This window comes from Clostridium sp. DL-VIII (genome assembly GCF_000230835.1).
In the GTDB taxonomy this organism is placed as follows: domain Bacteria; phylum Bacillota; class Clostridia; order Clostridiales; family Clostridiaceae; genus Clostridium.
The window spans coordinates 3,172,477-3,230,147 of the sequence record NZ_CM001240.1 but is presented as its reverse complement, the minus strand read 5'-3'; the positions used below and the strand labels follow the sequence as shown (position 1 = coordinate 3,230,147).

At 30.0% G+C, this 57,671-nt stretch carries 64 protein-coding genes, 1 pseudogene and 2 other annotated features (2 of these 67 only partly in view); of the genes and pseudogenes, 11 read left to right on the top strand and 54 right to left on the bottom strand.

Annotated features, from left to right (window positions below; translation table 11 throughout):
- From CDLVIII_RS14830 to CDLVIII_RS14810, 5 genes are all read right to left on the bottom strand, one after another.
- Positions 1-636 carry the 5' portion of a class I SAM-dependent methyltransferase gene (locus tag CDLVIII_RS14830; protein WP_009170267.1) on the bottom strand. 117 nt of this gene lie to the left of the window's left edge, so only the first 636 of its 753 coding nucleotides appear in the window; it begins with the start codon at positions 634-636; its stop codon lies beyond the left edge, outside the window.
- A 619-nt stretch (positions 637-1,255) separates the two neighbouring features.
- Entirely contained in the window at positions 1,256-2,101 is an 846-nt protein-coding gene (locus CDLVIII_RS14825) for a MurR/RpiR family transcriptional regulator (RefSeq protein ID WP_035301806.1), read from the bottom strand.
- A gap of 313 nt (positions 2,102-2,414) precedes the next feature.
- Positions 2,415-3,575: a class I SAM-dependent RNA methyltransferase gene (locus CDLVIII_RS14820; protein ID WP_009170265.1), complete on the bottom strand. Its 1,161-nt coding sequence runs from the start codon at positions 3,573-3,575 to the stop codon at positions 2,415-2,417.
- 16 nt (positions 3,576-3,591) lie between these two features.
- Entirely contained in the window at positions 3,592-4,140 is a 549-nt protein-coding gene (gene pyrR, locus CDLVIII_RS14815; protein ID WP_009170264.1) for a bifunctional pyr operon transcriptional regulator/uracil phosphoribosyltransferase PyrR, read from the bottom strand.
- 47 nt (positions 4,141-4,187) lie between these two features.
- Positions 4,188-5,105 (bottom strand): RluA family pseudouridine synthase, encoded by a 918-nt coding sequence (locus tag CDLVIII_RS14810; protein ID WP_009170263.1) that lies wholly within the window; start codon positions 5,103-5,105, stop codon positions 4,188-4,190.
- 286 nt (positions 5,106-5,391) lie between these two features.
- On the opposite strand from CDLVIII_RS14810, the gene CDLVIII_RS14805 reads away from it, so the two are divergent.
- Together CDLVIII_RS14805 and CDLVIII_RS14800 are read left to right on the top strand one after the other, a co-directional pair.
- The gene (locus CDLVIII_RS14805; RefSeq protein WP_009170262.1) at positions 5,392-6,165 is read left to right on the top strand and encodes a motility protein A; all 774 of its coding nucleotides are present in this window, start codon (positions 5,392-5,394) and stop codon (positions 6,163-6,165) included.
- Positions 6,166-6,179: 14 nt separating this feature from the next.
- On the top strand, positions 6,180-6,929 hold the full coding sequence (locus CDLVIII_RS14800) for a flagellar motor protein MotB (protein ID WP_009170261.1): 750 nt from the start codon (positions 6,180-6,182) through the stop codon (positions 6,927-6,929).
- A gap of 127 nt (positions 6,930-7,056) precedes the next feature.
- Here CDLVIII_RS14800 and CDLVIII_RS14795 read toward each other — a convergent pair whose 3' ends face one another.
- From CDLVIII_RS14795 to ytxC, 30 genes are all read right to left on the bottom strand, one after another.
- Positions 7,057-7,695: a DivIVA domain-containing protein gene (locus CDLVIII_RS14795; protein WP_009170260.1), complete on the bottom strand. Its 639-nt coding sequence runs from the start codon at positions 7,693-7,695 to the stop codon at positions 7,057-7,059.
- Between the two features lie 13 nt (positions 7,696-7,708).
- Positions 7,709-8,473 carry a YlmH/Sll1252 family protein gene (locus CDLVIII_RS14790; protein ID WP_009170259.1) on the bottom strand — a complete coding sequence of 255 codons (765 nt, stop codon included), beginning with the start codon at positions 8,471-8,473 and terminating at the stop codon, positions 7,709-7,711.
- A 2-nt stretch (positions 8,474-8,475) separates the two neighbouring features.
- Positions 8,476-8,730: a YggT family protein gene (locus CDLVIII_RS14785; RefSeq protein ID WP_009170258.1), complete on the bottom strand. Its 255-nt coding sequence runs from the start codon at positions 8,728-8,730 to the stop codon at positions 8,476-8,478.
- A gap of 12 nt (positions 8,731-8,742) precedes the next feature.
- Positions 8,743-9,195: a cell division protein SepF gene (gene sepF / locus CDLVIII_RS14780; protein ID WP_009170257.1), complete on the bottom strand. Its 453-nt coding sequence runs from the start codon at positions 9,193-9,195 to the stop codon at positions 8,743-8,745.
- The gene (locus tag CDLVIII_RS14775) at positions 9,188-9,874 is read right to left on the bottom strand and encodes a YggS family pyridoxal phosphate-dependent enzyme (protein WP_009170256.1); all 687 of its coding nucleotides are present in this window, start codon (positions 9,872-9,874) and stop codon (positions 9,188-9,190) included. The genes sepF and CDLVIII_RS14775 overlap by 8 nt, the downstream gene beginning before the upstream one ends.
- A gap of 84 nt (positions 9,875-9,958) precedes the next feature.
- Positions 9,959-10,693: a DUF881 domain-containing protein gene (locus CDLVIII_RS14770; RefSeq protein ID WP_009170255.1), complete on the bottom strand. Its 735-nt coding sequence runs from the start codon at positions 10,691-10,693 to the stop codon at positions 9,959-9,961.
- 12 nt (positions 10,694-10,705) lie between these two features.
- A complete protein-coding gene (locus tag CDLVIII_RS14765; protein WP_009170254.1) occupies positions 10,706-11,098 on the bottom strand; it encodes a small basic family protein in 393 nt (130 codons plus the stop codon).
- Positions 11,099-11,110: 12 nt separating this feature from the next.
- Complete coding sequence (locus CDLVIII_RS14760) at positions 11,111-11,839, bottom strand: DUF881 domain-containing protein (RefSeq protein WP_009170253.1); 729 nt, start codon at positions 11,837-11,839, stop codon at positions 11,111-11,113.
- 7 nt (positions 11,840-11,846) lie between these two features.
- Complete coding sequence (locus tag CDLVIII_RS14755; protein WP_009170252.1) at positions 11,847-12,644, bottom strand: FtsQ-type POTRA domain-containing protein; 798 nt, start codon at positions 12,642-12,644, stop codon at positions 11,847-11,849.
- A gap of 243 nt (positions 12,645-12,887) precedes the next feature.
- Entirely contained in the window at positions 12,888-14,012 is a 1,125-nt protein-coding gene (spoVE, locus tag CDLVIII_RS14750) for a stage V sporulation protein E (protein WP_009170251.1), read from the bottom strand.
- 25 nt (positions 14,013-14,037) lie between these two features.
- The gene (mraY, locus tag CDLVIII_RS14745; RefSeq protein WP_009170250.1) at positions 14,038-15,021 is read right to left on the bottom strand and encodes a phospho-N-acetylmuramoyl-pentapeptide-transferase; all 984 of its coding nucleotides are present in this window, start codon (positions 15,019-15,021) and stop codon (positions 14,038-14,040) included.
- Positions 15,022-15,221: 200 nt separating this feature from the next.
- On the bottom strand, positions 15,222-16,586 hold the full coding sequence (murF, locus tag CDLVIII_RS14740; RefSeq protein ID WP_035301805.1) for a UDP-N-acetylmuramoyl-tripeptide--D-alanyl-D-alanine ligase: 1,365 nt from the start codon (positions 16,584-16,586) through the stop codon (positions 15,222-15,224).
- Between the two features lie 190 nt (positions 16,587-16,776).
- Positions 16,777-18,237: a UDP-N-acetylmuramoyl-L-alanyl-D-glutamate--2,6-diaminopimelate ligase gene (locus tag CDLVIII_RS14735; RefSeq protein WP_009170248.1), complete on the bottom strand. Its 1,461-nt coding sequence runs from the start codon at positions 18,235-18,237 to the stop codon at positions 16,777-16,779.
- Between the two features lie 202 nt (positions 18,238-18,439).
- Positions 18,440-20,695 (bottom strand): stage V sporulation protein D, encoded by a 2,256-nt coding sequence (locus CDLVIII_RS14730; protein ID WP_009170247.1) that lies wholly within the window; start codon positions 20,693-20,695, stop codon positions 18,440-18,442.
- Positions 20,696-21,056: 361 nt separating this feature from the next.
- A complete protein-coding gene (locus CDLVIII_RS14725) occupies positions 21,057-23,315 on the bottom strand; it encodes a stage V sporulation protein D (protein WP_009170246.1) in 2,259 nt (752 codons plus the stop codon).
- A gap of 136 nt (positions 23,316-23,451) precedes the next feature.
- Positions 23,452-23,985 carry a cell division protein FtsL gene (locus CDLVIII_RS14720; protein ID WP_186005576.1) on the bottom strand — a complete coding sequence of 178 codons (534 nt, stop codon included), beginning with the start codon at positions 23,983-23,985 and terminating at the stop codon, positions 23,452-23,454.
- Positions 23,986-24,002: 17 nt separating this feature from the next.
- On the bottom strand, positions 24,003-24,935 hold the full coding sequence (gene rsmH, locus CDLVIII_RS14715) for a 16S rRNA (cytosine(1402)-N(4))-methyltransferase RsmH (RefSeq protein ID WP_009170244.1): 933 nt from the start codon (positions 24,933-24,935) through the stop codon (positions 24,003-24,005).
- A gap of 12 nt (positions 24,936-24,947) precedes the next feature.
- Positions 24,948-25,376, bottom strand: a complete 429-nt coding sequence (mraZ, locus tag CDLVIII_RS14710) for a division/cell wall cluster transcriptional repressor MraZ (RefSeq protein ID WP_035301804.1) — start codon at positions 25,374-25,376, stop codon at positions 24,948-24,950.
- Between the two features lie 329 nt (positions 25,377-25,705).
- Positions 25,706-26,332 (bottom strand): helix-turn-helix domain-containing protein, encoded by a 627-nt coding sequence (locus CDLVIII_RS29325; RefSeq protein ID WP_009170242.1) that lies wholly within the window; start codon positions 26,330-26,332, stop codon positions 25,706-25,708.
- A gap of 153 nt (positions 26,333-26,485) precedes the next feature.
- Positions 26,486-26,638: a hypothetical protein gene (locus CDLVIII_RS31345; RefSeq protein ID WP_009170241.1), complete on the bottom strand. Its 153-nt coding sequence runs from the start codon at positions 26,636-26,638 to the stop codon at positions 26,486-26,488.
- A gap of 300 nt (positions 26,639-26,938) precedes the next feature.
- Positions 26,939-29,317: a phenylalanine--tRNA ligase subunit beta gene (gene pheT / locus CDLVIII_RS14700; protein WP_009170240.1), complete on the bottom strand. Its 2,379-nt coding sequence runs from the start codon at positions 29,315-29,317 to the stop codon at positions 26,939-26,941.
- 287 nt (positions 29,318-29,604) lie between these two features.
- The gene (pheS, locus tag CDLVIII_RS14695; protein WP_009170239.1) at positions 29,605-30,624 is read right to left on the bottom strand and encodes a phenylalanine--tRNA ligase subunit alpha; all 1,020 of its coding nucleotides are present in this window, start codon (positions 30,622-30,624) and stop codon (positions 29,605-29,607) included.
- Between the two features lie 168 nt (positions 30,625-30,792).
- Positions 30,793-31,017, bottom strand: a binding site (T-box leader).
- 143 nt (positions 31,018-31,160) lie between these two features.
- Entirely contained in the window at positions 31,161-31,694 is a 534-nt protein-coding gene (locus tag CDLVIII_RS14690) for a GNAT family N-acetyltransferase (RefSeq protein ID WP_009170238.1), read from the bottom strand.
- 80 nt (positions 31,695-31,774) lie between these two features.
- Positions 31,775-32,437 carry a class I SAM-dependent methyltransferase gene (locus CDLVIII_RS14685; protein ID WP_009170237.1) on the bottom strand — a complete coding sequence of 221 codons (663 nt, stop codon included), beginning with the start codon at positions 32,435-32,437 and terminating at the stop codon, positions 31,775-31,777.
- A 48-nt stretch (positions 32,438-32,485) separates the two neighbouring features.
- The gene (locus CDLVIII_RS14680) at positions 32,486-33,034 is read right to left on the bottom strand and encodes a GNAT family N-acetyltransferase (protein ID WP_009170236.1); all 549 of its coding nucleotides are present in this window, start codon (positions 33,032-33,034) and stop codon (positions 32,486-32,488) included.
- A 393-nt stretch (positions 33,035-33,427) separates the two neighbouring features.
- Complete coding sequence (locus CDLVIII_RS14675) at positions 33,428-34,210, bottom strand: RNA methyltransferase (RefSeq protein ID WP_009170235.1); 783 nt, start codon at positions 34,208-34,210, stop codon at positions 33,428-33,430.
- Between the two features lie 220 nt (positions 34,211-34,430).
- A complete protein-coding gene (gene rplT, locus CDLVIII_RS14670) occupies positions 34,431-34,790 on the bottom strand; it encodes a 50S ribosomal protein L20 (protein ID WP_009170234.1) in 360 nt (119 codons plus the stop codon).
- A gap of 28 nt (positions 34,791-34,818) precedes the next feature.
- Positions 34,819-35,016 (bottom strand): 50S ribosomal protein L35, encoded by a 198-nt coding sequence (rpmI, locus tag CDLVIII_RS14665; protein WP_009170233.1) that lies wholly within the window; start codon positions 35,014-35,016, stop codon positions 34,819-34,821.
- Positions 35,017-35,037: 21 nt separating this feature from the next.
- Positions 35,038-35,559 (bottom strand): translation initiation factor IF-3, encoded by a 522-nt coding sequence (infC, locus tag CDLVIII_RS14660; RefSeq protein ID WP_035302316.1) that lies wholly within the window; start codon positions 35,557-35,559, stop codon positions 35,038-35,040.
- A 16-nt stretch (positions 35,560-35,575) separates the two neighbouring features.
- Positions 35,576-35,702: a sequence feature (ribosomal protein L20 leader region), on the bottom strand.
- A 29-nt stretch (positions 35,703-35,731) separates the two neighbouring features.
- Positions 35,732-36,631 (bottom strand): putative sporulation protein YtxC, encoded by a 900-nt coding sequence (gene ytxC / locus CDLVIII_RS14655; RefSeq protein WP_009170231.1) that lies wholly within the window; start codon positions 36,629-36,631, stop codon positions 35,732-35,734.
- 223 nt (positions 36,632-36,854) lie between these two features.
- Here ytxC and CDLVIII_RS14650 point away from each other — a divergent pair, with 223 nt between their 5' ends.
- Entirely contained in the window at positions 36,855-37,559 is a 705-nt protein-coding gene (locus tag CDLVIII_RS14650; RefSeq protein WP_009170230.1) for a DUF6873 family GME fold protein, read from the top strand.
- A gap of 583 nt (positions 37,560-38,142) precedes the next feature.
- Here the strand turns inward: CDLVIII_RS14650 and CDLVIII_RS31340 are convergent.
- A complete protein-coding gene (locus CDLVIII_RS31340; RefSeq protein ID WP_009170229.1) occupies positions 38,143-38,307 on the bottom strand; it encodes a hypothetical protein in 165 nt (54 codons plus the stop codon).
- 271 nt (positions 38,308-38,578) lie between these two features.
- Here CDLVIII_RS31340 and CDLVIII_RS14645 point away from each other — a divergent pair, with 271 nt between their 5' ends.
- Positions 38,579-40,135, top strand: coding sequence for an ABC-F family ATP-binding cassette domain-containing protein (locus CDLVIII_RS14645; RefSeq protein WP_009170228.1), 1,557 nt, complete (start codon positions 38,579-38,581; stop codon positions 40,133-40,135).
- Between the two features lie 82 nt (positions 40,136-40,217).
- Here the strand turns inward: CDLVIII_RS14645 and CDLVIII_RS14640 are convergent, their stop codons facing one another.
- From CDLVIII_RS14640 to CDLVIII_RS14630, 3 genes are all read right to left on the bottom strand, one after another.
- Positions 40,218-40,802 (bottom strand): FtsX-like permease family protein, encoded by a 585-nt coding sequence (locus CDLVIII_RS14640; protein WP_009170227.1) that lies wholly within the window; start codon positions 40,800-40,802, stop codon positions 40,218-40,220.
- A 25-nt stretch (positions 40,803-40,827) separates the two neighbouring features.
- On the bottom strand, positions 40,828-41,274 hold the full coding sequence (locus tag CDLVIII_RS14635) for a DUF2975 domain-containing protein (protein WP_009170226.1): 447 nt from the start codon (positions 41,272-41,274) through the stop codon (positions 40,828-40,830).
- 357 nt (positions 41,275-41,631) lie between these two features.
- Positions 41,632-42,171: a DUF4865 family protein gene (locus tag CDLVIII_RS14630; RefSeq protein WP_009170225.1), complete on the bottom strand. Its 540-nt coding sequence runs from the start codon at positions 42,169-42,171 to the stop codon at positions 41,632-41,634.
- A gap of 190 nt (positions 42,172-42,361) precedes the next feature.
- On the opposite strand from CDLVIII_RS14630, the gene CDLVIII_RS14625 reads away from it, so the two are divergent.
- Positions 42,362-43,219: a LysR family transcriptional regulator gene (locus CDLVIII_RS14625; protein ID WP_009170224.1), complete on the top strand. Its 858-nt coding sequence runs from the start codon at positions 42,362-42,364 to the stop codon at positions 43,217-43,219.
- Between the two features lie 206 nt (positions 43,220-43,425).
- Here the strand turns inward: CDLVIII_RS14625 and CDLVIII_RS14620 are convergent, their stop codons facing one another.
- The gene (locus tag CDLVIII_RS14620; protein ID WP_009170223.1) at positions 43,426-44,586 is read right to left on the bottom strand and encodes a MerR family transcriptional regulator; all 1,161 of its coding nucleotides are present in this window, start codon (positions 44,584-44,586) and stop codon (positions 43,426-43,428) included.
- A 337-nt stretch (positions 44,587-44,923) separates the two neighbouring features.
- Between CDLVIII_RS14620 and CDLVIII_RS14615 the strand changes: the two genes are divergently transcribed.
- Positions 44,924-45,253: a hypothetical protein gene (locus CDLVIII_RS14615; protein WP_009170222.1), complete on the top strand. Its 330-nt coding sequence runs from the start codon at positions 44,924-44,926 to the stop codon at positions 45,251-45,253.
- A 181-nt stretch (positions 45,254-45,434) separates the two neighbouring features.
- The gene (locus CDLVIII_RS14610) at positions 45,435-45,854 is read left to right on the top strand and encodes a hypothetical protein (protein WP_009170221.1); all 420 of its coding nucleotides are present in this window, start codon (positions 45,435-45,437) and stop codon (positions 45,852-45,854) included.
- Between the two features lie 129 nt (positions 45,855-45,983).
- Here CDLVIII_RS14610 and CDLVIII_RS14605 read toward each other — a convergent pair whose 3' ends face one another.
- The 4 genes from CDLVIII_RS14605 to CDLVIII_RS14595 form a co-directional block, all read right to left on the bottom strand.
- Positions 45,984-46,607, bottom strand: coding sequence for a CatB-related O-acetyltransferase (locus tag CDLVIII_RS14605; RefSeq protein ID WP_009170220.1), 624 nt, complete (start codon positions 46,605-46,607; stop codon positions 45,984-45,986).
- Positions 46,608-46,844: 237 nt separating this feature from the next.
- Entirely contained in the window at positions 46,845-47,120 is a 276-nt protein-coding gene (locus tag CDLVIII_RS14600) for a hypothetical protein (RefSeq protein WP_009170219.1), read from the bottom strand.
- 115 nt (positions 47,121-47,235) lie between these two features.
- Complete coding sequence (locus CDLVIII_RS31335) at positions 47,236-47,403, bottom strand: hypothetical protein (RefSeq protein ID WP_009170218.1); 168 nt, start codon at positions 47,401-47,403, stop codon at positions 47,236-47,238.
- Positions 47,387-47,722 (bottom strand): hypothetical protein, encoded by a 336-nt coding sequence (locus tag CDLVIII_RS14595; protein WP_009170217.1) that lies wholly within the window; start codon positions 47,720-47,722, stop codon positions 47,387-47,389. Before CDLVIII_RS14595 ends, CDLVIII_RS31335 begins: the two co-directional genes overlap by 17 nt.
- Before the next feature lie 230 nt (positions 47,723-47,952).
- On the opposite strand from CDLVIII_RS14595, the pseudogene CDLVIII_RS14590 reads away from it, so the two are divergent.
- Positions 47,953-48,512 (top strand): annotated as a pseudogene (locus CDLVIII_RS14590) (nitroreductase).
- A gap of 196 nt (positions 48,513-48,708) precedes the next feature.
- On the opposite strand, the gene CDLVIII_RS14585 reads toward CDLVIII_RS14590, so the two are convergent.
- From CDLVIII_RS14585 to CDLVIII_RS14550, 9 genes are all read right to left on the bottom strand, one after another.
- Positions 48,709-49,515 (bottom strand): nitroreductase family protein, encoded by an 807-nt coding sequence (locus CDLVIII_RS14585; RefSeq protein ID WP_009170215.1) that lies wholly within the window; start codon positions 49,513-49,515, stop codon positions 48,709-48,711.
- A gap of 368 nt (positions 49,516-49,883) precedes the next feature.
- Entirely contained in the window at positions 49,884-50,462 is a 579-nt protein-coding gene (locus CDLVIII_RS14580; protein WP_009170214.1) for a TetR/AcrR family transcriptional regulator, read from the bottom strand.
- Positions 50,463-51,193: 731 nt separating this feature from the next.
- Complete coding sequence (locus tag CDLVIII_RS14575; protein WP_009170213.1) at positions 51,194-52,159, bottom strand: AraC family transcriptional regulator; 966 nt, start codon at positions 52,157-52,159, stop codon at positions 51,194-51,196.
- A gap of 124 nt (positions 52,160-52,283) precedes the next feature.
- Positions 52,284-52,784: a hypothetical protein gene (locus tag CDLVIII_RS14570; RefSeq protein WP_009170212.1), complete on the bottom strand. Its 501-nt coding sequence runs from the start codon at positions 52,782-52,784 to the stop codon at positions 52,284-52,286.
- Positions 52,785-52,860: 76 nt separating this feature from the next.
- A complete protein-coding gene (locus CDLVIII_RS14565; RefSeq protein ID WP_009170211.1) occupies positions 52,861-53,445 on the bottom strand; it encodes a sugar O-acetyltransferase in 585 nt (194 codons plus the stop codon).
- A gap of 367 nt (positions 53,446-53,812) precedes the next feature.
- Positions 53,813-54,064: a hypothetical protein gene (locus CDLVIII_RS14560; protein ID WP_009170210.1), complete on the bottom strand. Its 252-nt coding sequence runs from the start codon at positions 54,062-54,064 to the stop codon at positions 53,813-53,815.
- 309 nt (positions 54,065-54,373) lie between these two features.
- A complete protein-coding gene (locus CDLVIII_RS14555; protein ID WP_009170209.1) occupies positions 54,374-54,634 on the bottom strand; it encodes a hypothetical protein in 261 nt (86 codons plus the stop codon).
- A gap of 359 nt (positions 54,635-54,993) precedes the next feature.
- Positions 54,994-55,194, bottom strand: a complete 201-nt coding sequence (locus tag CDLVIII_RS31330; protein ID WP_186005575.1) for a hypothetical protein — start codon at positions 55,192-55,194, stop codon at positions 54,994-54,996.
- Positions 55,172-55,411, bottom strand: a complete 240-nt coding sequence (locus CDLVIII_RS14550) for a flavodoxin family protein (RefSeq protein WP_009170207.1) — start codon at positions 55,409-55,411, stop codon at positions 55,172-55,174. Before CDLVIII_RS14550 ends, CDLVIII_RS31330 begins: the two co-directional genes overlap by 23 nt.
- A gap of 200 nt (positions 55,412-55,611) precedes the next feature.
- Here CDLVIII_RS14550 and CDLVIII_RS14545 point away from each other — a divergent pair, with 200 nt between their 5' ends.
- The 3 genes from CDLVIII_RS14545 to CDLVIII_RS14535 all read left to right on the top strand — a co-directional run bounded on the left by CDLVIII_RS14545 (position 55,612) and on the right by CDLVIII_RS14535 (position 57,484).
- A complete protein-coding gene (locus tag CDLVIII_RS14545; RefSeq protein WP_347462522.1) occupies positions 55,612-55,863 on the top strand; it encodes a winged helix-turn-helix transcriptional regulator in 252 nt (83 codons plus the stop codon).
- Between the two features lie 34 nt (positions 55,864-55,897).
- Positions 55,898-56,608, top strand: coding sequence for an AraC family transcriptional regulator (locus tag CDLVIII_RS14540; protein ID WP_009170206.1), 711 nt, complete (start codon positions 55,898-55,900; stop codon positions 56,606-56,608).
- A 78-nt stretch (positions 56,609-56,686) separates the two neighbouring features.
- The gene (locus tag CDLVIII_RS14535) at positions 56,687-57,484 is read left to right on the top strand and encodes an epoxyqueuosine reductase (protein WP_009170205.1); all 798 of its coding nucleotides are present in this window, start codon (positions 56,687-56,689) and stop codon (positions 57,482-57,484) included.
- A gap of 58 nt (positions 57,485-57,542) precedes the next feature.
- On the opposite strand, the gene CDLVIII_RS14530 is transcribed toward CDLVIII_RS14535, so the two are convergent.
- Positions 57,543-57,671 carry the 3' portion of a GNAT family N-acetyltransferase gene (locus CDLVIII_RS14530; RefSeq protein WP_009170204.1) on the bottom strand. 408 nt of this gene lie beyond the right edge of the window, so the window shows 129 of its 537 coding nt (coding positions 409-537); the start codon falls outside the window, past its right edge; its stop codon occupies positions 57,543-57,545.

Below are 57,671 nucleotides of genomic sequence, written 5' to 3'. Positions count from 1 at the left end.
AATTAACTTATCAATTTTAAATCCCGCAGATGCCAGTTCGTTAATATATGACGATAATTTCCAGTTCTTTAGTTTCATTGCTTGATTACCTTTTGTTAAATCAATAGTTGCTTCATCCAAATACGACCTATAAAGCGTATATTTATTGCCTTCTGCTTTTATACACTGCATCAATGGATTATCCCAAGAGAATATAAAAACGCCAGATTTCTTTAAGTATTTATAAACTAAATCTATGGACTGTTTTAGATCAGTGGTCCATCCAAATGCATATATGGAGTAAACAAAATCAAAGTAATTTTCTGGTATGCCTGGATTATCTTCCATAGGTGACACAAATAAATTCGCATCTATGTTATTTTTAGATAAAAGTTTTTTTGCATTCTCTATCTGTTTTGAAGATAAATCCAACCCCCATAACTCTTTAGCACCACGTTTAGCTGTATATAGCAGAGAATGTCCACTACCGCAACCAATATCTAAAACTTTTTTATTATCTAATAAATTAAACAAATTCAAATTATCTTCTTTAGGTAAAGTCGGACCATATGTAGGTAATGAAGTTGCCCCAAACCATTCATCGGCAATAGAATCCCATCCCACCCTATTTTTAACTAATATTTCATTTTCTTTCAAAATACCATCTCCAATTCATTATATAAATAATCTTTGGTTCACAATAATCCACTAATACGTGTTATGCAATATACACATTATACCATAATTGTATTTATGACCAAATCAAATTACACAATTTCTATTATTCTCACTTTATAATTTTAAATCTTTGTATCTATAAAAATGTTTGCTTAATCACCTTTCAATTATTAAATAAAAATAAAGGCATCAACTTAATTCTTAACTTTAAGTCGATACCTTCATATAGATAGAGAGAAAAATTTTACAAATTTGACTTGTATAGTTTATTTATCAATATAGATATTTCAATTTCTATATTCAACTTATTAGATAAATATATTTACATCTTTGTTAGATTTAAAGTGGATAGCTTCACTAGAAATCATAAATATTTTTGTGCAGTCAGCCTTTGAAAATAAGCTGTTAAAGCTACTTAATGGAAGGTTGTTGCATTTACTGCTTGTCACAATGTATATTGGGAACATGCAGAAATGTGTGCAACCTTCCATTTAGTAGCTTCCAGCGAAATTTTCATAGTCTGACGAAACAACAATATTTATGATTTCGGTAATCTGCCACATAACTCAAGTTTTAAAGTTACACCTCTATTCTATGCCTAAATAAATAAGTCAAATTTTCTCCACGCTTCGTCTAATAATTCTACATTGCTATTAAAAAAGTCTTTCTTTTCTTTTTCAACACATGCAATTAATGCATTAATCAAACTTAGTGGTGCTGAAAAAGATTCAATAAGTGTAGAACCTTTACTTATAGCTGTTAATGTAACATCTGAGTATGGTACGAGCGGCGATAACATATTATCTGTAATTGCTATAGTAGTAGCTCCTTTTTTCTTTAAATGAGTATAGATTTCTACAGTACTCCTAGCATACTTTTCAAAGCTAATTCCAATAACTACATCCTCATCACACGCCTCGCTGATTTGCTTTGGAATTTGCTCTATGTTTTCAATTAAATAAACATTGCTAAACATTAAATCAAGATAATATTTAAAAAACGTTCCGAGTACAGTTGAACTTCTTCTTGAAACTATATATATTCTCTTAGCACCTAATAATAAATCAACTGCTTTTTTTAATTCATATAAGTTAAGTTCCTCCATAGTCAATTTAATATTATTTAAATCTTCTTCAAAAATATTATAGATTTCTTTTTCTTCATCACTGTTTTTTTCGAAATCAACTTTTATACGTTCAGTCTTAGATACCTGCTCCTGCATAGATTCCTGTGTATCTTTTAGAAACTCTGGATACCCTCTGTATCCCAAAAAGATTACGAATCTAGTGACAGTCGCAATACTGACTCCGGATAATTTAGCCAATTTTTCAACAGTTAAAAAAGGCGTACTGTTTGGATGTGATAATATATACTTTGCTATCTTTTCTTGTGATTTACTCATATTGGGTATCTTTTCTGCCATTTTTTGGTACACTTCTCCCATCATATGAACCCCTTTCTTCTAAATTATTTTTAATAAACACTATTTTACTTTTTAATCATTAATTTATGAAATTCAATATTAAATCATATTTATATTCAAATTTAAATTCAAATAATATTTTTTAATAAAACAAAAAAAGCACTAACAATATTATTTAATTGTTAGCGCCTTTGCTACCATATTTAGCTTTATCTCATTTTATCATGAGCAAAATATTTTGTAAATATATTTACAGGCTATATTTGTTAATCTTTCATTTATTAACTATATAACTAAGTTAGCTTAACTTTATTAACTTTTACTACCGTTATTTTTAATATATTAACTGATTGATTAAAATATCTCCATGGTTTTTAATCTTTTCATTGTCAAAATATTGATAATAATAACATTTAATCTTACCATTATATAACTTTCTATTTTTAGTAGATTTTACTCCAAATACCTTTTCAAAAGGTTCGAAGGAAGTTAATATATTAAAATCCCAGCTTTCTAATTTCTTCTTTGTGTTACCCATATGTTTATAAAGGGTATTTAGTATTTCTTTCTCTCCTATTCTTTCTCCATATGGTGGATTAGATATAACAAATCCATATTTTCTAGAAGTAGAAAACTCCATAAAATCTCTCTTTTGAAATTCTATATATTTGTCCACTCCAGCTTTTTTAGCATTTTCCATTGCAACTTTAAGCACTCTGTAATCTATATCATATCCTATTAATTTAATATCCTTATTTTTTTCAGACTTTTTAGCCCCCTCTCTTACTGTATTAAAAGTGTTCCCACTCATTAATGGCCATGTTTCGCATACAAAACTTCTATTCACTCCAGGTGCTATGTTCTGAGCTATCATAGCTGCTTCAATTAATACAGTTCCAGAACCGCAAAAAGGATCTATGAGTTCAAAATTATCATTCCATCTAGATGTTAAAATCAATGTGGCAGCTAGTGTTTCCTTTAAAGGAGCAATACCTGCAAGCTCTCTATAACCCCTTTTATGTAACCCTGGACCTGTTGTATCTATTGTAAGTGTAACTATATCTTTTAATATTGACACTTCTATTTTATATACAGGACCACTTTCACTAAAGGTTTCTATTCCATAACTTTCACTCATGCTTTTAACAATAGCTTTTTTAACTATTGACTGACAGTCTGGAACACTATGAAGAGTTGATTTAATACTTTTTCCAACAACATGCATTACTCCATCTATTGGAATAATACTGCTCCAATCCACCTTTTTCGTTCCTTGAAATAACTCTTCAAAAGATTTTGCTTCAAATTCAGACATTTTTATTAAAACTCTATCTGCAGTTCTTAAATGAATGTTGCAAATTGCTATATCCATTTCATCGCCTTCAAAAGTCACTTTCCCATTTTCTATCTTTAAATCCTCATATCCAAGTCCCTTTAACTCTTTTGCTGTTATACTTTCTATCCCAAAAGTACTTGTTGCAATTAGATCATACATATTTTAGTCTCCTTATTTATTCATTTGCATTTGAATCGTATATTTTAACTGAATCTTCTTCATCAATTTCTTTTAATGATACTGAAATAATTTCATCTTTTGAAGTCGGAATATTTTTTCCTACATAATCCGCCCTTATTGGTAATTCTTTATGTCCCCTGTCAATGAGAACAGCCAGTTGAATACCTGTAGGTCTATTTACATCTATAATAGCATCAATTGCCGCTCTGGCAGTTCTACATGTATATAAAACATCATCAACTATTACTATCTTCTTATCCTTTATTTCAGGCCCTAAATGCAGGTTTTTTGCCTCAGCATCCTCATGGAGTACTGTCAAATCATCTCTATATAATGTTATATCTACAGAGCCAACTGGAACGTCTTTGCCTTCAATACTTTTAATATAGTTTGCAATTCTCTTTGCAAGTGGATAGCCTCGAGTTTTAATTCCAAGTAAAACTAAGTCTTCAACTCCCTTATTTCTTTCAATTATTTCATGAGAAATTCTAATTAATGTTCTATTTATAGCTTTTTCATCTAATAGGATTGCTTTTAATTTCATGATACCCCTCCACTATTATTTTAAATAATTTATTAAGTTATCTAATATTACTTTAATTCGTTTCTTAATTTATCTAATATTATTTGAAAGTATTCTGGAAGTTCTGTAGTAAATTCTATATATTCATTTTTACTCGGATGTATAAAACCTAAGGTTTTAGCATGAAGCATTTGACCTTTTAATTTAAATCTCTGTTTCTTAAAACCATATAAAGGATCTCCAACTAGAGGATACCCAATTGATGCCATATGTACTCTTATTTGATGAGTCCTTCCAGTCTCGAGCACACATTTTATTAAGGTATAACCATTATACCTTTCAATAACCTGGTAATGAGTTACAGCCCTTTTTCCACCTTCAACTATTCCTATCTTTAACCTATCCTTCTTACTTCTAGCTAAAGGCTTATCAATAGTCCCTTTATCATTTTTTATTCTGCCTTCAACTAACGCATAATATTCCCTTTTCATAGAATGATCCTTCAATTGCTCTGAAAGCTTATTATGAGATTCATCATTTTTAGCAACTACCAAAACGCCTGAAGTGTCTTTATCTATTCTATGAACTATTCCTGGTCTTACTACTCCATTAATACTCGATAAATCCGTACAATGAAATAGTAAAGCGTTTACTAATGTTCCATTATAATTACCTGGTGCAGGATGAACTACCATTCCTTGTTCTTTATTTACAACTATAATGTCTTTATCTTCATATAATATCCCTATTGGTATATCCTCTGGATCTACATTTAATATCTCTGGTTCATCAATTATTACCTCAATTTCATCAGAAGATTTTATCTTATAATTGCTCTTAGGAATTTTATTATTAACCTTAATATTTTCTTTTTCTATAAGTCCTTGAATAAAAGATCTTGATTTATCATTAAAAACTTCCGATAAATACTTATCAATTCTTATTCCTTGATCTTTTTCATCAACAACAAATATATTTTTTTCCATATAATAATACCTTTCTATCATGCAGATTCTTTCAACATTATAATATATTAAATAATACTTTACAAATAATATTATAGAAAATATTTTGTAAAATTTTACATTATATTAGTCTAATTTTGATAATTTTAAGAGTTTTACATTTATTTTATAATATGTTATCATTATTTAGTATTAGTATATGCTTATGCATTGTGTATTAATATTCTTATTATTCCTATTTTAGGTCATAATATGAATAATTAATCATAAAATTCAAATTTCACGTATAAATAAGGGGGAAAAATTTATGGACATTATGACAATTTTGGGTGTGATATTTGCGTTTGGCTGTATAATATTAGGGTATGTATTATCACACGGGTCAATACTCGCACTACTTAGGGGCGCTTCTGCATTAATTGTAATAGGGGGTACATTAGGAGCTACTACTGTTTCTTTTCCAGCAAAAACAGTAAAAAAACTGCCTAAAGTAATAGTTTTAGCTTTTAAGCAAAGAAATATTGACTTACAGCAACACATAGCATATTTCAAGGAAGTTTCAATTAAGACAAGAAAAGACGGCCTTTTAAGCCTAGAATCTGAATTAACAAGTGGTTTAGACCCATTTATTAAAAAAGGTCTTCAAATGGTAGTAGACGGTATTGATCCAGCTTCTGTTAAAAGCATTTTAAATACCAAACTCGAAAACCTTTCCTCAAGACACGAAGATTGCATTGAGATGTTAACTGCTGCTGGTGGATATGCTCCTACTATGGGTATCGTAGGAACAGTAACAAGTTTGGTTATAGTACTTGCTAATCTTAGTGATGCTGCTAAAATGGGTGGAGAAATTGCTTCAGCATTCGTTGCAACATTATATGGTCTTGGTACTGCAAATTTATTTTGGCTGCCTCTTGCTAGTAAGCTCAGAGAAATGAATAAAGAAGAAATCATAGAAAAAGAAATGATTATCGAGGCAGTTCTTCTTGTACAAGAAGGTGTTAACCCTAATACTTTAGTAAGTAAACTTTGTAGTTATTTAACTGAAGAACAAGCTAAGTCATTTGATAATCAAATATAGAAGGGGTATTAGCTATGAGGAAAAGTTCAAGAAAAGAAAAAGATAATACTGAGAGATGGATGCTTTCTTATTTAGACTTTATAACCTTACTCATGATTTTCTTTTTAATGATGTATGCTATTTCTAATGTTGATAGCAAAAAAGCTCAGGAACTTGCAAGATCGCTAAAGATTGCTTTTAATCAAGGCAGTGGGCAAAATGTCATTGCTATATCTGATAGTACTAATTCACCTCCTGATGTAGTCGACGATACAGATAATCCTGATGATTCATCTGCTGAAACAGAAAAACTTTCTGATATAAAAGCAAAAGTTGATGCACTTGTTAATAACTCCGAATTAAAAGGAAGTGTCACTACTTCAATTCAAGAAAGAGGCCTGATAATAAGTTTTAACGATAATGTATTTTTTAATAGTGGTGAAGCAGAAATAAAGCCAGATTGGCAAAGTAAGTTAATATCTATATCAAAAGTTTTAAACGGAATCGATAATTACATACATGTTGAGGGGCATACTGACAATGTGGCCATCAACACAAACTACTTTCATTCAAACTGGCAGCTTTCAGCCGTCAGAGCGGCAAACGTGGTTGAATTTCTAATCACAAAAGGAAATGTTAAACCCGAGAGATTATCTTCTTTAGGATATGGTGAATACAGACCTGTTCAAAGCAACGATACCGAAGAAGGAAGAGCTGCCAATAGAAGAGTTGATATAGTAATTTTAAATAGCAAATTTAATGATTCAGAAACTAAAGAAAATTAATATATATACTAATTAGAAATTTTAATTAATAACTATATACATAAAAAATCACATTTCATATGTGATTTTTTTATTATCAAAATGCAAAATCAGCATAAAATATTTTTATGCTGATTATTTATTACTCTTATTCACTTTGAACAAAAAAACTCTTTATTTCATTTAATTCATCATTTAATGAAGTATTTTTATGATTCGAAATAGCCTCTTCTTCAGGTTTACTTATTATCTCATCAGAAACTATTTCTTTTGCTTTTAATTCTTCATGCACTGCTTCATTATCATCCACCGGATCAGATATATTATAATTTTTAATAAATTCTTTTTCTAAGTCATCAAAGGTTTCGAGCTGTGTATTCATGAAGTTTCTATATTTTGCTCTAAATTTAATAAATTCCTGCTTAACTTTTTCGTATTCATCATTAATTTGTATAACATCATTATGGGCTTTATCCATAATTTTTTGTGCTGCTTCATTTGCATTCTTAAGTAGCAGCTCAGCCTCTTTTTGTGCCGAATTTTTAGCTTGCTCTGCTGCATTTTGGGCTAATAGCAATGTATTTTGAATAGTAGTTTCAATCTTAGAATAATGTTCTAACTTTTCATTTTGATTTGTGAGTTTTTCTTTTAATGTAGCATTTTCTTTATAAAGTTCTTCGTAATTTTCAACTACTTCATCTAAAAACTCATCAACTTCATCAGGATTGTATCCTCTTAACCCCTTTTTAAATTCTTTATTGTTTATATCCATTGGTGTTAACTTCATACTTTCACCTCAATTATGTATATTTTTTTATAATAATCTTAATTCTTCCACTCTTACTGTTTCCAATAGAATTACCTAATATAAATTTACCAAAACCTCTAATTGTAATTCTTTCTTCACCTTTTAGTTCATAACTTTTATCTTTTATCTTAATGTAATCTATAAGCACCTGACCTTGTTCAATCATTGCTTGCGCTTTAGCTCTGGATAACCTTGTAATTTTAGAAACCACACCATCAATTCTCAAAGAAGAAACCAAAATGATCTCTTCTTCAAATGAATGCTTCGGAATTAGTTCTAAACTATCAATTACTTCTGCTTTACAAACAACTTTAGAAATTCTATTTATATTATATAAAATGAACTCTTCTATATCCTCATGCACTGGAATATAACAAGCATCTTTATCTACCAATAAATCACCAATCTTGCTTCTTTCTATCCCAAGAGATAAAATTCCACCCAAAAAATCCCTATGGGTAAGACTTGTAAACTTTGATGTATTCTGAATTTTAATCAGTTTCATAGGGAAAGGACTTTCGTAAGTATTGTTAAATGAAACCATTCTTCTTTCAGCATCTTCAAAAAGTCCATCACTTTCAACTTTAAAATCTCTGGTACTCAAATTGTTTTCAAACCACTTCCATACATTTGGAGTATAAAAGCTTCTTCCAAATACAGTAATATTCTTATTTTGGGATAATAGATATCTTTCATATAAATTTAATGCTTCATCTCTTTCATCATCTGTAAAATATTTGATTATTCTTTCCTTCATAGCTAACGAATAAGACCTCTAAGTAAATTCAAAACTAAAAATGCAAATATAGGTGAAAAATCAACCGGAAGTCCTGGAATAAATCTATCTTGTAGTTTTCTAAAAGGATCCAAAATAGGATATATAAAGTTATGTATTAAATTTACAAACCTATTTCCTTGAATTTGTGGAATCCATGAAGCTATACATTCTATGAATATAGCAAGTTCCAATAAGTTAAATAACAAATTAAGAACCATATAAACACTATATGTCATATTTTATTCCTCCTACTTAGACCAATTAAATATTGCTTTTGAACTAAGTTCATTCTTTAATTCATTTGTTACCTCAACGTTTGAAGGCGAAAGAATATATACACCCTTCTCAATCTGTTGCAGTTCTCCTCCTAAAGCATAGCAAGAGCCACTAATAAAGTCTAATAATCTTTGTGCTATTTTTAATTCTAACATTGTTGTGTTTACTAAAACTATTCTTCTGTTTTTAAGTGCTTCGCAAATCTCTGTTGCTTCTTCATAATCAACTGGTTTAGTTATTGTTACCTTTGTAGTTGAAGATGTATGAATATTTACAACCTTGCTATTCTTCTTATTTGTAATAACTGGCTCCATTTCTTCTTCATCTTTCATCTCATTTTCATATTCTTCATCTTCGTAATCATCATAATCCTCATAATCCTCAAATCCTAATAAAGATTTAACCTTTGACAAAACGTTACTCATTTTTTCCGCCTCCTAAATTATAATTTCTTTCCCCAAATATTCCTGTTCCTATTCTAACTAGATTAGAACCTTCTTCTATTGCTGTCATAAAATCATGAGTCATTCCCATGGATAATATGCTCATCCTGATATTTTTATATTCTCCTTCTTTTTCCTTAAGCTCATCAAATATTTTTTTTGTTCTCTTAAAATATTTTCTGTTGCTTTCCTCATCTCCTACTGGAATAATGACCATTAAACCTTTTACAGATACATATTTGCACTGTTCAATTGCTCTTATAAATTCATATAAGTCCTCTTCTAATATTCCGCTTTTACTATCTTCCCTTCCAATGTTAATCTGAATGAGAGTATTTACAGATTTATTTGCTTTTCCAAAAACTTTTTCTATTTCGTTAAGCAGAGCAATGCTATCTAAAGAATGTATTAAATAAACTTTATCTACTAAATACTTAACCTTATTACTTTGAAGATGACCTATCATATGCCATCTAACATCCTCATGAAAGCTTTCTGCTTTTTTTATCATTTCTTGGACCTTATTTTCTCCAAAATCCCTCATTCCAGCCATATATGCTTCTTCTAAATCTTCTAGCGGCTTTGTCTTAGAAACTGCTAAAAGCTTCACCTCTTTTGGAATCCTAGATTGTAATTTTTCTATATTTTGTTTAATTCCCATAATCAACACCTAAAAAACTATTCCTTTCCTCATAAGTTATATTCTATACAAAATTAAAATTTCCTTCAAAAATATTAATTTATTTTATTTCTTTTCATCATTTCTAGCCATATACTTAACATTTGAATTTGCTGTTGTTGGTGGCATTATTATTTTATCAGATTCCTCAATATTAACATAAAGCTTTCTAAATATAAGCTGCTTTACGTGACTTCCATCTTCTAAAAGTGCTGCCTTTAGCTTTTCTGGATCTCCTATGGCATAAATATTAAAAGGAGCATATTCCATACTTCCATCCTCAAAGCCTATGAAGGCCCAATTACATATTACTCCAGACCACGGTACAATTCTATGATTATTAACGCTAATAGCCTCTGCCCCGGCAGCACGTAATTCATTCAAAACCAATGCCATATCATAATCATGGAGGAGTTTGTCATGGATTTCATCTGAATTATCTTCAATTACATTTGTATTTCCATCATTTATAGTTAATATAATTCCAGAACCTTCTGCTTTAGTTAATCCCATAAGGGTTTCATAATCACCTATCTGAGCCTTCATATCTTCTAAAATTTTATCATTTTTAGTATCATTTTCTTCATAATTCCTTATTTTATTCATCTTTTCACTATTATCTTCTTTAAGGTCTCCTACCTCTCTATATAAAGCTGCTCTTTCCTCTACAGCATTTAGATATTCTGTGGAATTTAACTGATTATATGTTTGACCCCTTTGAAAATTAAAGTTCATCGATATTAATGCCCCTAATATTATGGTTGCAATGAAAACAAAGAAAAACCCCTTATTATTTTTCATCACATCACCTCTTTATTTAATATCATTTTCTTCTTTATTATCAGTAACACTTTTAGTCCTATTCTTTCTTCTATTCTTAAATTCTTCTAATAATAATCTTCTTATAATTGCGAAATTATCAAATATTCTTCCTCCAAACACAATTACTGCTGCCATATATATTGGTATTCCTAGTTTGTCTCCTAAATAAGCAAGAGCTGCTGCAAGCAGTGCATTACCAAAAAATCCCGATATAAAAATATCTGGTTGAAAATTTTTAGAAAGATTTCCCCTAATTGCTCCAAATACTGAATCTAAGCATGCAAGTATAGCTACAGACATATATGGTGATAATTTATCTGATATATTAACATCTAATACAAATCCTAATATTATTCCAATTAATAGTCCTATTACTGCAATCAAATTAATTCTCCCCTATTCTTTAACTGACTTCATAAAGTCATTTTTCAATGATTGTGTTGTCTTTCCTATAAATATGTCATCTTCTGATTTTACATCATTATTGTAATTAAGAAGAGCTAGATAATCTAAAGAACCTGGAAAAGATATTCCTACATTGAGTCTTCCTTTATCTCCAATTGCTTTGATTACAATCTTATCTCTTGGATACACTCTTCCAGTCGAACCTATTGCAATACTATTTCCTGCTGTTTTGATCCCTGTCTGGGGAGTTATCCTAATATCATTTATAGATATTGCCTCTGCACCAGAATACCAAAGTAAATTCACTATGTGAACAAGCTCATCTTCACCCAAATCTCGGTTTCCATCACTAGAAGTGCCTCCAAACATTGACGTTTTAGGTGTTATAGTAAGTACTACACCTGGCCCTTTTACATCAACAACCCCTAAGTGCATTCTGGCATTATCTAGTTGGTTTTTTATATCCGAACCAACATTACCGTCTTTAGATGCTGTTTCTTCCATCTCCTTAAGTTGTTCAGATAATTTAGAATTTGTAGTCTGTAATTCTTCTTTCTCTTTCTTTAATGCTTCAATTTCTGAAATTATATCATTTTTATCATAATTATTAATATTAGATTCAATATTCTTGTTAGATAAGACTTTAAATTGATATGCTAATAAAAAACCTAATAGTGCACAAACAATTGCTACAAATAATTGAGATCTAGATATTTTCATCCCTAACCTACCTTTCTTCCTTATAATATACAGGTGCTCCATTAAAGCCTACATCTACATATCCTTTTACAATTCCAATATTAGGATTTTCAATTATATGTAATAGCTTATTCATTTTATCAGGTATGTTTTCATCATCGCCTAGTCTACCTTCAACTTTTCCTATATATACTTTTATATTCATAAAATCACTTACATCAATGGAATCTATATTGAAATTAGTAGGATTGCTTTTTATTATTTGATAAAAAATATTCAAAAGCTGCAATGTTCGATCATCATCTGAAACTTTGCTTCCTAAATCAACATTTTTCAACTCAATTCCTTTTAAATTTACTAAACTCCGATTTTCAACATCATCTGTTTTTTCTAACAATCTCGCATCACTATCTAATACATAATTTTGTCCATCTTGTTCAATATAAAAAGCTCCTTGTTTTTCTGTCACCTTAATATTAACTTGTTTAGGATATGCCTTGCTTATTTCAACACTTTCTACATATGGATTTTTCTCTGCCTGCTCTATAATGCTTTTATTGCTTATAAACAGAATATTTTGGCCTATCAAATTCTCTGTATTTTTTTTAACATCTTCTCCGCTCATTACTGGATTTCCTAAAATAGCTACTTTTTTAATTATAAAAAAATTTGATTTAACTGAAAAAATTGTTATCCCGACAGCAAAAATTATACCAATTAATATAATTTTTCTAATTAATCTTCTCTTTTTTAATCTTAAGATTAATTTATTATTACTCTTTATTCGTTTGGTATTTGTTAACTTATTATGATTTAATTTTGCCATATACATCCCTATTCTTAACATATTACATACACTGTAATATGTTTTACTATAATAATATTTTATACAAATTTCATATATAATAATAACACTTTAACAAAATATTTTCATCAAATTTTCAAATAGATTTCTATATTTTCTAAAAAAATACAAGACAAAGAATTATTTCTTAGTTCTTTGCCCTGTATAATGAATAAATATTCAACATATAAATTAAATCCATAACTTAATACTAATATTTTTTTATTATTCTCTTCCTTCACGCTGCCTTGATATATTTAGAAGCACACCTATTGCCGTCATATTTATTACTAAGGCTGATCCCCCATAACTAATAAATGGCAGTGGAACTCCTGTAACTGGCATTGAACCTGTTACAACTGCTATGTTTATAAGCGACTGAACAGCTATAACAGATGTTATCCCTATTGCAAGAAGTGTACCATAAGTATCTTTCGCTTTCATTGCTACACTAATCCCTCTCCAAATTAATATTATAAAGAGAGCTATTATACACAAACACCCTATAAGACCTAATTCTTCACCTATTATTGAGAAGATAAAATCATTATGTGGTTCTGGCATATATAAGGTTTTTTGCCTTGATTGGCCAAGACCAAGGCCAGTAATCCCACCTGCACCTAACGCATAAAAAGATTGTATTAATTGATAACCGTCTCCTGTTGGATCCTGCCATGGATTTATGAAATTTAACATTCTTGCTCTTCTGTAATCTGATGAAAAAGTAAAGAAAAGTGCAGCAGCCACTAAGACTGGAGCTACAATTCCAAATAAATGCTTAAGCTTTCCTCCTGCTGCGAAAAGAACAATAAAAGTAACTATCATTATAACCGATGCAATACTTAAGTTTTTTTCTGCAAGTACAATTGCTGCATAAAAGCCTGCAACTGCTAAGTAAGGAACTATTCCTGTCGATAATGTTTTAACTCCTTCTCCTTTTAGCTCTAAACTCATAGCTAAAAATAATACTACAACATATTTTGCAACTTCAGATGGCTGTAAGCTTCCAAATGGTCCAAGCGGAATCCATCTTTGAGCTCCATTAACACCAGTAAAGAGAAACACGGCTAAAAGCAATGGTATAGTTAGTATCATTGCCATTATTGTAAATCTCTTTATCTTATGGTAATCAAAACTCATCGTAAATAACATAGCGATAACACCGATTATTGCTGATATCAATTGTTTTTTCAGAAAATACATGCTGTCATGAACTACAAACATCGCATAATACGAGCTTGCAGAATAAACCATAATTACCCCGATAGAAAGCAGTAAAAGGACAGAGTAAAATACCCCATAATCTATTTCACCCATTTTATTTTTTCTTTTGGACCTAATACCTTTCATACATAAATCCTCCAAATCTAATTAACTAAAGTGCCATAAAACCTATCACACATAAAACTGCTGTAATAATAGAGAATACTGTAACTATCTTTATCTCACTCCATCCAAGCTGTTCAAAGTGATGGTGTATAGGAGACATTTTAAACACTCTTTTGCCAGTCAACTTAAATGAAGTAACTTGGATTATAACAGATAAAGTTTCAATAACATATATTCCACCTACTATAACTACAAATATCTCCATTTTTAACATTAAAGCTATTGTGCCTATAACTCCACCAAGAGCTAGAGAACCAGTATCCCCCATGAATATTTTCGCTGGGAAAGCGTTGAACCTTAAAAATCCGAGTAATGCGCCAATTAATGCTACCGAAAAAATTGTGATTTCAGTATTTTTTGTTCTAAAACTTACTATTGCAAAAAAGGTTAATACTATTATAGTAACAGAAGTTGCAAGACCATCTATTCCATCTGTTAAATTTACTGCATTTGTTACAGCTGCATAATAAAATACTATAAACGGTATATATAAAATGCCTAAATTTAAAATTCTTGCTTCTCCATTTACAAATGGTATTAAAATATCACTTCCTATTGTTATATATCCATACCATGCTAATGCTAATGAAAATACAACTAATAATATCATCTTTTGTGCTGCTCTTAATCCCAAATTATCTTTATGTATTATCTTTAATATATCATCTAAGAATCCTATAAAGCCAAATGCAAGAAATGAATATAGCATAATCATTTCCTTATTCATAAGCTTTTGTCCCAAAATTAATATTGCAGCAGCTGTTGCAATAAAGAATATAAGCCCACCCATAGTAGGTGTTCCCGATTTCTTCTGATGGCTTTTAGGTCCTTCTTTTCTAATGTTCTGCCCAAATTTCAGTTTATGCAATATCGGTATGAATATTGGCCCAAGTACTATTGCAAATAAAAATCCTATTATTAACGGTGCCAAAATTTTATAATTACTTAATATGTTTACTACTTCCCCCATCTAGTGTTGCCTAAGACATCTAAGTTAAAGTAATCGCAGTAACTTTGCAATTATTCTAGTTATATTATCTGAGATATAAACTATACTCCGTATGAAGTATTTTTAACACTGCTTACTCTCCCCCATATACTTTTAAATAAACAGCAAACAACAATTATTTCTTTAAGATGTCAAACTTAAGGCAAGTCACCTCCTTCGTTTTATTTTACTTCTTCTATATACTTAATTATTTCTTCAAATTTCTCACTTCTAGAAGCCTTTACTAAAATAGTGCTGTCTGCTTCAATTAAATCAACTAATTTTTCCATTAGCTCTTTTTTAGTTTCAAATATCATTGTTCCTTCTTCAAAGCCCTTTTTAAAACACTCTTTAAATTTTCCTGTAGTCAATAAAATGTCTGCTTTTCCTCTTGCAAATTCTCCAACCTTTATATGTGCTTCCGTAGCATAATCTCCAAGCTCACCCATTGTTCCAAGAACCGCAATTTTTTTATTTCCTGAATAATTCCTGAGAACTTCAAGTGCTGCTTTCATAGAGTCAGGATTTGCATTATATGAATCATTTATTATTGTAAAACTATCCTTTTTTATAAATTCAAGTCTCATGGAAGTTGCATTAAAATTCCTTAGACCTTTTTCCATCTCTTCAAAGGTAAGTCCAAAATCTCTTGCTATTTGAATACCTATAAGAGCATTAAGAACATTATGCTCTCCAATCATATTTAAGGTAAATCTATGACTTTCATTATCTTTTGTTATTACATCAAAAGAGGTATCTTCTGATGTTAACTTGATGTTCTTAGCATAAAGATCATAACTTTCATCATAACCTATTCTTTGGAGATTAAACTTATTTGATTCTTTTACCGTCTTAAGCATATCATTTTCACAATTTAATATTAGAGAATTTTTACTTTCAAAAAAATCACTTATACACATCTTCTCTTTAAGTATATTTTCCCTTGTCTTCAAATATTCTATATGTGCAACTCCAATATTAGTTATTGCAGCAACATCTGGAAGTGCGACACTTGCAAGTCTGTTTATTTCACCAAAATTACTCGTCCCCATTTCAAGCACAGCAATATCTATCTCTTTTGATAATTCAAATATCATAAGAGGTAATCCTATTTCATTATTAAAATTTCCTTGAGTCTTAAATACTTTATATTTCCCGCTTAAAAATGCAGCAATCAAATCTTTTGTTGATGTCTTTCCTGTGGATCCAGTTATTCCAACAACTTTAACTCCAAGTTTTTTTCTATAAAACCTTGCTAAATCACTTAACGCTGCTTTAGTATCTTTAACTTTAATAACAGTTCCAATATTATCGCATTCTTTAAAATCAAATTTTACTTCATCGATTACTACTATTGCTGCACCTTTTTCAAACGCATGTATAGCATAATCATTTCCATTAAAATTTCCACCTTTTAATGCGATGAATAAATTATCTTTTTCTATTTTCCTTGTATCTGTAGAGATCCTGTTAAACAAACCTTCATTATTTTTAATTATAATCTCACCATCTACTGCTTTTATTATCTCTTCTAAATTTAAATCCAAGTTTAACACCCCTTGCTCTCAGTTAAGAGTTAAAAGTTATGAGTTAATAGTTTATATACAAAGTTGTAATTAACAATTAACCAATAAAATTTAACTATGCTATTAATATATAAGATCTAAAAATTCAATTTATATTTACTTATAATTTATAAAAGCTCATTAAATAAAATTAACGATTTATTGTAAATTACTATTTGTTAACTTCATAAAGTATTTCTTTAACAACTTCTCTTTCATCAAAATGTATAGTTTCATTCTTTAAAATTTGATAAGTCTCATGACCTTTTCCGGCAATAACTATTACATCACCCGCTTCTGCAATGGTTATAGCCTTTTTTATTGCTTCTTTTCTATTTTCAATTACTATATAATTATCTTTATCAAGGCCAGTTTCAATATCTTTTATAATATCCATAGGCTCTTCACTTCTAGGGTTATCTGATGTTACTATTGAAATATCTGCAATATCAATTGATATTTTGCCCATTTGAGGTCTTTTAACCTTATCTCTGTCTCCGCCACAGCCAAATACAGAAATTAACTTTCCTTTAGTAAATCCTTTTGCAGTTTTTAATATGTTTTCAAGCCCATCTGGTGTATGTGCGTAATCTATAATAATTTCATAAGGTAAATTATATTCTTTAGCTACTCTTTCACATCTACCTAAGACAACAACATTTTCTATTCCTTTTTTTATTGCTTCTTCATTTATACCTAATTTATAACATGCTGCTATTGATCCTAATGCATTATATATGTTATATTCGCCAGGTATATTTAAGGTAAACTGTTCCTCTTTTTCGAGTTTAAGCTTAAACATAATTTCTCTGCTTCCCATAACTTCATCAAATGCTTTAAAATCCGAATTATCCTTTACCGAGAATGAATAAATCTTATCAGCATTTAGTTTATTCAAATCTTCAATTACTCTTCCTCCGTAATTATCGTCAACATTAACAATTTTTATTCTAGCTCGTTTGAAAAGTTTAAATTTTGCATTATAATAATTTTCAAAAGTCTTATGAAAATCCAAATGATCTCTTGTTAAATTCGTAAAGATTCCTATTTCAAATTTAACTCCATAAACTCTATCTAACTCTAAAGAATGCGAAGACACCTCCATAACACAATACTCTACACCTTTATTTACCATGTCAGAAAATAATTCTTGTAATTCTAAAGATTCTGGAGTTGTTCGTTCAGTATGAATCTTTTCTTTACCTATAAAATTAGCAATAGTTCCAATTAGTCCAACCTTTTTATTAGCTGCTTCTAGAATTTCTTTTATCATAAAGGCTGTAGTAGTTTTTCCATTAGTACCTGTAATACCAATTATCTTCATTTTATCACTAGGATTATCATAATAGTTTGCACCCATAAGCGCCAAAGATTTTCTCGTGTCAGTGCATTTAATAACAATAACATCATTATCCTTTATTTCTATACTATCTTGTATTACTACTACCTTTGCTCCATTTTCAATTGCTTTATCAATATATTTATGTCCATCTGTTGCATATCCTTTTATGCACACAAAAACATCCAGGCTCTTAACTTTTCTACTATCATAATTAATTTTATTGATTTCTACATCAATGTTCCCCTGGACTACTTCATAGTCTATTTCCTTTAAAACATTTTTCAAATTCATATTGAATCTCTCCTAACTAATTTACCTTATATCTACACTGAATTTTATATTTTATAACAATGCAGAATTTTTCTAAGAAACTAATATGCTAAAAAAATATAGCATGCGAGCATTCCCACATGCTAGTATTTTATCATTTGTCTAATCAACTTTAAATTCTCTCTATATAAAGCTGTTTTAGTTTAAAATTTAAAACCACTTTTTAATCCTTATAATCTGAGCTTAAGGTTAATTTAACAGTTGTTCCTTTAGTAATAACTTCGCCTACTGAAATATCTTGTGATGAAACAGCCCCGCTTCCTTTAAAAGAAGCTGTTATTCCAAGATTTTTCAATAAAGTTGTAGCATCGTCTTTTGTATATCCCCTAACATCTGGCATCGCAACATTATTATTATAAGTCGCATCACCACTTGTGTAAAGAGTTATTTTTGAGCCTTCCTTAACTGAAGATCCAGGATATGGAGTCATATTTATTACGTTTTCTCCAGCTCCATCAACATCGCAATCTAGTCCTACATTTTCCAACGCTTTCTTTGCATCTTGAATTTTCATATTCCTAACTTCTGGGATAATAACATCTTTACTGATTTTCTCCTCATCAGTAGAAGCTTTACTGTTTAGATAGTTAAAAATATCTGTAAATAATGGTTTTGCATATGGTACAGCTACCTGTGCAGCATAATACTTATCGCTGCTAGGTTCATCAACTGTTATCATAATAGTAACCTTAGGATCATTAGCTGGAGCCATTCCAACAAACGAAGATATATATTTGCCTTCCCCATACTTACCATCGACAACTTTTTGAGCAGTACCTGTTTTACCACCAATGTGATATCCATCAATAAACGTTGCTGCTGCTGATCCTCCTGTTACAACTCCTTCAAGATAAGTTCTTAGTTCTGCTGTCTTTTCTTTACTTGCAACTGCGGAAGTTTTAGGCTTAAAAGTTTCATCTATAATATTAACATTATTTTCATCGTTATGAGTTACTTCTTTCATTACATGCGGCTGAATAAGCGTTCCTCCATTTGCTATAGCATTGAATGCAGCCATATATTGAACCGAGTTTATGGTGTTAGTTTGTCCAAAGGATATTGTTGCAAGGTCTGCTTCTGAAACTTTATCAATTGGCTTAACAATACCAGGTGCCTCACCAGGCAAGTCAATTCCACTTTGCTTTCCAAACCCAAATTTATTAATGGTATCATATAACTTTTCTTTACCCAGCATTTGTCCTAGTTTCACATATCCTACATTTGATGAATTTTGAAATATTTGAAGTAAATTCTGAGTTCCAAGTCCTTCTTCTGCATCCTTTACAGTAATGCCTCCCACCGATATTGAGCCATTATCTGTAAATTGTGTATCTCTGTTAACCACATTATTTTCTAGACCAGATATAGTAGTGAATACTTTAAATATAGATCCTGGTTCAAAGGTATCGCTCACTAGTCTATTCCTCCACATCTGCTGCACTTTATCGCTACTATTCGAGCCATCAAATTTATTTGAACCACTATATGGATTATTGGGGTCAAAATCCGGTTTATTGACCATAGCTAGAACTTCCCCACTTTTAGGGTCCATAACCAATATTGAAACTGCTTTAGCTTTATTCTCTTCATAAGCCTGCTGTGCTATCTTTTCAGCAAAACTTTGAATAGTTTCATCAATTGTTAAGGTCACATCTTTACCATTTATAGGCGCTGTATACTCAGGAGTTGTATAAGGCAAGTCCCCATTGTTTTTATCAAATTCTGCTATCTTCATTCCAGGAATTCCTGTTAAATACGTGTTATATTGAAGTTCTACTCCATTTAACCCTTTTCCATCAGGATCAGTAGTCCCTAAAACATGTGATAAAAAGTTATTATTAGGGTAATATCTTTCTGCATCCGCTGAAACTACAATCCCATTTATATTAAGTTCTTTAACTTTATCCGCCATATCTTTTTCTATTTTACGCACTACTGTAACAGAACTTGCATTAGCACCACTTGGTAGTTTCTTTTCTAAATCAGCTTTTATTTCAGATACATCCATATTCAAGGTCTTTGCTATTACTGGCGCTATATCATCAGTAGTTAATCCATTACTGCCTGAAGGAATTGGTATTCCTACACTTTTCATATGGTTAAGCTCTGTACTTTGAATAGATTTTAATGACCTTCCTAAATACGCTCGCAGAGAATTCAAATCAAAATCCACTCTGTAGACATTAGCAGATACAGCAAGTTCATTTCCATTTCTATCTAATATTCTTCCTCTTGGAGCAGCTATCTTTACTTCATTTGTCCATTGTTCTTCTGCCATCTTAGAGTAATCTGCACCCTTAACTCCCATAATATACGAAAGTCTAATTATTAATATTGCAAAAACTATTGTTAGTACAAAAGCAATACTCCTCGTTCTCTGACGCGTTTTTACTTTATTACCGTACTTTTTCTTCTTCAATTCCGTTCCTCCATTTATCTTCTTTAGAATTAAACTTATAAAAATCATTCTCACTTTTAAAATTATCGAAAGTTTTATAAAAACATTTAAATCTGTAATGAAATTATTACTAAAAAATATTAGTATGCAAGCATTCTTCTCACATACTATAGATATCAATTCTATAAACTAAATTTATGGCTTGCAACCTATGTTTTTGATAAATTAAAGAGATAACAAAATATAGTTACAAGTGACAAATGGCAAGTGATAAGTTTTGGAGATTCATCCTTAGCTTGTCACTTATCTCTTGTCACTTATAACCGCTATAGCATAAGCTAAAAATTACAAGTAATAAATAAAGTTTTTGATTAGATATTTATTAATCTTTATAGTCTGAACTCAAGGTCAATTTAACTGTTGTTCCTTTAGTTATTACTTCTCCTGATGAAATATCTTGAGCTGAAACAGCTCCATTTCCTTCAAAAGTAGCTGTTATTCCAAGATTATTTAGCAAGGACGTAGCATCTTCTTTTGAATATCCTCTAACATCCGGCATTACAACATTATTATCTGCCCCGTCACTGTTTGTATGGAGATTTACTTTCGAGCCTTCTTTTACTGAATAACCCGGATATGGAGTAATGCTCATTACTGATTCCCCATCACCATCAATATTAAAATCTAATTTTGCATCTTTTAATACTTTTTCAGCATCTGCTTTCTTCATATTTCTAACTTCTGGAATAACCACATCTCTAGTAATTTGTCCTTCATTTTCATCTGCAAATTTACTATTTAAGTAGCTAAAAATATCTGTAAATAATGGCTTAGCACATGGAACTGCTACTTGAGCTGCATAATATTGTCCATTACTAGGTTCATCAATAGTTACCATAACAGTAACCTTAGGATCATTATAGGGCGCCATTCCAACGAAAGAAGAAATATACTTGCCTTCCTGATATCTTCCATTAATAACTTTTTGAGCAGTACCTGTCTTACCTGCAATATGATAGCCATCAATAAAAGTACCAGTTCCTGATCCACCTGTAACGACTCCTTCAAGATAAGACCTAAGCTCTGCTGTCTTTTCAGAGCTTGCAACTGTAGTAGTTTTAGGTTTAAAAGTTTCATCTACAATATTTACATTATTTCCATCATTGTGGCTTACCTCTTTCATTACATGTGGTTGAATTAAGGTTCCACCATTTGCAATGGCATTAAATCCAGCCATATATTGAACTGAATTAACAGTGTTAGTTTGTCCAAATGCAATTGTTGCAAGGTCAGCATCTGAAATCTTATTAAGCGGCTTAACTATACCTTGTGCTTCACCTGGCAAATCAACTCCGCTTACTTTTCCAAAACCAAATTTACTTATAGATGCACTGAGTTTTTCTTTCCCAATCATCTGTCCTAATTCTACAAATCCTACATTACATGAGTTTTTTATAATCTCCGGAAAATTTTGAACTCCATGTCCTCCTGCCTTCCAGCATTTAGGATTAATCCCTCCAACAGATATTGAGCCATTATCTACAAATTGTGTATCTTTATTAACAACATTTTCTTCCAATCCAGTTATTGCTGTAAATACCTTGAATATTGATCCAGGTTCAAAGGTATCATTTACCAGCCTGTTTCTCCACATCTTTTGTAATTTATCACTATCATTGGCTCCTTCAAATTTATCTGCGCCTTCATATGGATTATTCGGATTGAAATCAGGTTTATTAACCATAGCTAATATTTCTCCTGTCTTAGGATCCATAACTAATATTGAAACCGCCTTAGCCTTATTATCTTCATACGCCTGCTCCGCTATTTTCTCAGCAAAGCTTTGAATATTTTCATCTATTGTAAGTTCAACATCTTTACCGTTTATAGGTGATGTAAACTGGGATATGGTGTAAGGTAAATCTCTGTTATTTTTATCAAGTTCGGCAATTTTCATTCCGGGAATTCCTGATAAATATGAGTCATATTCAAGTTCAACTCCTGTTAAACCCTTACCATCAGAATTTGTACTTCCAAGTACATGCGATAAGAAATTATTATTAGGATAATATCTTTTTGTATCCGGAGATACTAACACTCCATTTATATTAAGTGCTTTAACTTTATCAGCTAGATCTTTTTCTATTCTTCTTACAACCTTAGCAGATCCCGCTGCTGCGCCACTTGGAAGTCTTGTTTCTAGATCCTTTTTTATTTCTGTTACATCCATATTTAATGCATTTGCTATTACAGGTGCAATATCATCGGTTGTTAATCCATTATCACCTGATGGGGTTGGGATTCCCACACTTTTCATATGTTCTAGTTCTGTACTCGGAATAGATTTTAATGGCCTCTTTAAATAAGCTCTTATAGAGTTTAAGTCAAAATCTACTCTATAAACATTAGCAGATACAGCAAGTTCTTTTCCATTTCTGTCTAAAATTCTTCCTCTTATAGCATCTATTTTTACTTCACTTGTCCATTGTTCTTCAGCTCTCGCAGAATAATCCGCCCTCTTAACAATCATTATGTAAGAAAGCCTAATAATTAATATTGTAAAAACCAAGGTTAATGTAAAAGCTGTAATACTCATCCTCTGACGCATTTTTGCTCTATCTTTATAATTTTTCTTTTTCAATACCTGTTTCCTCCATGTACTTTCTTTTAATTAAAAGCTTTCAAAGTTCTTATGACCTTTTCACCTTTGTTCTTTTCTAGTACATAGAATACTATTTCTATCTTATGTTTCAGTTTTTTAGAGAAAATTAATTGAATTATTTAATAAAACTAATTATTTTAGAAAATAAGCCTTCGCCTTTTGTATTGCTTTCAGAACTTTTTGTTTTTATATCCTTAAAATAATCTTGTGAAAAGTCAATTTTCACTGTGTCATTTTTACTTGGAACAAACATAGACAGCTTACTTTCTGCATTTGTCTCCACATTATTTAAGGAAGAATACTTTAGTATTTTTACTTTTAGTGCTTCATTTTCCTCTTCAGTTTGACTGATTTGAGAATTTACAGTATTCAAACTTTTTTCAATATCATAAACTTTGTTATCTCCAGAAATAGTTATAAAGCCTAATGTAACAATTATTCCTGCTATAGTAAGTAAATACTTCCTATCATTTGCTCTCTGCTTTTTTTCTAATAGAATTTTACTATCAATTTTTCTCTTTCTTTGTATCTGCTTATATTTCTTATCTGGTTTTCTTACAATTTTACGTTTTCTTTCTGGGGCTAATACCGTATTTCCTCTTATATAATCATATTCTCTTCTCGCCAATTTATTCACATCCCAACTCATTTATAACATAATAATAATTATACCTTCTCAATTACCCTAAGCTTAGCGCTCCTACTCCTTGGATTTTCTTCAATCTCTTTATCAGTTGGAGCTATTCCTTTTTTTGATATACTCTTAACTAATGGTTTTTTCCCACAAATACAAATCGGAAATTCTTTAGGACATGTACATGGATTTTCCAATTCTCTAAATTTAAGTTTGACTATTCTATCTTCTAATGAATGGAAGGTTATAATTGCCATTCTTCCACCCTTGCTTAACCTGTTCACACCATCTTCTATTGTTTTATTTAATATCTTTAGTTCTGAATTTACTTCTATTCTTATAGCCTGAAAAGTCCTCTTCGCCGGATGCGGTCCTTCTCTTCTCATTTTAGCTGGAATTGCTGCTTTAATGAGATCCACTAATTCAAAAGTTGTCTCTATAGGCTTTTCCGCTCTTCTAGTAACTATAAAATTTGCAATTCTTTTAGCAAACCTTTCTTCACCATAGTTTTTTATTATTTTATATAAATCCTCTTCACTATAATCATTTACAATGTCATAAGCTGAGAAATCATTATCTCTGTTCATTCTCATATCTAATGGTGCATCCTGCATGTAACTAAAGCCTCTTGATGCTTCATCAAGCTGATACGACGAAACTCCAAGATCCATTAAAATTCCATCTACCTTGTCAATATCTAGTTCATTTAAAACACTATCTATATTGTAAAAATTGCTATGAACATATCTTACGTTTCCAAATTCCTTAAGTTTTTCTTTAGCTGCAGCAAGCGCATCTTTGTCTTGGTCTATACCAATCAGCATTCCATCCTGCGATATATGTTTTAATATATGCGATGAATGCCCTGCACCTCCTAATGTACAATCAACATAAATACCATTTTCCTTTATGTCTAAAGCTTCTATACATTCATTTAATAATACTGAAACATGTTTAAATTCCATTTTTTAATCTCCTTATATTCCTAAATCATTCATTTTTTCTGCTATTGAATCAAAATCTATACTTGATTCATTGTATTCATTCCACTTTTCTCTGCTCCATATTTCTACTCTAGATAATACTCCAATACTTACTATGTCCTTTTCTATACCTGCATATTCCTTTAAATTTTGTGGAATTAATCCTCTTCCTTGTTTGTCTAATTCAATTTCACAAGCTCCAGAAAAAAAGAACCGTACAAAAGCTCTCGCATCTTTGTTAGTTAAAGGCAAAGTTTTTAATTTATTCTCTAATATTTCCCATTCTTCAAGTGGGTATGCATAGAGGCACCCATCAAGACCCTTGGTAATAACAAATTTATTACCTAGTCCATCTCTAAGTTTAGCCGGAACAATTATTCTATTTTTAGGATCTAGGGCATGTTGATATTCCCCTATAAACATCATTCTCAGCTCCTACTTTAAAAATTGCATCTTCACTCCACTTTTAAGCCACTTTACTCCACTTTTAACCACTTTCTTAATATTATTCTATATAAACGTGTTATTTCCTTCTAAAAAATAAATTTTTTTTTATTGCATATACGCAAAATAGTTAAAAACTTTCATATTGAGGTTAAATTTCACCGTTTTCCAACATAGCTCCAAGTATATAATTATGTTATAAAAAGCAAAAAATGCTTCAAAAACATACTTTTTATGTTTTTGAAGCAACCTTTTCATATAAATTGTTCTATTATTAAGTTTATAAATTTCAGTCTTTAAATTCACTTTTAAAGAATATTATTTATAACTCTAATCCCAGTAATCGCTAACCATATTCCAAATATTAAATAAAGAGCAACACATATAATTTTTTTCACTCTTTTGTTATTATTCATTAAATTTGAAGCATTCCACATATTTGTAAACATAACACCCGCTAAAGGAACGCCGCACATTATAAATATCAACGCTGCCGCAATAAATAAAAATATAAATGTAAGAAGCGCATCATCTAATGATCTTTCATATTTTAAGAAATAAAAACATATGCCTGAAAAAAACATTACTACTATAGGCAATAAGCTTATAGTTAAACCCATTGCAACTGTAAGCTTTCTTCTTGATTTTTTAATTAACTGCCCCGAATGTTTTACCGTGTCTACAACAATTCTATTTGCAACTTCACTAGATATGTTTATTTCTGCATTTCTCTCTCCATTTAATAATTCGAGGACACTAACCTCTAGTATTTCTGCAATATCCTGCAACATACATATATCCGGAAAGCTTAAGCCTCTTTCCCATTTAGAAATCGCCTTATTGGTCAAATGTAATTTATCCCCTAGTTCCTGCTGAGTCATCCCCTTTTCTTTTCTAAGCTTGCAAACAAAATCACCGAATTTCTCTTTATTCATACAACGCTCCTCCATATTCAGCATACTTTAAATATATTGCATATCATATGTAAAAGCAATCTACTAATAGTAGATACTGATAACATTTTAGTTTTTACAATAGGAGGGAACCTAGAATTAGAATATTCGAGTATTATGGTAAAACAATTAATGCTACAAAAACAAGTACTGGCGCAATAAGATATTATATTGAGAATAATTTCGTAAAACAAAATCTACCATTTGTTCTGATTCTTGAACTCCATACTCATAGTCCTCTATTGCTTTATTGTTCTTTGGCACTCTAATATATCTGTCTCTTTCCATCAATATTCCTCTCCAATTAATCTTATCTTATTAAAGTGTATAAGGTGGAATAAAACTAGAATTAAATGTATATTTATATACATTATTAAGAATTATATTTATACTTTGAGTATATGCTATACCAGAAAGGACAGGTACTCTTTTATGCAGTGTTACATTAGAGAATTGGTTGTAGGTATTTCTTCAGCAGAAATGGTGCAACTTTGCTGTTAGAAATCCACAAGCAATTCTCTTAGTAACCGAAATAATAGAGCACCTGTCCTTTCGGTAAGTTATCACATAAGTCTAATATATAATTTATTAATCTCTCAATGTAGCTCCAAGCTTATATTCTAGAGATTTTAAGATCTTCTCATGAACTTTATTAACGTCTTTATCTGTTAATGTTTTATTTTCATCCCTATACCAGATTGCATAAGCAATACTCTTTTTGCCTTCTGGAATTTGTTTTCCTTTATATATATCAAATAATTCTACTTTTTCAACTAGATTTCCACCAGCTCTTTTAATTGTTTCATCAATTTCTTGAACTAATAAATTATCATCAACAAGAAGTGCAATATCTCTTGTTACTGCTGGGAATTTAGGCAATGCTTTATATTTCTTATCCATATCTGAACTTTCATATAAAACATCTAAATCTAATTCAGCTGCAAAGCATGGTACTTCAATACCATAGTTTTCCGAAACGTCTAAATGAACTTCTCCAAGTGTTCCAGCATTATTTCTACCTATTATAAGCTTAGCTGTTTTTCCTGGATGGTAGCTTACATTTTCGCTTTCTCTTTCAAATTTAGGATTTTTTATTCCAAGACCTTCTATTATATTTTCAACAACACCTTTAAGGTCCAAATAATCACAATCTCCATACATACCTATAGTTAAAACATTCTTTTCTGTTGGAAGCTTTGTATCATCTTCATTTGGAATATAAACTTTACCCATTTCAAACAATCTAACATATGAATTATTTCTAGAATAATTTCTTCCAAGTGACTCCATTATTGAAGGAAGAGTTGATGTTCTCATTACACTGTAATCTTCACCTAATGGGTTCTTTATCTTAACTACTTTTCTAAGTTCACTGTCTTCTGGTAAGTTAATTTTATCAAATACCTTTGGTGATACGAAAGAGTAGCTTATAGATTGATTTAATCCGCTTCCTGTAGCAAGTAATACCACTCTGTTATCTAATATGCCTTTTTTATATCTAGGTTCTCTTTCTGTAGAAACCTTAAAGATTGTTGTAGGAATCTTTTCATAACCATAGATTCTTGCAACTTCTTCAGCTATATCTTCTCTAATTGCGATATCAACTCTGAAAGTTGGAGCTGTTACAGCTAGCATATCTCCATTTATTTCTGTAAATAAATCAACACTGTCTAAGCATCTCTTCATTTCTTCTTTCGAAAGATCTGTTCCAAGGAATTTATTTACCCAGTTTGAATCTACAGTTACAGTCGATACTTCTTTTTTGTTGTTATAAACATCTATAGTACCTTCCATAACTTCTCCTGCATTTAATTCACATACTAAACTGCATGCTCTGTTTAATGCAAGTTCTGCTAAATTAGGATCAATATCTTTTTCAAATCTTCCTGAAGCTTCTGTTCTTAAATTTAACTTCTTTGAGTTTACTCTTATATTAGTACCATCAAAGTTTGCACATTCAAAAATAACTTCTGTAGTATCTTCTTTTATTTCCGAATTTAATCCACCCATTATTCCTGCAAGACCAATTGTCTTATTTCCATCTTTAATGCAAAGAGTGGAATTATCTAACTCTCTTTCTACTTCATCTAATGTAGTGAACTTTTCTTTATCCTCTGCTCTTTCAACTACTATTTTATTAGTAGTAATTTCTCTCTTATCAAAAGCATGCATTGGTTCACCAATTTCAAGCATAACAAAGTTTGTTATATCAACTATATTGTTAATAGGTCTAACTCCTGCTTCAAGAAGTCTTTCCTGCATCCAGCCTGGCGATGGCTGAACCTTAACATTTTTAATTCCTCTAGCCATGTATCTATTGCAAAGATCATCTTTTACTTCAACAGTTAATTCTTCATTTATATTCTTATTAGATTTTATTTCATATTTGAAACTTGGCATCTTATAAGTTGTTCTAAGAGCCGCTGCTGTTTCTCTTGCCATACCAACCATGCTTAAGCAATCTGGTCTGTTTGAAGTTATTTCAAAATCTAAAATAGCTTTATTTAAGCCTAAGATTTCTTTAATATCAACTCCAAGTTCAGTATCGCCAGGTAAAATCATTAATCCATGAACTGGTTCATCTCCTGCAATACCCAATTCTTCCTCTGAGCAGAACATTCCGTTAGATACTTCTCCTCTAAGCTTACCTTTTTTAATTTTTGTTCCATCCGCCAAAGTAGAACCATGAAGCGCAACTGGTACAACATCTTGTTCCTTCATATTAGTTGCTGCTGTAACTATTTGTATTACTTCACTTCCAATATCAACCTGACAAATACTTAATTTTTCTGCATCAGGATGTTTCACTATTTGAGTAATTCTTCCTGTAACAACATTTTGAATCACATCTCCCTGAATAATAAGCTCTTCTAACTGTGAGCCTGTCAAAGTTAACTTATCTCCTAATTCTTTAGGGCTTACATTTATATCAACATAATCCTTAAGCCAATTATATGGTACTTTCATTTTGTTTCCTCCTTTTGATCATAAAGCAAATTATTTGCCTTTACGTGCCACACATAGATGTGTTTGAAGAGCTTCATTTCATGCTCTTTTTTAAATTTTTATTCTAACAATATACCTTTTTATATTCTTAAGAATATTTATTGTTAAATTGTTAAATTGTTTTATTTTAAACTATTTAAATTGTTACCTTCTTATATTCTTAAATTCTTAAGTTCTTACATTTATAAATTCTTATATTCTTAAATTCTTAAGTTCTTATATTTATAAATTCTTATATTCTTAAGTTTCTAAAATTGATTTAAGAATCTCATGTCACTTTCATATAATAATCTTATATCATCTATACCGTACTTTAACATTACCATTCTATCAACACCAAAACCAAAAGCAAATCCGCTATAAACTTCTGGATCAAGACCGCAATTTCTAAGAACATCTGGATGAACCATTCCACAGCCTAAAAGTTCTATCCATCCGCTACCTTTACAAACTCTGCATCCTTCACCACCGCAAACAAAGCAAGTTGCATCCATTTCTGCTGATGGTTCTGTAAATGGGAAGTGATGTGGTCTGAACTTAGTTTGAACTTTATCGCCAAACATCTTCTTAGCAAACAGTTCTAAAGTACCTTTTAAATCTGCAAAAGTAACTCCTTTATCAATAACTAAACCTTCCATTTGATAGAATATAGGTGAATGAGTAGCATCCACCGAATCAGATCTATATACCTTACCAGGTGATATCATTTTTATTGGTGGCTTTTGATTTTCCATAGTTCTAACTTGAACTGGTGATGTTTGAGTCCTAAGAACTATATTATCATTAATATATAAAGTATCTTGCTCACTTCTTGCAGGATGGTTCTTTGGAATGTTTAAAGCTTCAAAATTATAATGATCTAATTCAACTTCTGGTCCTTCTTCAATTGTGAAGCCCATTGAAATAAATATTTCTTCCATACTTTGAAGAGTTAGATCTAAAGGATGTCTCTTGCCTATAACCTTTTTTCTTCCTGGGAGTGATATATCTATAGTTTCACCAGCAAGCTTTTCTGCCTTTTCTTTTCCTTTAATAGCTTTTAAAGCTCCTTCTAATTTTTCTTCAACAACGGCTTTAGCTTCATTAACGAGCTTTCCTACTATTGGTCTTTCCTCTGGAGATAATCCTCCCATACCTCTTAATATTGTAGTAAGTTCTCCTTTTTTACCTAAGAACTTTACTCTTATTTCTTCTAATTCGCTGCTAGTTTTAACAGCTTCAATTTTGTTTAATGCAAGTTCTTGTAATTCTTTAAGTTTTTCTTTCATGTTCTTTCTCCTTCCAAAAATTCAATTTCTAATTTGCAATTTGCTGCGGGTAATTTTAAAAGACTCTCAGGATTTTATGCATATAATATTTTTCAGCTTTTAATTTACTGCCACCTGCCAATTAAGCAATTGAATAGATTTTTTTGCATAAAAAAACGCCCCCTCATAAAAAGGGACGAAATATCCGCGTTACCACCCTAATTGGAATCTTAAATAAAGATGCCCAACTTAATTTAATTAACGACTTTCTTTGCCGCTAGCTACTACTATTAATTTCACAGCTAGAACTCCTGAGCGAACTTCAATATTATATTATTTAAGAAGGCTTACAGTCTATGACCTTCTCTCCCTTAAAACTTTTCTAATATCTACTTTCTCATTCACAGTTTTTATATATATGGTTAATACAACTTATTATACAAATAAATCCTAAAAATATCAATAGCATTTTCTAAGTTTATGCATTAACTACCGAAATAAGCTTAACTATCCGCCCATCCACCAAAGGTCTTTAGCATCTTATTTTTATATGTAAACTAAAAATATAGCCATTCCTTCTTTAATATTCCATACTCATAAGTATCTTTCCAAATAGGATTATCGTTTTCATCTTTAAAAAAATACACACTTTCCTTCAAATGTCCTTCTCTTCGCATAGTGAGTCTTTCTAATACTGTCCAAGAATTTAGGTTTGTAGGGTCACATTTTGCTATGATGCGTCTAACTTTAAGGTCTTTGAATGCGTAATTCATTAGAGCCTTGCAGCTTTCTGTAGCATAACCATTTCCCCAATAATTTAAATTGAATACATATCCAATTTCCCATGTATTAAAATTCCCCTCTGCAAAATATATATTTCCTATTAACTTATTGTTTTCTTCTAAGCATACAGCCCAAAATGCTGGATCAGTTGTTCTTCTTATAGCTTCATTTTTAGTTTCTTCTTCAGAGAACGGCTTGTACGGTTCAAACTTTAAAACTTCTTCATTCGAGACATATTCATAAAAATCTTTCCAATCATCACCTTTGAATCTTCTTATTGTGAGTCTTTCTGTTTCTATTTGTTTCATCAATTTTTTCCTTCCTAAAACAATCTATTTATAAAAGTAGATACTTATTTACTTTTATCATAATTCAGTTATTTATAACACTATTTCTTTCTTAGGAATAAATTAAAATGTTTAGAATAGTAATCTGAATTTTCCACATTATATTCTGTCTGTTCTAAGGTCGGAATAACAAACTCAAATTCTGAAAAATATGTTTTTATATCTTCTATATCAACATAAAAATGTGGTACATTTTTTTCTGTTTCATCCTCATCTCTCAAAATAGTATTACTATCAATACGCTTGTACTGTTCAGCTCTTTGATATGAATATGTGTTTTTTGAAATCAAAGTAATAAATACTTCTCCATTTCTTTTTAGTACTCGCCTAATTTCTTCAAGAGATTTAACAAATCCTTGAATATCAGTGTGATAAATGACATTGTAAGCTATCAAACAATCAAAGGTTTCATCTTCAAATGGTAGATTAAGCATATCACATACTTCTGTTTTTATAGATAACTGTTCTCTTTCCGCCCAATTATTTAAGTTATTTACAGCATATTCAGATAAATCTACAGCTTTCACTTCATATCCATTTTGTGCAAATAACACCGAATGTCTTCCTAATCCACACCCTAAATCAAGTAACTTTTTAAATCCTTTTGCTTTCCACATTTCAACTAAATAAAAAGACTCTATGCAAGGTTTTAACCAGTAGTCGCTTTCATTTTCACTCCAATCCCAGGCTTTCGATTTAATCATAAATTCCCTCCAAAAACTTTTTATAGATTTAATTGAAACAACTTATATTTACAAAACTTTCATCATTAAATAATCCGAACTATAAGATCCATCTTTAAATTTGAAAGCATTCTCCCTCGTTCCATAGGTTTTAAATCCAAATTTTTCATAAAGTTTTATGGCCTTCTGATTCTGAGTTACCACTTCTAACTCAATCTGTTCATAACCAGCTCTATTGGCACAATCTAAAATTTCTCTTGTCAAAGCATTTCCTATCCCAAGATTCCACGCATCTTGTATAATTGCTATTCCAAAAGTTGCTCTATGTAATACTCTAATCTTATCTCCAATGGGACTTATACTTGCACTCCCAACAAGCCTATCATCAATAAAAGCTAAAATCATAACATTATTATTACTCTTATTAAGTTCTTTAATAAATTGTTCTTCCTCATCCAAAGTTATAGATACTTCTTCTGGATATCTTGTCAAAAAGTTTGTTTCTGATGCTATTTGTTTTAAATACTCAATCAATTTTTCAGCATCCTCCACGACAGGACTCTTTAAAACACATTCCTTTCCGTCATTCAACTTTATCCTCTTACTTTCAAAAATCACATATAACACCCCCATTCATTTCAACTTCATTTTAAAAATAGTTATTAAATCTTCATTTACTTTTGCAGAATAATTATACTATATTTTCCAAACATTTACTACAGCTTGAATACACACAGAATCAATTAATACATTTACAAAACACTGCACCAATATCTACACCAGAAATCAAATACATTTGTGTGTAGCAGGCATTTGAAAATTTCGATGATAAAAGCACTTAATGGGAACTTGTTCAACTTTTGCTTGTCCAGCCGGATGGCTGGAGCAAGCTAAAGTTGATGCAAGCTCCCATTTAGTGCTTTCAGCGAAATTTTCATAGTCCTGCGTAACACAAATGTATTTGATTTCGGTTGATTGTGGTTAAGTCCGGTTTGCGTGTTGTAACAATTATTACAACTCATTTTGTCTAACTTTTTCATACATAATAACAGATGCAGCTATTGCTACATTTAAGGATTCGGCATTTCCTGGCATAGGTATCTTTACTTTTGTGTCTGCCATGCTTATTACTTCCTCACTTACTCCATTACCTTCGTTTCCAACAGTTAAAAGTACTTTGCCTTTTAAATCTACATCAAAAAAGTTTTTATCTGTATCTAAAGAAGTAGCAACTAAATTAAAGCCTTTACTTTTTAGTTCTTTTACTAATGAAAAATCCTCATCATCATATTGAATAGGAATATAAAATATAGAACCCATGGTTGATCTTATGGTTTTTTCATTATATATGTCTACAGTGCCTTTAGTTAATATGATTCCACTTACCCCTGCTGCATGAGCTGTTCTTATTATAGTTCCCAAGTTTCCCGGATCTTGTAGTTTATCACAAAGTAAATAAAAGTCTCCATCCGATTTTAAGTCCATTGTATTCATTTTTATAACTACAAGTATTCCTTGAGGATTTTCTGTAGAAATAAGTTCTTTAAATAAATTATTACTTATTTTAAAAATTTTCATTTCATCATTTATATATTCGCCTAAAAATTCAACAACCTTATCCTCTGCATCTTCAGCTACAATTAAATAATCTATATCAACTTTTGCTTTGAATGCTTCTTGAACTAGTCTAAATCCTTCAATTATATACTTATTAGTTTTAACTCTGTTCTTTCTCTCTTTAAGTTTTTTTGTATTCTTAAATAGATTGTTTTCTTTACTCTCAATAAATATCAAAGCACTACACCTCAAAATCACATACATAATCTAGTAAACAAGCCATAGATATTCAAACTTTATCTTTCACTTTATACTTGAATAACTATATATATTAAACTCATGTGCATCACTACATCAGAAATAAGTCACCACATAAATATTATACTACATCATTTTCTAGAGTACGCACTATATTTGTATATAAAAATAAAATGCGACTTAAGTCGCATTTTATGTATTAAGCATTTAATTGTTTTTTAGCTACTTCTACTAATTCAGCAAATGCTTTAGGATCGTTGATAGCTATTTCAGATAACATTTTTCTGTTTATGTCTATTCCAGCTAACTTGATACCATTCATGAATTTAGAATATGATAAATCATTCATTCTTGTAGCAGCGTTGATTCTTGCGATCCATACGCTTCTATAATCTCTCTTTTTATTCTTTCTTCCAACATAAGCATTTCTTAATGCTCTTATAACTGATTCATTAGCAGTTTTAAATAACTTGCTTTTTCCGCCATAATATCCTTTTGCAAGTTTTAAAACTTTTTTATGATTTTTACGAGAATTCTTCGCTCTCTTTACTCTTGCCATTACTTAAACCTCCTGCACTACCTCTATATTATAGGTATGGTAATAATTTCTTCATTACTTTTACTTGTGTTTCTGAAACATATCCAGCTTTTCTAAGATTTCTCTTAGTTTTTGAACTCTTCTTTGTTAAGATATGGCTCTTAAAAGCTTTAGCTCTCTTAAGTTTACCTGTACCTGTCTTTTTAAATCTTTTTGCTGCTCCTCTATGAGTCTTCATTTTTGGCATGATTAAAATCCTCCTCTCAAGTTATGCCTTTTTAGGCCCTAAAACCATTGTCATGCTTCTGCCTTCCCTTTTAGGTCTTTTTTCTATTAGGCAGACATCTTCTAATTTAGCTGCAAAGTTATCAAGAATCTTTTGTCCTATATGACCAAGTTCCATTTCTCTACCTCTAAATCTGACAGTGATTTTAACTTTGTCTCCATCTAATAGGAACTTTCTAGCATTTTTTGCTTTTATGTCAATATCATGTTCCTCAATTGTTAAACTGCATCTTACTTCTTTAATACTTACAATTTTTTGTTTTTTCTTAGCATCTTTTTCTTTTTTTGATTGCTCATATATAAACTTACCAAAGTCCATAATCTTACAAACTGGTGGTTTAGCAGTAGGAGAAATCATAACTAAGTCTAATTCTTTTTCTTCTGCAAGTCTTTTTGCTTCAATTGTTGAGATAACGCCTAATTGTTCGCCATCACTTCCAATTACTCTAAGCTCTTTGTCTCTAATTTGTTCATTTATAGGAAAATCTTTATTAATATTTTTCACCTCCGAAAAATTACATGCATAATAAAAAAGACGGCCATATAGCCGTCCTACATTATCAATACTCATTGCATAGATATCCATGTAAACCCGTACTAGTAGATTTAACACTGTAGGGTGAGAAACGGCTGTTTCTTCTTAACGAATATCAGTATAGCATCATTATTAATACATGTCAATATTTTTTTGCTATTATTTTTTCAACTTTATATTCATCATTTATATCACAGAAAGTGACTCTATTTTCAAATACATTTTCTATTGTATCTAAAAACTCTTTATTGGTGCAGTTCCCTTTTCCATAAATTTTTATATTCTTAGGTGCATTAGTTATAAGACCACTTATTAAAACATCCTCTATATTAAGATCTAATTTACCTTGCTCCGTTGCAATTTCATTAAAAAAATCATAATATAAATCCCTACCATCTTTGTCTTTTACCTGATAATTATTGTTATTCTCTATTATTATATTTATTTCTTCTATTTTACATTCTTGTAATTCCACAAAATACTTTAAGAGCTTGATAAATTCTTTATACTCCTTTTCTACCATATACCTTTCTACTACCTTATCTATGACCTTTTCTATATCGTTTCTAAGCTTTCTCATCCTAAAGGTTATAAAACCATCTATATTTATCTCTTGCTTTTCACATATGCACTCTCTAATTTTTTCTATCATGGAGTTTATTTTATTTAAACAATATATCGATTCCTCATTTTCTCCTATGTCTTCACATTTTAATACCTTTAATATTTCATCTTCAACTTCTAATATTTCACTTTGCTTCAAGAAAAAATAGTTGTCTGTCAGAAATTCAAGCATTTCCTTCTTTCTATAATTTTCAATAACTATTCTATATAAAATATTACTAACATATAAATTAGTAATTTCTTCTATTTTTTCATTGTAAGAATTTTCTTCGCAAATTATTTTAATTATGTGAGTTTTTCCTTCTATACTTTCAACAAATCCAATAACGATATCTTTTTTCTTCAGTAACTCTCTTAGCTCTTGTAGATCGCGGGAAATGGTTATGTCTTCGCTATAAGCTAATTTTAGAATAAGCATGGATTTCACTCCCTTCTTAATATTAGTATGTATTAAAAATTTAAGGATATGCAGAATTTAAATTTTAATTTTAATGCAACTTTGTCCAATTTTTATATTAAAATAATTAAATTGACAGGTTTCATTTTGAGGTCCAAAATATAATTTAAAATCAACATGATGCTTAAATATTAATTTTTTTAATTAATGAAATATCAATTACATATATAATAAGGAGCGCTATATGCATTGTTTTATTGATTACAGAGTTACTAAAGAAGAACTATTAAACCTTTCAAAATTAAATCTAAATCCAATATTAGTTCCAAAATGTACTGATGTATATGAGGCTATAGACGGTCATCCTGATATTCAATTAAATATCATTAATAACAGCTCAGCTAATGATATTATTATTCAGAAAAATATTTCCGAAAATTTTAAGGAACTATTAAATTCAAATAATATAAACTACATTGTTTCAAAAGAATCATTATCTAGCAAATATCCAAATGATATTATTTTAAATTCTTTAATCTTAAAGAACTATTTTATTCATAATTTAAAATATAGTGATGAAAATCTTTTAAATTCGCAAGCCTCAAAGATACATATACACGTATCCCAAGGATATACCAAATGTTCTATCCTTCCAGTGAGAGAAAATGCATTAATAACAAATGATAACGGGCTTTATAAATCCTTAAAAAATTATGGTTTTGATATTCTTTTGCTTCCTTTTGGAGATATATTACTACCCTCATTAAACTACGGTTTTATAGGCGGGGTTGGCGGCATGATATCTGACAATCAAATGGCTTTCTTTGGTGATTTGGATAGTTACAAATGGGGAGATTCTATAAAGAGATTTCTTTCCAAATATGATGTCTCACCTATTGCACTAAGAAAAGGAAAATTAATAGATAGAGGTAGTTTATTAACCTTATAATCATGTCCACTATATAATATGATTTCTATTTTTTTATGTTACTTTTTGCAAATATAAATAATTCAGCTTTGAGGTTTATGTGGTAGCTTACCGAAATAACACACATTTTTATTCCACATGACTTATGAAATTTTCGCTGGAAGGTTCTAAATGGGAGCTTGCCCCCATTTCTGCATGCTCCTGAAGCAAGTTCAGGACAAGCAGTAAATGGAACAAGCTTCCATTACGAACCTTTAGCAGCTTAATTTCAAATGCATGTTTCATAAAAATGTATATTATTTCTGGTGTAGGTACGCACAAAAATTTAACAAGGATAAATAATTATTATATATAAGTCTAATGTATAATTAGGACATCTATAGATATAATTAATAACTGAATTTATGAATTAAACTATATCTAATACCGAAAAGACCAGACACTCTTTTACTCAGTGTCGCACTTGAGAGTTAGTTATAAGTATTTTATTATCAGAAGTTGTTCATTTATAATTAAGAATAAATAACTTATAGAGAACTTTTTCATAAAAAAATAGTAAAAATGGGATTGACCAAATTTACTATCTTTTTAATTTCTTCATTAATTATCTCAATATTTTGTTTCTTATTTCATCGCCTAATTTTTCAGCCTTTTCCTTCACTAACTCCCTCATGCTGCGCATTTCACTTTCCATATCTTGCGCTATTCCTTTCATTTCATAGCCCATCTTCTCAGCTCTTTCTTTTATTTCTTTAGTAAAATCAACCATGTATAATTCCTCCCTTTTATAAAATGAATTTATTTATGCTATAAGTTTGCCCCAAAATAGGAATATTATTAATAAAAATTTGATTTCTTTTAATAAATTCAAGTAATTCATTTTATCTCCATTAATATTTTTTTAAAATTACTTTGACATATTATATTTATATCATTTAAACTATTATGGATATTGATAATATGTATATTACAATTACGAATTAAATCATGGTAATAATTTTCATTATTTTATATATTTTATAAGAACTTAGGAGGTAACAATGAGCATACTTACAGTTAAAAATATGAATCACGGTTTTGGGGATAGAGCTATCTTTGAAGATGTTTCATTTAGATTATTAAAGGGAGAACATGTTGGTCTTATTGGTGCTAATGGTGAAGGTAAATCAACATTTATGAATATAGTAACCGGAAAACTTATGCCTGATGAGGGTAATGTAATCTGGTCAAATAATGTAAGAGTTGGCTACATGGATCAGCACGCTGCGCTAACAAAAGGACAAAGTATTAGAGATGCATTAAAGGATGCTTTTAAGTATCTATTTGATCTAGAAACTGAAATGAATTCCTTATATGAAAAAATGGGCGACTGTACTGAAGATGAATTAAATAAAATGCTTGAAAGAACAGCTACAATTCAAGATATGCTTGATCACAATGGTTTTTATGTAATTGATCCAAAGGTTGAAGAAGTTGCAAAAGGCCTTGGACTTTTAGATTTAGGCTTAGATAGAGATGTTGATGACTTGTCAGGTGGACAAAGAACTAAAATTCTTTTAGGAAAGCTTCTACTCCAATCTCCTGATATTCTACTTTTAGATGAGCCTACTAACTATTTAGATGAAGAGCATGTAGAATGGCTTAAGAGATATCTTCAATCTTATGAAAATGCATTTATATTAATTTCACATGATATTCCATTTTTAAATTCAGTAGTTAATTTAATATATCATGTAGATGAAAGAAAGCTTACACGATATGTTGGAGATTATGATGAATTCCAAAGGATATATGCAATAAATAAAGAAAAATTAGAAGCTGCTTATGAAAAGCAACAAAAGGAAATTGCAAGACTTGAAGATTTCGTTGCTAGAAATAAGGCTAACGTTGCTACTGCTAACATGGCTAAATCAAGACAAAAGAAATTAGATAAAATGGACGTAATTGAACTTTCAAAGGAAAAGCCAAAGCCAGAATTTGATTTCAAAACAGCTAGAGCTTCAGGCAAAGTAATCTTTGAAACTAAAGATTTAGTTATAGGTTATGACTCACCTCTTACAAAACCACTTAACTTATATATGGAAAGAGGGCAAAAAATAGCTTTAGTTGGAGCTAATGGTCTTGGTAAATCAACATTACTTAAGAGCTTACTTGGAAAAATTAAACCTTTAAGCGGAGAAGTTCATCTTGGAGATTATCAATACATAGGTTATTTTGAGCAGGAAGATAGAGGCGATAACCGCAATACTTGCATCGAAGAAGTATGGCAGGAATTCCCTGGTTACACTCAATATCAAATAAGAGCTGCTTTAGCTAAATGCGGACTTACAACAAAACAGCTTGAATCTCAAATAAGAGTTTTATCAGGAGGAGAAGCTGCAAAGGTTAGACTTTGTAAAATTTTAAACAATGAAACAAACATCTTAATCTTAGACGAACCTACTAATCACCTAGATGTTGATGCAAAGGATGAACTTAAGAGAGCTTTAAAAGAATATAAAGGAACAATTCTTTTAGTTTCCCATGAACCTGAATTTTATAGAGATATAATTACAGAAACTTGGAACTGCGAAGATTGGACAACTAAAATAATATAGAGACTATAAAGAAAGAACTGCTTAGAATTTTAGCAGTTCTTTTTACAATTTAAAAATACTTATATATATTTTATCTTATTTCTCAAACTACATATTTAAGAATTTTTCTCAAAGCAAGGATACTTCCAATAGGTCCTATAAATATCCCAGCTATTATAAATGGCAAAAACATTGAATTTATTATGGACACAGGCTGTACAAGAGTTATTTCTGGTGAAAACCCAATTATTTTATAGTAAACTAAGCTATATACAGAGAATAGTGATAAATTTCCTATCAGAGCTCCTCCAATTCCTATAATAGCGCCTTCAATAATAAATGGCCAGCGAATAAACCAGTTGGTAGCTCCAACAAACTTCATTATATTTATTTCATTCATTCTTTGAAATGTGGCCATCTTAAATGTATTTACAATTAAAAATAGCGAAAGAAATGGCAGTATAAAAAAAACTGCAATTTTAAGCCATCTAAAAACTACAATCATTTCTTTATTGTTTATAAAAATTGTTGGAGAATTTTTATCAAATGACAACAAATATATTAAAAATAATCCAACAATAAAAAAAGTTGCGCCTACACTAATTACCGAAAAAACTGTTAGTGTAATATTTCGTTTTAAGTCCCTCACTGCATCTAAAAAGAAATATTTAAATTTATCAATATTCATAGACTTAACTCCATTCTATGCTCCTTTAAACTGTAATGTCATTGTCATTTTTTAGCTCGACCGCCTGCTTAAATATTTCTGATAAAACTAAAGCTATACATGCAAGTATAATACACATGACAAAGCTCCCTTTTAGAGATCCAGATTGTGTACCAATAAACTCAAAATTGCTTTCCTTTTTCCAATTTATAACTCCATCAATTACTGCTATTAAAATCATATAATATCCGATTCTCTTAAATCGCTTAACATTATCTAAGCAAAATGGTGTTGAATTAGTGCTATACACAATTTTACGCAAATCGTATACTATTAATAAATACACTAAAGACAGTATAAGACCGATACAAGTATTAATATTAAATCTAAAAGGTAATCCTATTGTTATAAACCATAATATTGATAGGCCTAACATAATTAATGTAATGTTCAATAACACTTTACTAAAACTAACTACTAAATGTTTTTTCACGCAAAAATCTCCTTACTAAATACAATATTACCAATATATCACTTTTACTGAAGATATTCAACATACATTCATTAGTTTTGAATATCAAAAGACCATTCAATTAAGTACTCTAATATACCTTAAAACAGTTATCATAAATAAAAAAAAGAATGATCTACTAGGGTGTTATAGACCATTCTAAATACTGACTAATATTTATTTAATTAAGGGGTAAATAATGTTTTAACTACTTTATATTTATATAATACAAAAGATTTGTGACAATAATATGACATTTCACATTCTCTACATACACATACATTTATAAAATTATTCTATAAAGAATACTTCAATTTTATCCTTACTTCGTGCATAATGTTATATTGATATATGAAGTATATCATAAATTATTCCTTCCTCAGATTTTAACTCACTTAAATCATCTATAAAGTAAAATACATTATATTTCCACTTGTCTGGATTATAAATAACCATATATTCTGTTTCTTTAATTCTAGGGATATCTTGTTCTATTTTATCTTTTAGATTATTGAGGCTTTCTTGTGGCTGTATTTCTCTTGATATTTCAAATAAATACTTACTATTTTTAAGTCTTTCTGTTATTGTATCAATTAACGGTATTCCTACATTTACTTTCTGCCATCCAAAGGAAGTTATTATATTGTCATAAAAGCCATTAAATAAGAACTTGTTTAATCCATTACTATCCTTCCAAATATATAAAGGGCAATAGCTATTTTGTAAATTCTTATTCTTTCCTTTTTCTGTTATTAAATATAATTTAAACTTCAAATCCTCAAATCCATCTGTTTTATATCCGTTATTTTTCACTCTATCCTTTATTATTTTCATATCATAATCCATTGGTAATATAATCTTATATTGCATTGCTATCATTTTCTTTAGCCTCCCTTTCACTTCTTTTTTATTTTTTAAATAAAACTATTATCAACTCATCCATAAGTTTTTACTCTTACAGTTTAACTTTTCCTATAAAAATTGTATAATACTTATAAATAATCTTTAATATCACTAACAGTGATGGCAAAGATAAATCAGTTTTAATGAAATGAAAGGTTTCTACTCTATGGAAATTAATGATTTAAAAATATTTCAAACAGTTGCTTATGAAAAATCTATATCAAAAGCCGCTTTGAAACTTGGTTATGCACAATCAAATATAACTATGCGCATTAAATTGCTTGAAAATAAATTGAACACTACTTTATTCGTTAGAAACAATAAGGGTACGATAATTACATCTAACGGAGAAAAATTACTTAAATATACAGATAAAATTCTTGAATTAATCGATGAAGTTAATGAGGAGTTTCTTCATGCTAAAGTCACTTCAACTATTAAAATAGGAGCTGCTCAAACTATTTCCGCTTCCATTTTACCTAAATTATTTTCTTTATTTTATGAGAAAAATCAAGACGTATCTTTAATACTAAAAACAGAAAAACAAAAAACACTTCTAGATATGATCATAGGAGGTGAATTAGATGGCGCCTTTATATCTTACAACACTTCATCTTCACAAATAAAAAAAGTCATTACTTTCAAAGAAGAACTTGCACTAGTGTCGTCAATAAACATTGCTGATATTAATAACTTAACTACTCCAATAATAGTAGCTTCAGATGCTAATTGTCCCTATCGTAAACTGTTGCAAAGATGGTTGATTTACAATAATTCTAAGCCTGCCGCTGTTATTGAATTTGATTCATTAGAATCTATTATTAAAGGTATCTCTGAAGGTCTAGGAATATCACTTTTACCAAGAAGTATTTTACCTAAAAATAATAATTTTTTTGTTTATGATTTAAAGGAAAACTTTAACGAATTAGAAGTTACATTTATAGTCAATAAAAATTTAAAAATAAACACTTTACTTAAAAGCTTCATTAATATAGCCAATAACCATATCTCCAATTTTCATTGATAAACTTCTTAATATTATTCATCCATGTCATATACATAATTATTTAATTCTTGTATATACATTTTATATTTACAGGATTTATTAATAGACTTATTCTAGAGAAAAGAAGGAGGGCCGCCTCCTTCAATATTAATAATATCTATTAGCTTATCCCTTTTTTCCTTTTCTTTTTCATACATTTTTTAATCTAACTATGTGTTCCATTTCTAATTATTTTCAGAATAAAATTTTAAAGCTTCTCCAATAAATTTAGCTGAACCACTTCCATACTTTTTATCAGTTACTTTTATACAAGTAGCATTTGTCAAATAGAGTTCTGCTGTATACCCTAAATTATTTTCTCCCGCATCTACTTTTAGCGCTTCAGTATTTTTTTTAGTCTCATTTGCTATTTCATGAGCAATCTCTTGAATATCTTTTGAATATGGATCTTTACTTAAATCAGATGTAAGATTCTCATATAATTCTTCTATTTTAGGCAACTTAGTGATAGGACATTTTTTTAAAGCTTCTCCAATAAATTTAGATGCGCCATTTCCATATTTCTTATCAACTGCTTCCATCCATTCAGGATATACTAAATAAAAATTTGTCATATAGTACCAGCAATCTTCTCCCCTTTCACCTTTGAAAGCTTCATAATCTTTTTTAGCTGTATTTACTATTTCTTCAGCAATTTCTTGAATCTCCTTTGATAAAGGATCTTTACTTAAGTCAGCTGTAAGTCTTTCATATAATTCTTTTAATTTAGGATGCTTATTTTCCAAGCAATCTTTTTTAAACTTATCAATTTTCTCTGCTAAAGTAAACATAGAACTATTATTCAGATTATTCCTTACAGCTTTAGCATATCTTTCTATACTTCCATATTGCTTTATTGCCATTTTAGCAATTTCATCTTTCTTAGACTTACCTCTTTCAATTAATTCATTATACTTGTCTATGCTGCCATACATTTTAATTACCGTATCTTCATGTTCCTCTTTAAATTCTTCTAATACATTGTAATATTCACTCATATCAAATTCTTTAAAATTCATAGTGCCTTCTCCTTTTAAGGTTTTATTTATAAGCTCAATTAAACCATCTAATCTTTTTCTTTTTAGAATAAGCAGCTTTTTCTGATTTTTTAGTGCTTCCATTTTATCAAAATATGGACTGAGCATTATTTCTTTAACATCCTTTAAAGGCATATCAAGCTCTTTAAAAAATAAAATCTGCTGCAAAGTTTTAAGAGCCTCCTCATCATAGAGCCTGTACCCTGCTTCAGTAATTCCACTTGGTTTTAACAAGCCTATTTCATCATAATAATGCAATGCACGCACACTTATCCCTGTTAAATCCGCAACTTGTTTTATTGTCCTCATTGCTACACCTCAAAATTAGATTTTAGAGCTATGTCTGCTATATATTACTCTGCCGGCCATGAGTTTTGGCTAATATATCCAAGCTCTATTTTTATATTACACTATGACGTAGTGTTAGGGTCAACACTTTCCAAAATAATTGTAACAAAGATTAATAAAAATCACTTTGCATAATATTTAGTATTTGCTTCGAATAGACCTGCTTTTATAATTCTTTACAAGCATTTTTATTTCCATAGTATAATATTTTTGTAAAATCTCCCTATACTTCTAAATATCATGTTATAATTTATAAATATTATTATAATATTTCAATTTGTATTGGAGAGATTATATTATGTTTATAACAATTCTTATAATACTTATAGCATGTATTGCTGTCGGATTATTTCAAATATTATTTAATGGACTCGAGACAAAACCATATAAAAGAAAATATTATGAGCTTCTCTTTAAATTAAGCGAAAATCCCAATGACATAGAGTTAATGAATAAGGCATTAAATGCAGGAAGCAAATATTACAGAAGAATTAGAACCTATAAAATTAACGTGTCCAAAGGTGCTCCAACTTCTGTAAGTCCAATGAATCTATTTGTAACTATGGATGAGAAAATTCTATTGGAAGATATGACCAGGCTAACTAAGACAATCAAAACTATTAATTAGAGCCTTGTGGCTATTAGGCTCTGCTTTGACCAAATCTACAAATTGCTCAAAAAAAATACTACACATGCAATGAAGTTATTCAATACATGAAGTAGCAAAGAAAAAATCTTCACACTACATGTAACACATTATGTATACCATGAATATATTAATATTAAACGTACTGCAAGGAGGCTTGTCTATGGGGATTTTGAATAATGAAAATTTTGAGCAGTTTGAAAAAGAAATACGTGAATCTATAGAAAAAATTTTTGAAGAAAATAACCCTTCTATCAAAAAAGCTGAAATGACCTCTGATGCAAATGCTGAAAATAATATACAGTCAGTACTTGAACAAGTTCCAGCAGAAACTAAAAATAATGGTGTTGTTAATGTATTAGTCCCAACCACAATTTATAGTAACGATGTAAATATAAATTATGTATCTTATTTTATTGATTTTTTAAAAAACAACTCTGAGCTTTCTGAAACATCTTCACCAGAACCTGAGCCAACTCCAATTGAAAGTTCTAATAACGGTCCTGTTAATGTATTAGTTCCAACTATAGTTGGGAGTAATAATGTAAATGTAAATTTTGTATCTTATTATATTAAGTTTTAATAACTAAATATATCATTTTTAAGGGAACTCTATTTAAAGTTCCCTTATTCTCTATTTTACAATTTTTAAACCAATTCACTGCTAAATTCTTTTTTATTACTAGGCAAATAGCCTCTTTTAACTACTTTTTTAGATTATACAATTAATATTCCCACTCATAATGCTGTGCAAATTCTTTTGAACTTTTTCATCGTTCCAATTCCACCATTGCATTTCTATTAATTTTGCTATTGCATCTTCAGAAAAACGTCTTCTAATTTCTTTTGCAGGTATTCCTCCTACAATTGTATAGCTTGGGACATCTTTCGTTACAACAGCCCTTGTTCCTATTATTGCACCATCTCCTATATTGACTCCTTGCATGATTACTGCTTCATAACCAATCCAGACATCATTTCCTATTACGATATCACCCTTATTATCCCAAGCATCTGTTATATCATTACTATTTAATCCCCATTCCTCATAAAATATTGGAAATGGATAAGCTGAAAGGGATGATATCTTATGGCTCCCAGATGTAAACATAAATTTTGCTTTGCAAGCAATAGAACAGTACTTACCAATGATTAATTTTTCGTCATTTACAGGATAATGATATAATACATTATTATTTTGAAACTTTATTGGATCATTTACAAAGTCGTTATACATAGTATAATCTCCAACTATAATATTCGGATCTGTAATAACTGATTTCAAATATATTGTCTGTTTATCCCCTGTTCTTGGATAAATTATTTTACTATTCATAATCTCCTCCTATGCTAAGTTAATGCTTAAGATATTCTTATAATAAAATTATAACTATATCTTTCCTAACATATCCAGTTTATAAATAGTTCTGAAATAAAGTTGTCTAATAGCATCTTTTTGCTTACATACAATTTCTTCATATTACAAAGCAAAAACTCCGGATACAATCTCTTTAATACTACGGTTTTAAAACTGTTATTTATTTTTATAAAATAATATTTTACTATTACTTAACTAAAACATTAGCTTTGCAATATCAGCAATTATGATTAATAAGCCTACAATTATTGAAAATATTCCAACAGCCTTATTTCCCTTGTGAGTTTCTTTTGAATCTAAACCTTGTGACAATTTGATTTGATATAAACCGCTAAATAATTGTGTAAATCCCAAAAATAACATTACAATATAACTATCTCCATAATAAGGAAATGAAAGGAATAGTGAAACAATTGTAAGTATGCTAAATATAATGCTTGCTAAATAAAATACGTTATTGCTAATTTTCAAATCTAATATCTCCTATCTTATTATTTGTATTAGTAAAACATCCGTTGTGTAATTTTTCAATTGATTTATATCTAACATTGTTCTAAATCTAACTAATTCATTACGTGATATCTCATTACCTGTAGTTATAATAGATTGCAGGTGGTAAATATATAATCATCATTGACATCAATTCATCTCTAAGCTCAAGTATTCTTTGCTTGCTAAGTTTAAAAGTGTTTTTTCTCTTTATATTTGTTTGAAAAGACTTAAAATTTTCTGAACGCTTATGTTTTCTTTCCATCAAATCGCTCCTGTGAATCAATTATACAATAGTGCCCTTCAACTCTCTTATAAGGTATTAATATATCCGCAGTCTGAACCCTATTTAAAAAGTCTTTTAAGTCTTCTTGATTATCGTCAGGAGCAAAATACTTTTTTCCCATCCATTGTATTATCCAACCAGTAATCCCGCTTGGTATAATATTGTTAAACTTTCTATAGCCTATTCCTGAACCATTAGGGGTATAATTGAAATTCAACGTCTTTTGAAATATACCTTTGTTGTCGCAGGATTCAGTGATTTTTACTCTATAAAGTTTTACTTGTTTAAAAAATATCATATATGTTTAATACCTACCTCTAATTCTTAATATTTCACTGCTTTGCATACATATTATACCATAATTGTATTCGTTAACAAATCATAGTCATATTATTAATTGTTTCTGCTTTTTAGTTCAATTCAAGTTTCTTAACACTTTAAATTAAAACTTGATAATTGTTAAGTACTTAGTAAATAATAAATCATAAAGAAAAATTAAAATGTTTCTTTAATGAAAGGAGAAAAATTATGAATGAAGTAATACAAAATATTTTAACAAGAAGAAGTGTAAGAGCCTATACAGAAGAGCAGATTTCTGATGATGATTTAAATACACTCTTAGAAGCTGCAAAATTTGCTCCAAGTGACATGGCACTCAAGCCTGGCATTTCACAGCAGTGCAAAATAAAGATAAAATTAATAAGCTGATTTCTGAGATAAAAGAAGTCTTGCAAAAGTCTCCTGTGGAGCAATTACAAAAGATAGGCAGTAATCCAAACTTCAATCCTTTTTATAATGCTCCTACTATAATTATCACAGCCTATGATAAAAACTCGCCAACAAAAGAATCCGATTCTGCTGTAGCACTTGAAAATATAATGCTGGCTGCTCATTCACTTAATATTGGTTCCTGTTGGATACATGCTTTAGGTATAGTTGGAGATGATCCTAAGGTTAGAAGTATACTTACAGAGCTTGGTATTCCAGAAAATTATGCTATATTCGGTACTGCTGCTTTAGGTTTTAGCAGTAAAGGAGAACCAAAGGCTTCACCTAGAAAAGAAGGAACTGTTAATATAGTAAAATAAAATTATAATACCAGCAAAAAATTATAATCACTTACAAATGGATAAAAGCATATGGAAAACCATATACCTTTATCCAATTTTTGTTTAGCGTTTATTTATGTATACGCCTCACCGTGCCATAAGTAAGTGATAACACTTTTTTAAGTGTAATAATATTAATAATTATAACCTACTCTACAAATCAGAATTTAATCATTTAATTTTCATAAAAGGAAGCCGATAATGGTTGTCTTTCTGTAAATCTTTTAAAACTATGCTTAGGATATCCTACCATTACAACTCCTGTTATTTTCTTTTTTTCTGAAATATTAAAAATCTTGTACATTGGCGAATTTTCACTGCGAGCACAAATTTCAAATATTCCTGCCCAGCATGATCCAAGCCCAAGAGATGGAGCATATAACTCTAGATACGACAATGATAGAATTGAATTTTCTCTACCATTACGAAAATCTTCATCCGCCAAAGTTAAAATTATACTAGGTGCATCCCTTAAGATAGTGTCAACTTTAGTATTCCTATAGCCACTAATCATTCCTGCCAATGCCTTACTCAAAGTTTCATTATTCTCAAACCAATTAATGCATTCTTCAACTGCTAATTCAATTGTTTTTTTATCATCTACTATTAGGTACGATATACCTTGTGAATTACTTGCAGTTGGAGCTAAGTGAGCAACATCAACGAGTTGCAATAATTTTTCCCTTTCAACTGGTGTATTCTTATATGAACGGATAGATCGTCGTGATCGAATGAAATTCTTTGCTTCTTCTGGATTTAATTTTTTGATTTCTCCTATTTCACTTTGCATAGATAATGGCGATTTCTTATTGTCTATAGCTTCTTTAGGACATACAGCTACACAATGTCCACATTCTAAGCAGGCATTAGGCTTGACTTCTTTTGGACCAGTAGTTTCTAGTTTTAGTACTCCTGTTGGACATTCCACCACACACATTCCGCATTTTATACATTTTTCTTCATTTACAGTTATTAAACTCATTTTTATTCACTCCTTATTAATTTTGCACTCATATCTGATACGAATACACTCAATTTTTATTTGATCTATAATACAAGTTAAAACTATCGTTGTAACTTTTCATATGCTATTACTTATTTGGCATCTCATCATTGGTTTCATTCCTTTTAATTGGGATTAGTTAGTAACGGAATTTAAAATAAAATATTAATAATATTTTGAGAACAATCATTCTAATTAGTGCAAAAATATTTATTCAATAAGCAAAAAAACTATATCATGCTCTTTTCTTTGCTCTATGAATTTTTTTGTCATTGATTTAAATGATAAGATTCAGAAGAACATAAGTATTTTTTGAGAACGCTCATTCTAATTAGTGTAAAAAAGAATTATTTATTTAATAAATTCATAAAAAAATCTGCTATACCATGTAATTTTTCTTTGCTCGCTGAGATTCTTAACTGTACACGAATTCCAAGCAATGCATTTTGAAATATTTCGGATAAAACTTCAGGATCATAATCACTGGAAAATTCACCTGTTTGTATGCCTTTTCGAACAAGATCAGCAATGAGTTGTTCTGTTTGCATAAATGTCTTTTCTATTTTTTCTTCTATCTCTTTATCTCTAAGAGCCATCTCTGTTGCTGAATTTACAATTAAGCAACCCCATTGTTTATCTTCATATCCTTCAATCGTAAAATCAAAGATAAATTGTATAGCTTGTTTTGCTGTTTCTGCATGTAATACCCCAGCCTGTATTTTGTTTTTTATTAATTCTTCATAAAAATCCATTGTTTTTAAAAATAATGTATGCTTATCACCGAAGGTATCATATAAACTTCTACGATGAATTCCCATATGCTCTACTAAATCGCTTAACGATGTCTTTTCGTAGCCTTGTTCCCAAAATAATTCCATTGCTTTCTTAAGAACTACATTTTCATCAAATTCCTTACTTCGTCCCATTAAGTTCCCTCCTTTATAAAATCAATAATAGCATTTTGAGAACGATCGGTCAAGAATTATTTATATACCTTATCATGCGTATTTTTTCGCATTATATCTCTAATGACTGTGATTTTGATACAATTTAGCGAGTTGATGAATATATTTATTAATTCTATCATAACCACATTTGGTACAAAATGTAGTTCTTATACTTGAAAATGCATACACGCCCACATACCCTTTCTATTCTGCAGATACTATTTGCAGGTAGTCTTCAAGCACTTCATCTGAAGTCTTATAAAGTTGTCTGTATTTAATTTCTTTATTGGTAACATTCACTTACTATCATCTCCTAAAGTTCAGTCCTTCCTATATGTCGTCTACTACATTCAGTACTATGACCTCGGCTGACTTCTCATGATAAATCTTATTTCAACCGTGTTTCATACTCTATGTTTCCACATGTCCATGAGATCTTCCCAGGTAAGAACGCAATCTTTCCTTTCATATATCTGCTACATTTACACCATATGCTTCCGGATAGTTTAGGGCTTTAGTTTGTGTTGCAACTTTACCCAACATATATATGCCTGATGTAGTTTCTGTTCGTCAGACCAGAAGTTTGCCTCCAGCTTCCTTCAGATTCCTTGTCGCCGAGGACACCCTTGCTTTTGGCTATGTGCTTGACACTATCAACCCGAACTCAGGACTTTCACCCGTTAGATTGCGCCCATGCTGGGCACACAACATTAAAAGCCACTGAAATCAGTAGCTTTGCATTGTATTAAAATTCTAGCTCCTATTTGATAGAGGCAAAACAGACCTGCCCCCAAAATCATCACCTTCTTCTTGAAGCAAAATAAACCTGGCTCCCCTTCATCAGGATAAAGTTCATAGTCAGTATCTTCTGTTTGTTCATATTCAGACTGTGGTAAAAATTCTTTAAAAAATCTACTCCACATTTCGCTAATACAATCACCATTATTACCATAGCATTTAAAAACTACATACGTTCTTGAATCAATTTCCCATATACGATAACCTTTTTGTAACATCACTTCTACATTATCCACATCAGTATCTTCATCAATAATTATTCCAATTCCATAATCAAAAGTTGTCTCCTTTTCTTTACTAGGGCTGCATAAACCATATAAATCTTTTTTACCAGCCTTTCTGGTATTCTTGATTTCATTTATCAAATCTTTTTTATGACATTCCCCCCAGAAATCAGGAATATCATGGTTGCCAGACTCATTGATGATTTCATTATTAAACGCGCGTACCTTTGCAATAAATCTCTGCCTTCCAATTTCTTCAATTCTATAATTCATAGTGCTTCCACCCTCCAATATAATTTTAATGACTAAAGGGTTAAAGAGACATAGTTGAGTTCCTTTTTTTCTAGCCAGCTTTGGTGATACACCGTGAAATCGCGAAAAAGCCTTTGCAAAACTTTCAGGAGTTTCATAACCGTACTTAAATGCAATATCTATTATCTTACCTTCACTTAGCTGTAATTCCTGTCCCGCTAGCGACAACCTTCTGTTACGTATATATTCATTAGCTGTCATTCCAGCCATTAAGCTAAATACTCTATGAAAGTTATAACAAGACATGTGTACCTCTTTTGCTACATTTTCGTAATTTATTTCTTCAAGAAGATTGCTCTCCATGTAATCAATTGCCTTTTGTAAAAACTTTGCTAAGCTCATCTATTCTCTCCCCTTTCACTATGTATTATAAGGTCTCCTTAAAATATCTTCTGGTCCTAGTTTGCCAAATTCTGTCCTGTATGCTTTTTAGCTTATTCAATTAAAAATCCACTATTATAATAGGTCATTCAAACTTAATGATATCTCCCAAATTAATTATTCTTTCTTTGTCTTTACCGTCGCTTGTTGTCCAAGAAATTTTCACTTCTGATGTATTAAAGATATTCTTAATATCTTGATCCGTTAGTCCATTAGAATAAAATACAGATTTAGAATCATATTTAGCATATTTATGCACCGGGCTATCATCAGTACCATAATTACCAAACCAATATCGATTTTTATCATATGAACTGATAACTGCTTTTAAATCAGGTACTGTAATCTTTCTATTTGATATTGCATCTGAGTTCTTTACATCTAAAGTAAATTCAATATTTTTAAAATCATTTTTGTTTGGATTATCTAATCCTTTAGTTCCTACGTACATAAATTCTTCATCAGTTAAACTGGATACATTCAATTTCACACTAATTTGAGGATTATTTTTATATTGGCCTACGCTATAAATACCTATACCTAATACAATACTTATAAAAACAATAACAAAAATTATTCTTTTCATCAACTTTCATCCTATCCAAATTAAAATTTATTACTTCAATATTATTATTTATAACTCAATCCTAATTTAAATTTATTTATACATTCTTTCTTATAACTCTGCATGGATTTCCGTAAGCAATCGTATCTGCTTGAATATCCTTTATCACAATACTTCCTGCTCCAATTACAACATTATCTCCAATTGTAACACCAGGTAGAATAATGACCCCTCCTCCAATCCAGACATTATTGCCTACTTTCACTGGCGCAGTTTGTGTTTTACAAAATTCAAAGGAACCATCATCTTTACTCTCTCCAAAACGTTCTTTTGCATTTGTTGGATGAAACGCTGTATATATCTGCACATTCGGCGCAATAAGTGCATTATTACCTATTTCAATTCTGTTGTCATCTAAAAATGTGCAATTCATGTTTACTTCACAATTGTCCCCAAAATAAATATTATTACCGTAATCAACATAAAACGGCGCAGTAATCCATAAATTATCTCCATATCCTCCAAGAAGTTGTTCTAATATGTTATGCTTCTTTTGCCTATCTTCTGAATTAACTAGATTGTAATCACGTATCAAATTTTTCGCCTTATGCCACTGTTCTAATAATTCTTTATCACCACAATCATACAGTAGACCTGCTAACATTTTTTCTCTTTCTGTCATCTTGACCACCTCAACAAATTATAAGTTATCTTTCAGTTAATTATAACATGTTTTGGAAATAACATACTTCTCAATTATTTTATCCATTACTATAATGATGATAATTTTGTTATACTTCAATCTATTAAATTACTACCACATAGCATAAAATATACTTTAGTTCCTTTTATACCTTATTATACCGTTGTAATAATTGGCGTGGTAATGTATACATTTCATAAATAAAATTAAAGAGTAGCAAACAAGATTTCTCCTATTTACTACCCTTTAAAAATCATTATTTAATTTGCAAAAATTCCTCATAGTTTCCTTTTCATCCTCTCCCCTGGATATTCCTAGGTGACTTTTGTATTTAAAAATAATTAATCTATGAAATGCTTTCAATTGCCAATAATCTCGGATTATTTCCTTCTTGAATTTTAATACACACTTTTGCTAATTTCATTTCTAAATTTTTTATTACTGTTTTTACTTTACATATAAAATAATAATCTTCCATATTATTAGTAACTACTGCTATAGGATTAAAGTTCCATCCATTGATTCCATCCACTGCTTCCCATAGCATTTGCTTTTCTTCTATTGTAATAATATTTCTAATTTCTAATTCTTTAACCATAATATCTCCTCCCTTTTCTTATAATCAATATTATCATTACTTCTTTACAGTTATTTTACAAACATCATAACTTTTTGTTAAAATATTATTACAAAAAAATAAAGACACAATAAATATTTCTACAAACTCTACCTTTATGTGTTGTTTTCTAATTTTATATTTAAGTATTTAACATAAATGAACAAATGGCTTAATAATATTGAATGAAAATAATAAAAACATGCTCTTATCATTTACACTTAAGTGAAAATAATAAGGCATGTTTTTTCTCCAATCAGGATGGTAATAAAATATATAAATTTTACAAATTTATAATTTCAATAATTCATATAAAGATAAAACAAAGTAAAATCCACCAAGTATTAATCCAATACAAGCGTAACTTTGAATTTTAATATTATTTTTCTTATATTTCATCAATGGTATTAAACTAACTACTATAGTAGCAGTTGGGATAATTATTATATAAGTACCTAAGATAGTATTTAACAAACCATCTACAATAAATAATGTTAAGCCTAGTAATGCTCCAACTAAAGAAAGTCTATTGTTTATCCTATTCAATTCCATTCAAACACCTCCTATTACAATTATACCCATTTAAAGCCAGATATTCAACATGAATTGCTACCACATATCATAAAGTATATTTTAGCTCCTTTTATACCCTATTATAGAGTTGTAATAATTGGGGATGGTGATGTATACATTTCATGAAATAAAGCAATAGCTTAATTGCTTCTAGCTACTGCTCAAAAATATCATATTATTAAATTAGAATTCTTTTACTAGCTCACTTCCAATATCGTACGCCTTCTTCATCAGGTCTTTATTAGAAATTGCAGAATCGCGAGTAACTAATCCTCCTCCTAAAAGAAATTTGCAAGGAACTTCAGTATTACCTTCAAACGTAACATTTAAAACATATCTTAGATGATTAAACGCTTCAAGCAGGAAGATGTTTCTTCTGGAGCATTTTGTGTAACTATAAGTGCAACCTTCTTTTCTTTATCAAATGACTTTTCTAAACCTTCTTTCATATATGCATATAATCTATCTATAGCACATTTTAGTTTCCCTTGAATTCCTCCCATGTAGTTTGGTGACCTAAATACTACTATCAGCATCATTGATCATGTCGTATATGTTTTGCATATCGTCTTTTATTACACATTTTCCAGTTCTTTTACATGCATTACAATTAATACAGCCATTAATATCTAGGTTATTTAATGAAATTGAATTTATAACTGCACCATTTGCTTTTGCTCCTTCTAACACTTTCTTTAAAAGAGTAGATGAATTGCCATTTGATCTTGGACTCCCCATTATTCCTAATACTTTCATAACTAAAAACACCAGCCTTTTCTAAATTTATTCTACTTGAATTTGTGCTTTTATTATATATAATTAATTTTAGATATAAAATTACGCACTTTTTTGTCTAGTACTATACCAAAAGGAGAGTATTATATGAAAGATGGTATTATAGATCCCTCTGTTTGCCCAATATCATACACTTTATCTATAGTTGGAGGCAAATGGAAATGGGTTTTAATGTGGATATTATCAACTATAAGGGAACTCAAATATATGTAGAGATACGAAAACTTCTCCCAAATATTACTCACAAAATCTTAATCCAACACTTGAAGGAACTTGAAGCTAATGGTCTTATTTCAAGGAAGGAATATTCACAAGTTCCACCAAAAGTTGAGTATTCATTAACAGAAAAAGGACAGACTTTAATTCCAATTTTAGAGCTTATGTCTGACTGGGGAAGCATTAATCTTCCTTAATAATAATTTTTATATAAAGGAAGGAGTACTAATTTTGAATACTATAAAATGTGAACGTAGAATATATAATTTTAAAAGCAATACTCATACTCATGAATATGGACAATTAATTTTGCCACTTCAAGGTGTGCTTTCTATAGAAACTGATTGTAAGAAATTAGACTTAAAAGGTGATTCATTATTCTTTCTTCCTCCAGATTGTCAGCATACTTTTAATGCCAATAATACTAATGAATTCTTAGTTTTAGATATTCCTAATAACATGCTTAACAAGTATGATATGGAAAAAATGCATGGAGGAAAAGACTTTTTATTTGATGATAAATGGGAAGCCATAAGATATTTATTACTAAATGAAGCTAATACTAATCAAAATTCTAATTCAATAAATAATTTATTTCTTTACTTTTATAATTTTATTACTAAGGAAAATCTGCCTAATTCCATCAGATATATAAACGAACATTTTACAGAAGAATTCGATTTAAAGAAATTGGCAGATATAGAACATTATAATACTAGTTATTATAGTGAGTGGTTTAAAAATAATATGAACATATCGCCTACTGAGTATATACAAAATTTAAGGGTAAAGAGAGCTAAAGAGCTCCTTTTAAATACAAACTTAACAATTTTACAAATTTCTCAAATGGTAGGTTATGAACATAATTCATCCTTTACTAAAGTGTTTAGACACTTTGAAGGAATATCACCTGCAGAGTTTAGAAAAACAATCAAAAAATAGACTAAAAACTTACTATATTTCAGCAAAGACTTACTTTGTCAAAATGATATAATATACAGAGAAAGGATGTGCTTTAGCATGAAAGAGAAAATTACTAAAATGATACAAAACTTTGTTAAGGAATACGAGCATAAAGATTATATTTCAACAAAATGGGGTGAGCCTTTAGTAGGCTTTGCTGATGCTAATCATCCTTACATCTTAAGTTTGAAAGAACTTATTACCCCTACCCATGGATTACCCACTGATGTACTTTTAGATGCATCAATTGTAATCGCATATTTTGTTCCATTCACTAAAGAATTGGCTCATACTAATAAAGCTCCTGGAGATATTTCCTCTCCTGAGTGGGCACTAGCTTATGAAGAAACCAATGCAATGTTTATTAAGTTAAATGAATATATTATCTCAGAACTACGAAAACTTGGGTACCATGCAGATGTTTCACCAGAATCCTCTACTTTTGATCAAAAGATACTAAAAAGCAATTGGTCTCATAGACATTTTGCTAAAGCTGCTGGTCTTGGAACCTTTGGCATAAATAATATGCTTATAACTAAGGTTGGATGCTGCGGGAGATATAGCACCATTGTAACTAATCTAGATGTTAATCCAGATTCTCCTTTGGAAGATGAACTTTGTCTTTATAAAAAGAATGGAAACTGTGGTGTATGTGTAAAACATTGCCCATCAGGTGCACTAACTTTAGATGGATATGACAGGCATAAATGCTATGTAGTGATAAGAAAAAATGCAGAATTATATACAGAATTCGGAAGCTCTTACACTACTGAATCTGGTGATTGTCCAAACAGTGTTGGCAGTGAAGTATGCGGAAAGTGCGTAGTAAATACGCCATGTACCTTTCTTTCTTAAAGTTCTATTTCAATGAAATTTTACTTTTAAAGGTTATAAAACATATGAGTGTTATGTCTTAGTTATCACCCATGTAGTTTTCTTTCTTCATCAAGTATGAAGGATGATATAGTTTTGTTGGTGGATAGTATTCATCGTGAGTATAAGTAAATCCGAGTTTTTTTAACAGCTTAGCAGATGCTGCATT

What these genes read in the sequence shown, in the direction of transcription:
- CDLVIII_RS14825 (WP_035301806.1), bottom strand. Translation starts at nt 2,101, where the DNA reads ATGGGAGAAGTGTACCAAAAAATGGCAGAAAAGATACCCAATATGAGT.
- CDLVIII_RS14820 (WP_009170265.1), bottom strand. Translation starts at nt 3,575, where the DNA reads ATGTATGATCTAATTGCAACAAGTACTTTTGGGATAGAAAGTATAACA.
- pyrR (WP_009170264.1), bottom strand. Translation starts at nt 4,140, where the DNA reads ATGAAATTAAAAGCAATCCTATTAGATGAAAAAGCTATAAATAGAACA.
- CDLVIII_RS14810 (WP_009170263.1), bottom strand. Translation starts at nt 5,105, where the DNA reads ATGGAAAAAAATATATTTGTTGTTGATGAAAAAGATCAAGGAATAAGA.
- CDLVIII_RS14805 (WP_009170262.1), top strand. Translation starts at nt 5,392, where the DNA reads ATGGACATTATGACAATTTTGGGTGTGATATTTGCGTTTGGCTGTATA.
- CDLVIII_RS14800 (WP_009170261.1), top strand. Translation starts at nt 6,180, where the DNA reads ATGAGGAAAAGTTCAAGAAAAGAAAAAGATAATACTGAGAGATGGATG.
- CDLVIII_RS14795 (WP_009170260.1), bottom strand. Translation starts at nt 7,695, where the DNA reads ATGAAGTTAACACCAATGGATATAAACAATAAAGAATTTAAAAAGGGG.
- CDLVIII_RS14790 (WP_009170259.1), bottom strand. Translation starts at nt 8,473, where the DNA reads ATGAAGGAAAGAATAATCAAATATTTTACAGATGATGAAAGAGATGAA.
- CDLVIII_RS14785 (WP_009170258.1), bottom strand. Translation starts at nt 8,730, where the DNA reads ATGACATATAGTGTTTATATGGTTCTTAATTTGTTATTTAACTTATTG.
- sepF (WP_009170257.1), bottom strand. Translation starts at nt 9,195, where the DNA reads ATGAGTAACGTTTTGTCAAAGGTTAAATCTTTATTAGGATTTGAGGAT.
- CDLVIII_RS14775 (WP_009170256.1), bottom strand. Translation starts at nt 9,874, where the DNA reads ATGGGAATTAAACAAAATATAGAAAAATTACAATCTAGGATTCCAAAA.
- CDLVIII_RS14770 (WP_009170255.1), bottom strand. Translation starts at nt 10,693, where the DNA reads ATGAAAAATAATAAGGGGTTTTTCTTTGTTTTCATTGCAACCATAATA.
- CDLVIII_RS14760 (WP_009170253.1), bottom strand. Translation starts at nt 11,839, where the DNA reads ATGAAAATATCTAGATCTCAATTATTTGTAGCAATTGTTTGTGCACTA.
- CDLVIII_RS14755 (WP_009170252.1), bottom strand. Translation starts at nt 12,644, where the DNA reads ATGGCAAAATTAAATCATAATAAGTTAACAAATACCAAACGAATAAAG.
- spoVE (WP_009170251.1), bottom strand. Translation starts at nt 14,012, where the DNA reads ATGAAAGGTATTAGGTCCAAAAGAAAAAATAAAATGGGTGAAATAGAT.
- mraY (WP_009170250.1), bottom strand. Translation starts at nt 15,021, where the DNA reads ATGGGGGAAGTAGTAAACATATTAAGTAATTATAAAATTTTGGCACCG.
- CDLVIII_RS14735 (WP_009170248.1), bottom strand. Translation starts at nt 18,237, where the DNA reads ATGAATTTGAAAAATGTTTTAAAGGAAATAGACTATGAAGTAGTCCAG.
- CDLVIII_RS14720 (WP_186005576.1), bottom strand. Translation starts at nt 23,985, where the DNA reads ATGAGTTGGGATGTGAATAAATTGGCGAGAAGAGAATATGATTATATA.
- rsmH (WP_009170244.1), bottom strand. Translation starts at nt 24,935, where the DNA reads ATGGAATTTAAACATGTTTCAGTATTATTAAATGAATGTATAGAAGCT.
- mraZ (WP_035301804.1), bottom strand. Translation starts at nt 25,376, where the DNA reads ATGTTTATAGGGGAATATCAACATGCCCTAGATCCTAAAAATAGAATA.
- CDLVIII_RS29325 (WP_009170242.1), bottom strand. Translation starts at nt 26,332, where the DNA reads ATGAATAAAGAGAAATTCGGTGATTTTGTTTGCAAGCTTAGAAAAGAA.
- CDLVIII_RS31345 (WP_009170241.1), bottom strand. Translation starts at nt 26,638, where the DNA reads ATGGAAAGAGACAGATATATTAGAGTGCCAAAGAACAATAAAGCAATA.
- pheT (WP_009170240.1), bottom strand. Translation starts at nt 29,317, where the DNA reads ATGAAAGTACCATATAATTGGCTTAAGGATTATGTTGATATAAATGTA.
- pheS (WP_009170239.1), bottom strand. Translation starts at nt 30,624, where the DNA reads ATGAAAGAAAAACTTAAAGAATTACAAGAACTTGCATTAAACAAAATT.
- CDLVIII_RS14690 (WP_009170238.1), bottom strand. Translation starts at nt 31,694, where the DNA reads ATGAAACAAATAGAAACAGAAAGACTCACAATAAGAAGATTCAAAGGT.
- CDLVIII_RS14685 (WP_009170237.1), bottom strand. Translation starts at nt 32,437, where the DNA reads ATGATTAAATCGAAAGCCTGGGATTGGAGTGAAAATGAAAGCGACTAC.
- rplT (WP_009170234.1), bottom strand. Translation starts at nt 34,790, where the DNA reads ATGGCAAGAGTAAAGAGAGCGAAGAATTCTCGTAAAAATCATAAAAAA.
- rpmI (WP_009170233.1), bottom strand. Translation starts at nt 35,016, where the DNA reads ATGCCAAAAATGAAGACTCATAGAGGAGCAGCAAAAAGATTTAAAAAG.
- ytxC (WP_009170231.1), bottom strand. Translation starts at nt 36,631, where the DNA reads ATGCTTATTCTAAAATTAGCTTATAGCGAAGACATAACCATTTCCCGC.
- CDLVIII_RS14650 (WP_009170230.1), top strand. Translation starts at nt 36,855, where the DNA reads ATGCATTGTTTTATTGATTACAGAGTTACTAAAGAAGAACTATTAAAC.
- CDLVIII_RS31340 (WP_009170229.1), bottom strand. Translation starts at nt 38,307, where the DNA reads ATGGTTGATTTTACTAAAGAAATAAAAGAAAGAGCTGAGAAGATGGGC.
- CDLVIII_RS14645 (WP_009170228.1), top strand. Translation starts at nt 38,579, where the DNA reads ATGAGCATACTTACAGTTAAAAATATGAATCACGGTTTTGGGGATAGA.
- CDLVIII_RS14640 (WP_009170227.1), bottom strand. Translation starts at nt 40,802, where the DNA reads ATGAATATTGATAAATTTAAATATTTCTTTTTAGATGCAGTGAGGGAC.
- CDLVIII_RS14630 (WP_009170225.1), bottom strand. Translation starts at nt 42,171, where the DNA reads ATGATAGCAATGCAATATAAGATTATATTACCAATGGATTATGATATG.
- CDLVIII_RS14625 (WP_009170224.1), top strand. Translation starts at nt 42,362, where the DNA reads ATGGAAATTAATGATTTAAAAATATTTCAAACAGTTGCTTATGAAAAA.
- CDLVIII_RS14620 (WP_009170223.1), bottom strand. Translation starts at nt 44,586, where the DNA reads ATGAGGACAATAAAACAAGTTGCGGATTTAACAGGGATAAGTGTGCGT.
- CDLVIII_RS14615 (WP_009170222.1), top strand. Translation starts at nt 44,924, where the DNA reads ATGTTTATAACAATTCTTATAATACTTATAGCATGTATTGCTGTCGGA.
- CDLVIII_RS14610 (WP_009170221.1), top strand. Translation starts at nt 45,435, where the DNA reads ATGGGGATTTTGAATAATGAAAATTTTGAGCAGTTTGAAAAAGAAATA.
- CDLVIII_RS14605 (WP_009170220.1), bottom strand. Translation starts at nt 46,607, where the DNA reads ATGAATAGTAAAATAATTTATCCAAGAACAGGGGATAAACAGACAATA.
- CDLVIII_RS31335 (WP_009170218.1), bottom strand. Translation starts at nt 47,403, where the DNA reads ATGGAAAGAAAACATAAGCGTTCAGAAAATTTTAAGTCTTTTCAAACA.
- CDLVIII_RS14595 (WP_009170217.1), bottom strand. Translation starts at nt 47,722, where the DNA reads ATGATATTTTTTAAACAAGTAAAACTTTATAGAGTAAAAATCACTGAA.
- CDLVIII_RS14585 (WP_009170215.1), bottom strand. Translation starts at nt 49,515, where the DNA reads ATGAGTTTAATAACTGTAAATGAAGAAAAATGTATAAAATGCGGAATG.
- CDLVIII_RS14580 (WP_009170214.1), bottom strand. Translation starts at nt 50,462, where the DNA reads ATGGGACGAAGTAAGGAATTTGATGAAAATGTAGTTCTTAAGAAAGCA.
- CDLVIII_RS14575 (WP_009170213.1), bottom strand. Translation starts at nt 52,159, where the DNA reads ATGAGCTTAGCAAAGTTTTTACAAAAGGCAATTGATTACATGGAGAGC.
- CDLVIII_RS14570 (WP_009170212.1), bottom strand. Translation starts at nt 52,784, where the DNA reads ATGAAAAGAATAATTTTTGTTATTGTTTTTATAAGTATTGTATTAGGT.
- CDLVIII_RS14565 (WP_009170211.1), bottom strand. Translation starts at nt 53,445, where the DNA reads ATGACAGAAAGAGAAAAAATGTTAGCAGGTCTACTGTATGATTGTGGT.
- CDLVIII_RS14560 (WP_009170210.1), bottom strand. Translation starts at nt 54,064, where the DNA reads ATGGTTAAAGAATTAGAAATTAGAAATATTATTACAATAGAAGAAAAG.
- CDLVIII_RS14555 (WP_009170209.1), bottom strand. Translation starts at nt 54,634, where the DNA reads ATGGAATTGAATAGGATAAACAATAGACTTTCTTTAGTTGGAGCATTA.
- CDLVIII_RS31330 (WP_186005575.1), bottom strand. Translation starts at nt 55,194, where the DNA reads ATGATGCTGATAGTAGTATTTAGGTCACCAAACTACATGGGAGGAATT.
- CDLVIII_RS14550 (WP_009170207.1), bottom strand. Translation starts at nt 55,411, where the DNA reads ATGAAAGTATTAGGAATAATGGGGAGTCCAAGATCAAATGGCAATTCA.
- CDLVIII_RS14545 (WP_347462522.1), top strand. Translation starts at nt 55,612, where the DNA reads ATGGGTTTTAATGTGGATATTATCAACTATAAGGGAACTCAAATATAT.
- CDLVIII_RS14535 (WP_009170205.1), top strand. Translation starts at nt 56,687, where the DNA reads ATGAAAGAGAAAATTACTAAAATGATACAAAACTTTGTTAAGGAATAC.